This is a genomic window from Ruegeria sp. CDSC081 (assembly GCF_059610485.1).
Map to the genome: position 1 here is coordinate 115,344 of NZ_JBXWNS010000003.1, position 55,644 is coordinate 170,987.

At 55.0% G+C, this 55,644-nt stretch carries 57 protein-coding genes and 3 pseudogenes; 31 read left to right on the plus strand and 29 right to left on the minus strand.

The genetic code is table 11. From position 1 onward, the window contains the following. Positions 1 to 174: 174 nt before the first annotated feature. The 4 genes from AC2FH9_RS06130 to AC2FH9_RS06145 form a co-directional block, all read right to left on the minus strand. Positions 175 to 1,056: a carbohydrate ABC transporter permease gene (locus tag AC2FH9_RS06130; RefSeq protein WP_496749891.1), complete on the minus strand. Its 882-nt coding sequence runs from the start codon at positions 1,054 to 1,056 to the stop codon at positions 175 to 177. A 1-nt stretch (position 1,057) separates the two neighbouring features. After that, complete coding sequence (locus AC2FH9_RS06135; RefSeq protein ID WP_281972840.1) at positions 1,058 to 2,086, minus strand: carbohydrate ABC transporter permease; 1,029 nt, start codon at positions 2,084 to 2,086, stop codon at positions 1,058 to 1,060. Between the two features lie 65 nt (positions 2,087 to 2,151). Next, positions 2,152 to 3,378, minus strand: a complete 1,227-nt coding sequence (locus AC2FH9_RS06140; protein WP_271949112.1) for an ABC transporter substrate-binding protein — start codon at positions 3,376 to 3,378, stop codon at positions 2,152 to 2,154. A gap of 83 nt (positions 3,379 to 3,461) precedes the next feature. Further along, positions 3,462 to 4,511 (minus strand): ABC transporter ATP-binding protein, encoded by a 1,050-nt coding sequence (locus AC2FH9_RS06145; protein ID WP_496691509.1) that lies wholly within the window; start codon positions 4,509 to 4,511, stop codon positions 3,462 to 3,464. 158 nt (positions 4,512 to 4,669) lie between these two features. Here AC2FH9_RS06145 and AC2FH9_RS06150 point away from each other — a divergent pair, with 158 nt between their 5' ends. After that, the gene (locus AC2FH9_RS06150) at positions 4,670 to 5,671 is read left to right on the plus strand and encodes an ester cyclase (RefSeq protein ID WP_496871076.1); all 1,002 of its coding nucleotides are present in this window, start codon (positions 4,670 to 4,672) and stop codon (positions 5,669 to 5,671) included. A 199-nt stretch (positions 5,672 to 5,870) separates the two neighbouring features. Here AC2FH9_RS06150 and AC2FH9_RS06155 read toward each other — a convergent pair whose 3' ends face one another. The 4 genes and pseudogenes from AC2FH9_RS06155 to AC2FH9_RS06170 all read right to left on the minus strand — a co-directional run. Next, positions 5,871 to 6,605 (minus strand): DUF3726 domain-containing protein, encoded by a 735-nt coding sequence (locus AC2FH9_RS06155; protein ID WP_496871077.1) that lies wholly within the window; start codon positions 6,603 to 6,605, stop codon positions 5,871 to 5,873. Continuing rightward, positions 6,602 to 8,302 (minus strand): hypothetical protein, encoded by a 1,701-nt coding sequence (locus AC2FH9_RS06160; RefSeq protein WP_496871078.1) that lies wholly within the window; start codon positions 8,300 to 8,302, stop codon positions 6,602 to 6,604. The genes AC2FH9_RS06155 and AC2FH9_RS06160 overlap by 4 nt, the downstream gene beginning before the upstream one ends. Positions 8,303 to 8,397: 95 nt before the next feature. Beyond that, positions 8,398 to 9,348, minus strand: coding sequence for a LysR family transcriptional regulator (locus AC2FH9_RS06165; protein ID WP_496871079.1), 951 nt, complete (start codon positions 9,346 to 9,348; stop codon positions 8,398 to 8,400). Positions 9,349 to 9,655: 307 nt separating this feature from the next. Beyond that, positions 9,656 to 9,859 (minus strand): annotated as a pseudogene (locus tag AC2FH9_RS06170) (IS6 family transposase); the annotation flags it as partial. Positions 9,860 to 10,128: 269 nt separating this feature from the next. On the opposite strand from AC2FH9_RS06170, the gene AC2FH9_RS06175 reads away from it, so the two are divergent. Both AC2FH9_RS06175 and AC2FH9_RS06180 read left to right on the plus strand, forming a co-directional pair. Further along, on the plus strand, positions 10,129 to 10,707 hold the full coding sequence (locus AC2FH9_RS06175) for a helix-turn-helix domain-containing protein (RefSeq protein ID WP_496691506.1): 579 nt from the start codon (positions 10,129 to 10,131) through the stop codon (positions 10,705 to 10,707). A gap of 141 nt (positions 10,708 to 10,848) precedes the next feature. Continuing rightward, positions 10,849 to 11,739, plus strand: coding sequence for a LysR substrate-binding domain-containing protein (locus AC2FH9_RS06180; protein ID WP_496691505.1), 891 nt, complete (start codon positions 10,849 to 10,851; stop codon positions 11,737 to 11,739). Here AC2FH9_RS06180 and AC2FH9_RS06185 read toward each other — a convergent pair. From AC2FH9_RS06185 to AC2FH9_RS06195, 3 genes are read right to left on the minus strand one after another with little or no spacing between them, the layout of a single operon-like run. Further along, positions 11,726 to 12,298: a thiamine pyrophosphate-dependent enzyme gene (locus AC2FH9_RS06185; protein WP_496749896.1), complete on the minus strand. Its 573-nt coding sequence runs from the start codon at positions 12,296 to 12,298 to the stop codon at positions 11,726 to 11,728. The two genes, AC2FH9_RS06180 and AC2FH9_RS06185, sit on opposite strands and share 14 nt — an antisense overlap. After that, positions 12,295 to 12,843 carry a decarboxylase gene (locus tag AC2FH9_RS06190; protein WP_496749897.1) on the minus strand — a complete coding sequence of 183 codons (549 nt, stop codon included), beginning with the start codon at positions 12,841 to 12,843 and terminating at the stop codon, positions 12,295 to 12,297. Before AC2FH9_RS06190 ends, AC2FH9_RS06185 begins: the two co-directional genes overlap by 4 nt. Beyond that, positions 12,843 to 13,937, minus strand: a complete 1,095-nt coding sequence (locus tag AC2FH9_RS06195; protein WP_496871080.1) for a pyridoxal phosphate-dependent aminotransferase — start codon at positions 13,935 to 13,937, stop codon at positions 12,843 to 12,845. Before AC2FH9_RS06195 ends, AC2FH9_RS06190 begins: the two co-directional genes overlap by 1 nt. 131 nt (positions 13,938 to 14,068) lie before the next feature. Here AC2FH9_RS06195 and AC2FH9_RS06200 point away from each other — a divergent pair, with 131 nt between their 5' ends. The 7 genes from AC2FH9_RS06200 to AC2FH9_RS06230 are packed head-to-tail and all read left to right on the plus strand — an operon-like array spanning position 14,069 to position 21,694. Beyond that, on the plus strand, positions 14,069 to 15,091 hold the full coding sequence (locus tag AC2FH9_RS06200; protein WP_496871081.1) for a succinylglutamate desuccinylase/aspartoacylase family protein: 1,023 nt from the start codon (positions 14,069 to 14,071) through the stop codon (positions 15,089 to 15,091). Next, positions 15,092 to 16,552: an aldehyde dehydrogenase gene (locus AC2FH9_RS06205; protein ID WP_496871082.1), complete on the plus strand. Its 1,461-nt coding sequence runs from the start codon at positions 15,092 to 15,094 to the stop codon at positions 16,550 to 16,552. Between the two features lie 31 nt (positions 16,553 to 16,583). Then, complete coding sequence (locus AC2FH9_RS06210; RefSeq protein ID WP_496871083.1) at positions 16,584 to 17,954, plus strand: Rieske 2Fe-2S domain-containing protein; 1,371 nt, start codon at positions 16,584 to 16,586, stop codon at positions 17,952 to 17,954. Further along, the gene (locus AC2FH9_RS06215) at positions 17,951 to 18,583 is read left to right on the plus strand and encodes a hypothetical protein (protein WP_496871084.1); all 633 of its coding nucleotides are present in this window, start codon (positions 17,951 to 17,953) and stop codon (positions 18,581 to 18,583) included. The genes AC2FH9_RS06210 and AC2FH9_RS06215 overlap by 4 nt, the downstream gene beginning before the upstream one ends. Further along, the gene (locus AC2FH9_RS06220; RefSeq protein ID WP_496871085.1) at positions 18,583 to 19,209 is read left to right on the plus strand and encodes a hypothetical protein; all 627 of its coding nucleotides are present in this window, start codon (positions 18,583 to 18,585) and stop codon (positions 19,207 to 19,209) included. Before AC2FH9_RS06215 ends, AC2FH9_RS06220 begins: the two co-directional genes overlap by 1 nt. Next, the gene (locus AC2FH9_RS06225; RefSeq protein ID WP_496871086.1) at positions 19,209 to 20,399 is read left to right on the plus strand and encodes a YlbE family protein; all 1,191 of its coding nucleotides are present in this window, start codon (positions 19,209 to 19,211) and stop codon (positions 20,397 to 20,399) included. Before AC2FH9_RS06220 ends, AC2FH9_RS06225 begins: the two co-directional genes overlap by 1 nt. Beyond that, positions 20,396 to 21,694, plus strand: coding sequence for an amidase (locus AC2FH9_RS06230; protein ID WP_496871087.1), 1,299 nt, complete (start codon positions 20,396 to 20,398; stop codon positions 21,692 to 21,694). The genes AC2FH9_RS06225 and AC2FH9_RS06230 overlap by 4 nt, the downstream gene beginning before the upstream one ends. A gap of 22 nt (positions 21,695 to 21,716) precedes the next feature. Here the strand turns inward: AC2FH9_RS06230 and AC2FH9_RS06235 are convergent, their stop codons facing one another. The 6 genes from AC2FH9_RS06235 to AC2FH9_RS06260 form a co-directional block, all read right to left on the minus strand. Then, positions 21,717 to 22,649, minus strand: a complete 933-nt coding sequence (locus AC2FH9_RS06235) for an AEC family transporter (RefSeq protein ID WP_496691494.1) — start codon at positions 22,647 to 22,649, stop codon at positions 21,717 to 21,719. 92 nt (positions 22,650 to 22,741) lie between these two features. Further along, positions 22,742 to 23,152, minus strand: coding sequence for a RidA family protein (locus tag AC2FH9_RS06240; protein ID WP_496691493.1), 411 nt, complete (start codon positions 23,150 to 23,152; stop codon positions 22,742 to 22,744). A gap of 13 nt (positions 23,153 to 23,165) precedes the next feature. After that, positions 23,166 to 23,663, minus strand: a complete 498-nt coding sequence (locus AC2FH9_RS06245; RefSeq protein ID WP_496871088.1) for a sarcosine oxidase subunit gamma — start codon at positions 23,661 to 23,663, stop codon at positions 23,166 to 23,168. Between the two features lies 1 nt (position 23,664). Continuing rightward, the gene (locus AC2FH9_RS06250) at positions 23,665 to 26,535 is read right to left on the minus strand and encodes a 2Fe-2S iron-sulfur cluster-binding protein (RefSeq protein WP_496871089.1); all 2,871 of its coding nucleotides are present in this window, start codon (positions 26,533 to 26,535) and stop codon (positions 23,665 to 23,667) included. Continuing rightward, complete coding sequence (locus tag AC2FH9_RS06255; protein WP_496691490.1) at positions 26,522 to 26,779, minus strand: sarcosine oxidase subunit delta; 258 nt, start codon at positions 26,777 to 26,779, stop codon at positions 26,522 to 26,524. The genes AC2FH9_RS06250 and AC2FH9_RS06255 overlap by 14 nt, the downstream gene beginning before the upstream one ends. A gap of 13 nt (positions 26,780 to 26,792) precedes the next feature. After that, positions 26,793 to 28,043 (minus strand): FAD-dependent oxidoreductase, encoded by a 1,251-nt coding sequence (locus AC2FH9_RS06260; protein ID WP_496871090.1) that lies wholly within the window; start codon positions 28,041 to 28,043, stop codon positions 26,793 to 26,795. Positions 28,044 to 28,400: 357 nt separating this feature from the next. Here AC2FH9_RS06260 and AC2FH9_RS06265 point away from each other — a divergent pair, with 357 nt between their 5' ends. After that, positions 28,401 to 29,189, plus strand: coding sequence for a phytanoyl-CoA dioxygenase family protein (locus AC2FH9_RS06265; RefSeq protein ID WP_496871091.1), 789 nt, complete (start codon positions 28,401 to 28,403; stop codon positions 29,187 to 29,189). A gap of 43 nt (positions 29,190 to 29,232) precedes the next feature. Here the strand turns inward: AC2FH9_RS06265 and AC2FH9_RS06270 are convergent, their stop codons facing one another. Next, positions 29,233 to 30,282, minus strand: coding sequence for an aromatic ring-hydroxylating dioxygenase subunit alpha (locus AC2FH9_RS06270; RefSeq protein WP_496871092.1), 1,050 nt, complete (start codon positions 30,280 to 30,282; stop codon positions 29,233 to 29,235). A gap of 96 nt (positions 30,283 to 30,378) precedes the next feature. Next, on the minus strand, positions 30,379 to 31,308 hold the full coding sequence (locus AC2FH9_RS06275) for a LysR substrate-binding domain-containing protein (protein ID WP_496871093.1): 930 nt from the start codon (positions 31,306 to 31,308) through the stop codon (positions 30,379 to 30,381). A 94-nt stretch (positions 31,309 to 31,402) separates the two neighbouring features. Between AC2FH9_RS06275 and AC2FH9_RS06280 the strand changes: the two genes are divergently transcribed. From AC2FH9_RS06280 to AC2FH9_RS06290, 3 genes are all read left to right on the plus strand, one after another. After that, entirely contained in the window at positions 31,403 to 32,488 is a 1,086-nt protein-coding gene (locus tag AC2FH9_RS06280) for a hypothetical protein (RefSeq protein WP_496871094.1), read from the plus strand. 156 nt (positions 32,489 to 32,644) lie between these two features. After that, positions 32,645 to 33,601, plus strand: a complete 957-nt coding sequence (locus AC2FH9_RS06285) for a fatty acid desaturase family protein (RefSeq protein ID WP_496871095.1) — start codon at positions 32,645 to 32,647, stop codon at positions 33,599 to 33,601. Between the two features lie 3 nt (positions 33,602 to 33,604). Then, the gene (locus tag AC2FH9_RS06290; protein ID WP_496691483.1) at positions 33,605 to 33,922 is read left to right on the plus strand and encodes a non-heme iron oxygenase ferredoxin subunit; all 318 of its coding nucleotides are present in this window, start codon (positions 33,605 to 33,607) and stop codon (positions 33,920 to 33,922) included. A gap of 30 nt (positions 33,923 to 33,952) precedes the next feature. Here the strand turns inward: AC2FH9_RS06290 and AC2FH9_RS06295 are convergent, their stop codons facing one another. From AC2FH9_RS06295 to AC2FH9_RS06315, 5 genes are read right to left on the minus strand one after another with little or no spacing between them, the layout of a single operon-like run. Continuing rightward, a complete protein-coding gene (locus AC2FH9_RS06295; RefSeq protein ID WP_496871096.1) occupies positions 33,953 to 34,561 on the minus strand; it encodes a glutathione S-transferase family protein in 609 nt (202 codons plus the stop codon). A 14-nt stretch (positions 34,562 to 34,575) separates the two neighbouring features. Then, the gene (locus tag AC2FH9_RS06300; protein WP_496871097.1) at positions 34,576 to 35,457 is read right to left on the minus strand and encodes an amino acid ABC transporter permease; all 882 of its coding nucleotides are present in this window, start codon (positions 35,455 to 35,457) and stop codon (positions 34,576 to 34,578) included. A 55-nt stretch (positions 35,458 to 35,512) separates the two neighbouring features. Further along, the gene (locus AC2FH9_RS06305; protein WP_496691480.1) at positions 35,513 to 36,346 is read right to left on the minus strand and encodes a transporter substrate-binding domain-containing protein; all 834 of its coding nucleotides are present in this window, start codon (positions 36,344 to 36,346) and stop codon (positions 35,513 to 35,515) included. Between the two features lie 36 nt (positions 36,347 to 36,382). After that, entirely contained in the window at positions 36,383 to 37,225 is an 843-nt protein-coding gene (locus AC2FH9_RS06310) for an amino acid ABC transporter permease (protein ID WP_496871098.1), read from the minus strand. A gap of 1 nt (position 37,226) precedes the next feature. Beyond that, entirely contained in the window at positions 37,227 to 37,955 is a 729-nt protein-coding gene (locus AC2FH9_RS06315; protein WP_496749913.1) for an amino acid ABC transporter ATP-binding protein, read from the minus strand. 334 nt (positions 37,956 to 38,289) lie between these two features. Between AC2FH9_RS06315 and AC2FH9_RS06320 the strand changes: the two genes are divergently transcribed. From AC2FH9_RS06320 to AC2FH9_RS06330, 3 genes are read left to right on the plus strand one after another with little or no spacing between them, the layout of a single operon-like run. Then, a complete protein-coding gene (locus tag AC2FH9_RS06320; protein ID WP_496749914.1) occupies positions 38,290 to 38,868 on the plus strand; it encodes a carboxymuconolactone decarboxylase family protein in 579 nt (192 codons plus the stop codon). Positions 38,869 to 38,879: 11 nt separating this feature from the next. Beyond that, entirely contained in the window at positions 38,880 to 39,467 is a 588-nt protein-coding gene (locus AC2FH9_RS06325; RefSeq protein ID WP_496691476.1) for a helix-turn-helix domain-containing protein, read from the plus strand. A 12-nt stretch (positions 39,468 to 39,479) separates the two neighbouring features. Then, positions 39,480 to 40,856 carry an MATE family efflux transporter gene (locus AC2FH9_RS06330; protein WP_496749915.1) on the plus strand — a complete coding sequence of 459 codons (1,377 nt, stop codon included), beginning with the start codon at positions 39,480 to 39,482 and terminating at the stop codon, positions 40,854 to 40,856. A gap of 264 nt (positions 40,857 to 41,120) precedes the next feature. On the opposite strand, the pseudogene AC2FH9_RS06335 reads toward AC2FH9_RS06330, so the two are convergent. From AC2FH9_RS06335 to AC2FH9_RS06350, 4 genes and pseudogenes are all read right to left on the minus strand, one after another. Then, positions 41,121 to 41,293, minus strand: a pseudogene (locus AC2FH9_RS06335) (IS6 family transposase); the annotation flags it as partial. A gap of 438 nt (positions 41,294 to 41,731) precedes the next feature. Continuing rightward, positions 41,732 to 42,355, minus strand: coding sequence for an SAM-dependent methyltransferase (locus AC2FH9_RS06340; protein WP_496749916.1), 624 nt, complete (start codon positions 42,353 to 42,355; stop codon positions 41,732 to 41,734). A gap of 5 nt (positions 42,356 to 42,360) precedes the next feature. Continuing rightward, positions 42,361 to 42,585 (minus strand): hypothetical protein, encoded by a 225-nt coding sequence (locus AC2FH9_RS06345; RefSeq protein WP_496871099.1) that lies wholly within the window; start codon positions 42,583 to 42,585, stop codon positions 42,361 to 42,363. A gap of 1 nt (position 42,586) precedes the next feature. After that, entirely contained in the window at positions 42,587 to 43,039 is a 453-nt protein-coding gene (locus AC2FH9_RS06350) for a MarR family winged helix-turn-helix transcriptional regulator (RefSeq protein WP_496871100.1), read from the minus strand. Between the two features lie 83 nt (positions 43,040 to 43,122). Here AC2FH9_RS06350 and AC2FH9_RS06355 point away from each other — a divergent pair, with 83 nt between their 5' ends. From AC2FH9_RS06355 to AC2FH9_RS06365, 3 genes are all read left to right on the plus strand, one after another. Next, positions 43,123 to 43,833 carry a hypothetical protein gene (locus AC2FH9_RS06355; RefSeq protein WP_496871101.1) on the plus strand — a complete coding sequence of 237 codons (711 nt, stop codon included), beginning with the start codon at positions 43,123 to 43,125 and terminating at the stop codon, positions 43,831 to 43,833. Beyond that, positions 43,820 to 44,452 (plus strand): DUF2306 domain-containing protein, encoded by a 633-nt coding sequence (locus tag AC2FH9_RS06360; RefSeq protein WP_496698206.1) that lies wholly within the window; start codon positions 43,820 to 43,822, stop codon positions 44,450 to 44,452. Before AC2FH9_RS06355 ends, AC2FH9_RS06360 begins: the two co-directional genes overlap by 14 nt. A gap of 486 nt (positions 44,453 to 44,938) precedes the next feature. Next, a complete protein-coding gene (locus AC2FH9_RS06365; protein ID WP_496749920.1) occupies positions 44,939 to 45,646 on the plus strand; it encodes a hypothetical protein in 708 nt (235 codons plus the stop codon). Positions 45,647 to 45,996: 350 nt separating this feature from the next. Here the strand turns inward: AC2FH9_RS06365 and AC2FH9_RS06370 are convergent. Then, positions 45,997 to 46,257, minus strand: a pseudogene (locus AC2FH9_RS06370) (IS110 family transposase); the annotation flags it as partial. A gap of 22 nt (positions 46,258 to 46,279) precedes the next feature. On the opposite strand from AC2FH9_RS06370, the gene AC2FH9_RS06375 reads away from it, so the two are divergent. The 11 genes from AC2FH9_RS06375 (at position 46,280) to AC2FH9_RS06425 (ending at position 55,508) form a co-directional block, all read left to right on the plus strand. Further along, complete coding sequence (locus tag AC2FH9_RS06375) at positions 46,280 to 46,480, plus strand: transposase (RefSeq protein ID WP_496749921.1); 201 nt, start codon at positions 46,280 to 46,282, stop codon at positions 46,478 to 46,480. A gap of 183 nt (positions 46,481 to 46,663) precedes the next feature. After that, positions 46,664 to 47,179 carry a ferredoxin-type protein NapF gene (gene napF, locus AC2FH9_RS06380; protein WP_496871102.1) on the plus strand — a complete coding sequence of 172 codons (516 nt, stop codon included), beginning with the start codon at positions 46,664 to 46,666 and terminating at the stop codon, positions 47,177 to 47,179. Continuing rightward, positions 47,176 to 47,469, plus strand: a complete 294-nt coding sequence (locus AC2FH9_RS06385; RefSeq protein WP_496694682.1) for a chaperone NapD — start codon at positions 47,176 to 47,178, stop codon at positions 47,467 to 47,469. The genes napF and AC2FH9_RS06385 overlap by 4 nt, the downstream gene beginning before the upstream one ends. Then, positions 47,466 to 49,958, plus strand: coding sequence for a nitrate reductase catalytic subunit NapA (napA, locus tag AC2FH9_RS06390; RefSeq protein ID WP_496871103.1), 2,493 nt, complete (start codon positions 47,466 to 47,468; stop codon positions 49,956 to 49,958). Before AC2FH9_RS06385 ends, napA begins: the two co-directional genes overlap by 4 nt. A 27-nt stretch (positions 49,959 to 49,985) precedes the next feature. Further along, positions 49,986 to 50,804 carry a ferredoxin-type protein NapG gene (napG, locus tag AC2FH9_RS06395; protein ID WP_496871104.1) on the plus strand — a complete coding sequence of 273 codons (819 nt, stop codon included), beginning with the start codon at positions 49,986 to 49,988 and terminating at the stop codon, positions 50,802 to 50,804. Then, entirely contained in the window at positions 50,801 to 51,718 is a 918-nt protein-coding gene (gene napH / locus AC2FH9_RS06400; protein ID WP_496871105.1) for a quinol dehydrogenase ferredoxin subunit NapH, read from the plus strand. Before napG ends, napH begins: the two co-directional genes overlap by 4 nt. A gap of 12 nt (positions 51,719 to 51,730) precedes the next feature. Then, on the plus strand, positions 51,731 to 52,168 hold the full coding sequence (locus AC2FH9_RS06405) for a nitrate reductase cytochrome c-type subunit (protein ID WP_200818550.1): 438 nt from the start codon (positions 51,731 to 51,733) through the stop codon (positions 52,166 to 52,168). A gap of 29 nt (positions 52,169 to 52,197) precedes the next feature. Next, positions 52,198 to 52,899, plus strand: coding sequence for a NapC/NirT family cytochrome c (locus AC2FH9_RS06410; RefSeq protein ID WP_496871106.1), 702 nt, complete (start codon positions 52,198 to 52,200; stop codon positions 52,897 to 52,899). A 13-nt stretch (positions 52,900 to 52,912) separates the two neighbouring features. Then, entirely contained in the window at positions 52,913 to 53,170 is a 258-nt protein-coding gene (locus AC2FH9_RS06415; protein WP_496871107.1) for a hypothetical protein, read from the plus strand. A 1,109-nt stretch (positions 53,171 to 54,279) separates the two neighbouring features. After that, entirely contained in the window at positions 54,280 to 54,984 is a 705-nt protein-coding gene (locus AC2FH9_RS06420) for an ArsR/SmtB family transcription factor (protein ID WP_496698541.1), read from the plus strand. Between the two features lie 80 nt (positions 54,985 to 55,064). Further along, positions 55,065 to 55,508 carry a YqfO family protein gene (locus AC2FH9_RS06425; protein ID WP_496749929.1) on the plus strand — a complete coding sequence of 148 codons (444 nt, stop codon included), beginning with the start codon at positions 55,065 to 55,067 and terminating at the stop codon, positions 55,506 to 55,508. Positions 55,509 to 55,644: the final 136 nt, after the last annotated feature.

Genomic DNA, 55,644 nt, shown 5'->3' on the forward strand with positions numbered 1-55,644 from the left:
TCTGTCTCAATGGGGTCTGTTCGGGGCGTGTTCGGAGAAGCGCCCCGCAAGGTCCCGCGCGCATCAAAGCAAATGGAATTCGTCCCGGCCGCCGGGTCCTGCGCGCAGCCACATTCAGTCTGGCTGTATGCGCATGGGCAGATACGGACTGAGGATGAGTGCGTCCCATCAGAGTTAGCCTTTCACAGCCCCGGCCGTCAGACCGCCCACAATCTGTCGCTGGAAGAACATGACCAGAATGAACAGTGGAACTGTGGCTGAAACCACAGCCGCAACCGCGAACATCACGTTACCTTCGGTCTGCGTTGTACCAAGAAACGCGGCAATGGCAGGCACCATCGTGCGGTTGCTTTCGGACAGCAGCATCGCCCCGACGGCAAAATCGTTATAGGCCAGAAGGAACGAGAACAGCCCGGTGGTGATCACCCCTGGCCACATCACCGGAATGATCACGCGACGAAATGCCTGGAACTGGTTGCATCCGTCGACCTTGGCACTTTCATCCAGCTCGCTTGGGATATTCTTAAAGAAAGAATGCAGCATCCACAGAGTGAACGGCTGGTTGATCGCCACAAGCACGATGATCGTGGTTGGAAGGATCCCCCAGATGTTCCATTCGAAGAAAGGCAGCAAATATCCCGAGACCAACGTAATCGGTGGCATAGCCCGGAAGATAAGTGCCGTAATCAATAGCCAGAACGTATAGTTGTAGGTCGACCGAGACAGGGCATAGCCCCCCAGCGTTCCGATTGTGAGCGAGATGGTGACAACAAAGAAACAGATGATCCCCGTGTTGAGAACATTCCGCCAAAATTCTTCCTGTATCCAGGCACCCTCGTACCCTGTGGTTGTGAAGGGCGAGCCATAGACGGCTTCGGTCCGTGCTCCGGTGATGGCATTGGTCCAGTCGGCGATCGAAAAGAAATCCAACTCTACTTTGAACGAACCCCAGACCGTCCAGAGGAACGGGAAAGCGGCCAGAACGAACCATAGGATCACAAATAAGGACGAGGCGATCCGGAGACTTCTAGGCATTCTTTGTGCGCGGCTGGCCATATTATCTTGCTCCTTTGAAGTCGCGCCAGGTGCGGACAAGCACGGGTGACAGCAGAATGGCGACTCCGATTATCGTGATCACAGAGGTCGCGGCCGCGGAAGAAAGCTGCCGGGTTTCACCGCCTAAGTCGTTGAAGATGAATGTACTAAGGGATTGTGCGTGCGCACCTGCGCTGAACCCGATTATCGGTTCAAACACCTTGAAGTTGTCCATCAACTGAATCAACGCAACAAATGTGACCAGTGGCATGAGATGAGGAACGACCACGAACTTAACCTGTTGCCAGCGGGTTGCCCCGTCTATCTGGGCGGCCTCGATTTGATCCTGGGGCAATGTTTGCAGCCCCGCATAGAACACGACAAATGCAAATGGAGCGGCGTGCCAAACTCCATAAACCATCAGCGCCACCCACATCAGCCCGGTTGAGGCCTTCAGGCTAAAATCCGGATCCCCGGCCAGATATACTAGGGCGTTGCCGATGACCCCGCGGCTGTCAATCATCCAGAACAGGATAAGCGAGCCAATCAACGGAGTGACGATCATCGGCAGAAGCGAAAAGAAGATCAGCAGCCCTTTGAGATTTCGGTGCAGGGAGTTGATTGCCAGCGCGATCACCAGCCCCAAAATGATTGTGAGCGGCGTCACAACAAACGTGAATGTCAGCGTAAAAGCCATTGCCCTGTAAAAGGGCAAATTACCGATCTTTGAGAAGAAACCGCCCCAGGTTTCATTCACAGCCCAGATCTGGCCAATTTCCTGGATCGCCAGGTGGCCACGGTCCAGGTAAATGTCCAATCCGACAAATCGGCCCAGTGGTTTCTCGGCGCGAAGGGCGGCTGTTGCCTCTTGATCAATCGTGGTCTCTGTCGTGCAGCCAATCAGGGGGGTGCAGCTTTCGACCTCTAACAAAACGGCCGGATGAGGCGCGAAAATGGATTGGGTCACCACCGAAACTATCGGCATCGCGATGAACAGCAGCATCGCAAGCCCGGTGGGCAGGAAGAACCACAGGAAGGTCTTATGGCGCATGTCGCAATCCCCACGTGAATTGGTTTGTGCGGGCGGCCCTTACAGACGCCCGCACGAGTCAGGCCCTACTGGAGGAAACCTTGTTCGATGGCAGCCGCGCGATATGCGGCTTCGACATCGGCCAGCGCCTGCTCAGCGCTTTCCTTGCCTTGCATGAAGTCTGAAAGTTCATTGCCTAGCGCGCTGTGCATCAGGCCCATGTAAGGCAACATCGGATAAGGCGGTGTGCCCATTTTGGCCGCCTCAAACACGCCTTCGGCGTCCGCACCAGGCTCGTAGCCTTCGATCAACCATACCGCCAGCGGCGTGGTTTCATCGTTCAGCATGTCGGGACGGATACCGTGTTTCATCGCGATGAACGTAGCCTCGGCTTCTTCATCCGAGATGTTCTTGCCGACGGTCCAGCCGTCCCACCACAGGGTCGATGCCGGCGTCGAGCCGCCGCCGACTGTCAGTGGTGCGCCGATCGCATGACCGTCGATCACTTCCTGAAGCACGCCTTCGGTCGTGGTTTGCTGCGATGCGCGTGAACCCCACATGTTCATGATTGCAACGTTTCCAGCGCGGTATTCGGCATTAGTGGCATTGGAATCGTGGGTCAGGAAGTCGGGGTTCATGTATTCCGACAAAGCCTTCATCATGTTCAGCGCATTGACACCAGCCTCAGAATTCACGTTGGGCTCGGCTGTTCCGGCTTTGAAGTGGCTGCCGCCATAGCCAAGAAAAATGTTGTTGAATTCCTGTGCCAGATTCCAACCCGACGCATAGGCGCCGCCAACCGGGTTTTGCATGATGCCCTGCTCGCGAATGGCTTTGGCAGCTTCGAGCAATTCTTCATAGGTTGTCGGCACTTCGACACCGGCCTGTTCCAACACGTCCTTGCGATACATCAGGTGCTGAGCATTCGCCATGAACGCCACGGCCATAATGTCATCACCAATCTTGATCAACTGACCTGGCTGCAGGTCCTGACCATGCTGTTCCACCAGATCGTTGAGCGGCCGAATAACATCTTCGTTCATCAACGCCACGATCGAGCTGTTGGCGATGATGGCACTGGTGTATTCAGACGGGTTTCCGGACAGACCAGCCACGTTGATGGTCTGGTGCTCGGAGGTCAGGTTTGAATCGACCGATGCGCCTGTGCATTCTTTCGCGCCGGTTGCGACGGCCTGAATGGCCGCAAATTCGTTACCAACGATATTCACGCGCCCGCTAATTTCACAGGCATAACCTGCGCTGGCGGCAAAGGCGGCCAAGGACCCAGCCAATGCTATTTTCTTCAGAAACATTTGTATTCCTCCCTAGGTAGATGGGTGCATCTTCGAAGTCTGCACCTGCATTAAACCCGGCAATGCGGGTTTGGATTTTCTGTTCAGCGCTCCAAACGCGTTCCGGTTTGCGCATCAAACAAGTGGCAGTGATCGGTGTGGATATGGATTGAAACCTGATCATCGATTTCAGCGCGATAGGTTTTGTCGGCTTTGACCGAAACCAGCGCGCCACCGATCCGAACCGAGACCATCGTGCTGTCGCCCAAAAGCTCCTGCGTGTAGATGGGCCCGTTAATCTCGCCGCCGCTTTCCACGACATTGGCGTCCTCGGCACGAAAGCCCAGCGTAATCGGGCCGTCCGACGCATTCAGCCCATGCACCTCAGTGTTCTGAGCCCTAAACACCCCATTCTGAACCTGACCATCGATAAGGTTCATTGCAGGGTTGCCAATAAAGCTGGCCACAAAAGTGTTTGCGGGTGCATCGTAAATATCGGTCGGAGAGCCAACCTGCTGCACGATACCCTGCTTCATGATCACCACACGATCGGCAAGGGTCATCGCTTCGATCTGGTCATGAGTCACGTAGATTGTGGTCACGGCAAGCTCGTGGCTGAGGTTCTTGATCTGCGCGCGCGTCGAAACACGCAGCTTGGCGTCAAGGTTTGACAGCGGTTCGTCCATCAGAAAGACATTTGGCTCGCGAACAATGGCGCGGGCCAAAGCGACACGCTGGCGCTGGCCGCCCGACAGCTCTGCCGGTTTGCGATGCAGAAAGTCATCCAGTTCGACCATGGCAGAAGCGCGGCGCACTTTTTCGTCATGCGTGGAAGGGTCGATGCCGCGCACCTTCAGCGGGAACCGGATATTCTCATAAACATTCATGTTCGGATAGAGCGCGTAGGACTGAAACACCATGGCGACATCGCGGTCCTTGGGCTCCATGTCATTGACACGCTCGCCATCTATCAGAATGTCGCCCTCGCTGGCGTCCTCCAAACCCGCAATCATGCGCATGGTCGTCGTCTTGCCACAGCCTGATGGCCCAAGAAGAACCAGAAACTCTTTATCGGCAATAGTCAGGTCGAAGTTATCCACCCCCACAAACGATCCCCAACGTTTCCCAACACTGCGAAGTTGAATTTCGGCCATTCTATCCTCCCATGTGCACTTGTCGTGCATACGTTTGCAAGAGCATAGACATCTGATGGAACATCAGGCAAGCTTTTTTTGCATGCGTTTGCAAATCTGCGCTTCACTATACCTAAAACCTGTGCTCAATCACTGGTAAAGCACTGAAAGAAAAGAATATGCCTTACGAAGCCGAGAAAAATATTGTTCTGGATCTTTATGAAGCTCTGAGCCGAGCTGAAGAATCAGCGGTCCCTGACGTGATCTCGAAATATTGCGCCGATGACTATCTGTGGCGCGGATTCCATCCCTTTGACGAACTACATGGCCCCAGTGACGTAGGTGCCCAGTTCTGGCTTCCGCTGAAACAAAGCCTGACCCGAATGCAGCGCCGCATGGACATATTCATGGCCGGAGAAAACGAGATGGACGGTTTCACCTCGATCTGGGTTGTATCAATGGGCCATCTCATGGGGCTGTTCGACAAAGAATGGCTAGGTATCTCGCCAAACGGCAAAATGACATTTCTGCGCTATTGCGAATTCAACAAGGTCGAAAACGGGAAAATCACTGAAACGGCAATGTATTTCGACATACCTCATTTCATGATGCAGGCCGGATTGCAGCCGTTCCCGCCTCAGACAGCCGCGCAGCTCGTGCAGCCGGGGCCCATGACCCATGACGGCCTGATGGTCGGTCCGCAACCTGCGGCGGAAGGAGAGCGGACCCTGGCGGCCATCAACTCTATGATCTCCGATCTGGGCCAATGGAACAGCGGCCTCAGCCTTGAGGACGAGCTACGGCGCACATGGTCCGAAGACATGATCTGGTGGGGGCCATCCGGGATCGGGGCGACCTACACGATCGAACGCTACGCCCAACAGCATGCAGGCCCTTTCCGTGCTGGTTTCACTGACCGGTCGAAAACCAAACACATATGCCGCCTGGCAGAGGGTCATTATGGCGGTTTTTTTGGCTGGCCGAACTTCACAGCCCGTCCAACTGGCGGGTTCATGGGAATGCCTGCGACTGACAAAGCCGGTGAATTTCGGGTAATAGATATCTATCGGCGAGACGAGGATAAGCTGGCCGAGAACTGGATATTCATCGACCTTTTACATTTCTGGAAACAGCAGGGCGTGGACATCCTTGCCAGAATGTCCGAGCTACCGCGAACATAACCGGCAGGATTGACTCACATCAGACCTTGGCTCTGTGCACTACCCCTGGCTCGTGGCGCGTAGGGTCAAAAGGTTCTTTGGCGACCCAGCGCCGATTCACCTGGAATACATGCTGAACGAGTTCCGGTCCGACGCCGCCCCAATCGGGGCGGCATTTCTTGTTTGCAAACGGAGCAAGCGCTGGCTCATATCCCAAGCCTCACATGGGCCCCGCGCCTGAGCGGGATTGCGTATCCGAGCGAACGAGAATGGGCCAAGCGGCGGCGTTCAGGGCGTCCCATTGGTCGGGGTCAACCTCAATCCCCTGTTCCAAAGCTTGGTTATAGTTGGCTGCTAGCTGCGCCGCCGAAATCTCAAACCGCTGAAGTTCGGGTTGCTCCACCTGACGTGTCACCGCGTCCGCCAGCAATGCAGGCTGATTTGTGCAGATGATAGTGACGGTCGAGATTTCTTTGCTTTCATCTGCATTATCCAAACGCCAGTAATGCGGGAAAGTCGCGCCGCTTTCAAAGCTCGCTCCGTGTGATCCAACCTGATCTTTCCAATAGGCTGAGATATACACGCCCAACTGCGCGACCATCGACAGGCTTCGCAGGATTAGGCCAGGATAGCGGCAGTTGGCCAGCTCGATGATCGCAAAGCCCGACTTGTTGGCCTTGGAGTGCATCAGATAGGCCGCCAATGAGCCGTGCTCGCAGACATCCGCGCCACCTGCATCAAGAACGGCGATGTCGTCATTTTCGAACACCAACCGCGGAGTCGCTCCACCCTTGGGGGCCAGTGGTGGTAGGGTGATACGGTCGAACCCGCTCAGACCCGCCATTTGCAACCAAGTGACCAATTGGGCAGCGTCCTCATAGTCACCGATCTCGTGCCCGGCTCCTTCGTAGGCGCGGGACAGCGCGGTGATCATTTCGTTACGGGATACTTTCATGCCTGTGCCTCCTCAATCTGCGGTTTCAGTGGCAGGAACCAGCTTTCATAGGTCTGGCCGATGTCATCAATCAGCGGTGCCCCCTGATACATTGTGTTACGTACCCATAGCTTCGAACGAGGGTCGAACTTGCTGACGCCAAAGAAGGCAAGCTTGCAGCGCAACAGATCCATGGGGCGCACGTTCCGGTCCGCAAGGTTGGCTCGGATCTCGGCGTATTTGTGCCTGCTCATGGTTTGGATGCGGCGCACGATGCTTTTCAGAGCTGGGCGGCGCAACAGGAAATGAATGACGTCACTGCCTGGATGCTCTTCAAGGTCTTCCAACAACACGTCATAGCAGGCGCGAACACGGCGACCGATGGGCAACGGCATTTGTTTCTCAATCCCCGGATCAGCACCGGCAAATCCCAGCCGGGGCTCCAATTTTTCTTCCGAGCGATACCAGAACGCATCCGATTTTTCCGGGTCTGAGAAGTCAATTGCCAACGCCCAGTCATAGCGATCCTCGATCAGTGTGCGCAGCTGATCGGTGGCCATGTCGGGGTCAATCACCGGATTGGGGAGGACCGTGAAACTATCTTCCAGATCGTTCACCAGTTCGGGATGAATCTCCAGGCATAAAGCGTGGATAAGTTCCTGAGTCTCCAGACTCCAGACGTCGCGGGCATGATCCGACAGTACTGACCAAGTTTCCAACGCATCACCCTGCGCCGATAGCCAGACGCGCACTTCGGCAAGTTCCGCTATCAGAACCCGGTTGCGTTCGAGCTGTTCTTCGTCCGCCGTGCGACTTTCGGTGAAATGTTGCTCGGCCCGGTCGATCAGGTCATGGAACAGCTGGATGCGCCAGTCGGTCGGGGTGGCTTTGTGCAAGACCTGCGCCAGTGCTGTTTCACGCGTCTCGATCCACTGGCTCAGCAACTCCCCATGGTTCACCAGATAAGGCGCCATTCCCAGGCCGGTCGAGTTTCCGATGCCAAAGAAGCGCTTGAGCCGATCGTCCAGTGCCACGGCGGTTTCGGGCGCGCGAGACTTCGCGATGTGATCCACCTGATCCAGGCTGAACTGACGCAGCATGTAGCAAATGAACATCTCGGGCGCGAAGGGGCGGTTGAAGTCGGCAAACTTAACCCGCACCTTGTTCCAGTCCGCCATGCCCAGCTTGCCGCTGCCATAAACGGCAGTAGTGCGGTACAGGTATCCCACATCAGCGATCCGCTCAGCGTCGGGCTGGCGCCCGGCGGTGAGCTCCTTCAGCACATGGGTGAACAGGCGCGAACTGCGGTTGGCCCGCGACAGACTGAAAACACGCGCATCCACCCTGCCCGCTTCCTGCCGAGGCACGTTGCCGCGCATGTCTTCCAGCCAGATGTCGTCTACCTCGCCCTCGCAAAGCGCCATGGTCAGATCCCAGCTGGTGGCGATCACGCGGTCGTTGCGATCTTCGTCTGACAAGAAATTTGAAAACAGCACAAAGCTGAATACATCATTCGGTGTTTCGATCCGGTAGATCGCAGTCCCATAGCCGTCGTTGTCGAGATCGAAGCGTTGGCGGTTGATGGACCATTCCTCTTTCATGATCCGGCGCACCAGTGTGCGCATGAAGCTGAGTGTCGACGAATGCAGCGACCCCAACCGCGCGAGATCCATGACCTCGGCTTCGGGGCGCATTCTGTCGGAAATTGCAGCAAGCATTTGACTCTCCTAAGACTGATTTGCGTTGGAGGAATGCTTCGTCGGAATGGGCCGTAGAGTAAAATTTGAATATTTTGCGCACTTATTTGCAGAATTTATAATTTATCAGCATTTGCCTGAACCGTATTGTTCGGGAACATGGCAGACATCTTGTGCGAACGGAGCTGCAAAAATTTTAGAAACTCATTTGCGGCGGTCGGCAGTGGCCGTTTGCCCGAGGTAATAAGGCACAGATCGCGATTCAGATCGGGTTCGGAAAGGCTGCGGTAAACCAGCGACGGGTTTAGATAATCCGGCGAGGCCAGTGCTGGCAACGCCGACACTGCCATCCCTTGTTCGACAATTCCGACCAGAGCGGCAATGGTCAGTACCGTAAAGCCCGGATCGGATACGGAAACGGGCAGCCCCCGCACGCCATCGGTAAGGCGGCTGATCCCGGTATCGGCGGCCATGCCGACAAAAGACTGATCTTCAAGACAGGCCCATGCCAACCTGTCCTTGCGCCGCGCCAGCGGATGATCCGCGCGGCAGATCAAACCCACGCGATCCCGGAGGAAGGGAGCATAGGTCAAAGCCGGATTGTCGGACCACTTGTTTGCGATCCCGAAATCGGCCGCACCGTTCAGAATCTGGGTTTCAACCCCGCGCCCGTTATCGTCCTGAATTTGCAGCGAGACATCCGGTTTAACAGTCGCATAATCACGGACGGCCCGCGGCAGTACCCGAATTGCGACGGAAGGCAGTGCTGCGATACGCACCAGGTTGCGCTGTTTCCTGGCACTGCTCCGTGCCGAAAGGATCGCCGCGTCAAGGCCGCTCAGGATGGCTTCAGCCTTGTGCAGAAACTCTTTTCCCTGAGGTGTCAGAGAAACGGAGCGAGTGGTACGTTGCAGCAGAGCCGCTTCTACGTTTTCCTCGAATTGCTGGATGCTGAGGGTCAGGGCAGGTTGGGAAATGGCGAGTTCGTCCGCCGCCTTGCTGAACGACCCGCATTTCGCTACCTGAACGAAAGCACGAAGCTGCTTAAGCGTTACATTTCTGGACACCGACCTGGACATAGACGGAGTCTACACCAGCCTCGCAGCGAGTGCCTGCGAATTCGCTCCTCGGCGTGGCTTTCTGCAAAACATCAGACACATGACGGGTTGAGGCACTGATGCTATTACAGCTTGAAAGGCAAGCGCCAGATGCCAAAACCGGTGTGATGGGCGGTGCTGCCTGACTAATTTGAAATAGCCTCAGTTGGAGGGTTTTGTTGCAAAGTTTTGAGCACGAAGAGCTGTTTCAATGATCGGATTGGAGCTAGACGGTCAGCTCAGCGAATTGTTTGAATGAACAGAGTCCGAGCCTGCATGGTCCTTTGCGTCTGTGCACTGGATCAGCAATAGCGCCGCAATATCGTGTGACCCACTGGTTCAGCGTGGTGTGGTCAACTGAGACCCCGCGCTCTGCCATGATTTCTTCATGATCACGATATGAGACTCCGTAGCGGACGTAGAAGAACGCTGAGAACAGGAATACATCCTTCGGATATTGTGCGCCTTTAAAGGAAATCATGAACCGGCTTTCGACTTGATATGACCAGCAGTCATTCACGCGCTAATTGCGAATGCGTCGATGGTCAAAAGATTGCAACATTTTCCGATCAACAACCTGACCAAGCCCCAAATACAATGACCAGTCGGCTGAACAATCTGCTGGTATCGGGAATCCAAAAAGTGTTCTGAATACTCGAGCCTTGACGCATTTTCGAATTAGGGCACTGATGTTGACATCCCGGATGCGCTGTATCCATATCCTGAATTCCATGATCGGCAGCAAAAATAGTGGAAAAGAAAAACTGCACTGAAAGTGAAATAGGTCAGACACTGCAACGGTTACGCCAAGAGCGTGAACTTAAGTTGGGTGACCTGGCTACTCGGGCACAGGTGTCCACTGCGATGATCAGTCGTATAGAGAATGGTAATGTCTCACCTTCGCTTGCGATGCTGCAATCACTGGCGGATGCCCTTGATGTGCCATTGGTGGCATTGTTTGCACGCTCAGACGCGGCAGCAGATGTGCATCACGCGCGTGCCGGGGATGGTCTCCAGGCGCGGCGTATCACTCAGGGGCACACGCATAACTACCTTCTGTTGGGTAAGCACAGCGCACCCCAAGGGACGTTCCAGTCGGCGCGGATCAGTATTTCAAAAGAACAATCAGACAATTTGCCCGGCTATCAGCATGAAGGCTATGTCTTCATATACATAATCGAGGGCCAGGCAATCTATCGTTGCGGCAGCGAAGATTTTGATATGTCAGCGGGAGATACGTTGAGTTTTGATGCCAAGCTTCCGCATGGTTTCCGTAAAATCCACTCGCAAAAGATCGAATTCATAGCCGTCTCTACTCGTCAGCAATAGTAGGGCATTCCAGATACACAACCCAATTTGGCGCCAACTAAGTAATATCGCATGCTGGTCAGATTTTTGAATTTCGAATAACCATATCTTATGGGTCGAATCTGACACCCTAAATGACAAGGCAAAAACCACTGAGGCCAAATGAACATCACATTCCGACAAGTTGACGCGTTTCGAACGGTGGTCTCGACCGGGACTGTGACCGAGGCCGCAGCGATGTTGGGTATTTCTCAACCTGCAGTCAGCCGGCTGATCTCTGATTTCGAAGAAGAAGTTGGGTTTCCACTTTTTCAGCGTGTCGGCCGTGTGCTGATACCCACAGACGAGGCCAGATTACTGGTTGAAGAAGTGCGCCAAGCCGTTAGCGGTATGGAACATATTAAGGATTCTGCCACAGCTATTGGGAAGTTTGGCCACGCGCGCCTCAATCTTGTGATTACGCCGGGCGTTTCTTCGCAACTCGCGCCGGACCTGATAGGGAAATTTGCTGCCACTTGCCCACATGCGATGGCCCGAATGGAAATTGCCCCCAGCGATGATGCAGTCGAATGGATGGTGTCCCAGAATTATGACTTTGGCATCACGACAACCCAACCGGCAAATCCGTCATTTGAAAGCCTTGTGATCAAAGACAGTGATGTGTGCTGCGTGGTTTCGGTGGATCACGCATTGGCCGACAATGCTCTTGCCCAGGCGAGGGATCTGGCAGATGAAAGTTTTATTTCCTATATGCCGTCCTCTCGCTTTCGCTATGAAATCGACCAGTTTTTCGAAGCAAAAGGGATTGCACGGCGCATGCAGTATGAGACGCGCACAACCGACTCTATCTGCAGGCTGGTTTCACGTGGTTTGGGAGTTTCTGTCGTCGGCGCCAGTCTGGACTACCTCAAGACCATTCCAGGTTGCGTGGCTATACCTTTTGCCGCGCCGTTGAACTTCCGGGCTGTTCTATTTTGGTCAAAGAACAAGACCCTGTCTGCCGTTGGAAAGTCTTTTCTGAACATCGTCCAATCAGATCTCAACGCCGATTGAGAGCCGCCCGAAAAGTGGATCGCGCCTGCGCGCTGTGGATATAGGCATAGTCGCGGGGATAGGACGCGCCTGCCTTTACCTCCATCGAAATGAACTGCGGGCCCGACAAAGATAAAACCTGTGGTGCCGCTTCGGAAAACCGGTCGATATCCGTGAAACGTTGCACACCCGCGTACCCTGCAGCCCAGGCCATAGCAGCGAAATCAACCATGTCCGCCCCAGGCAGAGGATGCGCTCCGTTCACTTCGTACACCCTGTTGAAAGATAGAAAGTGATACAGGTTTCTTGCCCCGGCACTGGCAATTGTGACCAATGTCCCGAGGTTCATCAACAGACTGCCATCACCATCCAGAACAATCACGCGCCGATCTGGATTGGCCAACGCCAGCCCCAATCCGTGAGATGAGGCCTGCCCCATCGCCCCGACTGCGACATAGTTCAGTTCACGTGGGTTCAGCGCCAGCCAGTCGAAACAGCTTTGATAGACTGCGACCACAATATCGTCGTCGCGAACATGAGGGATCAGCGCCTCGAGCGCCGCATCTCGGTGCATTGTCATGGTGTCTCCGGGGGGCGCCCTATCAGGAAAATATGGGGTTTTGACGATGTATAGGCGGCCTCAACGGCCTGGCAGATATGTGCCTCATCTCCGGGTTCTTCGATCAGCGAATGCGACAGTGCCATTGCATCCAGCACCGGACGGACGATCCTGACCCCGTAAGAGGCCGAGTAATCTGGGTGTATATGCGGCTCTTTTCCTTGCAGACCCACCATCATCACGACCGGTAATTCGTAATCCACCCCGATAGCCCGGATTGCATTGAGAGAATCCATCAATCCTGTTTGCTGCATCATCAAAAGCGCACGGGTTCCGTTATATGACATAGCCCCACAGATACTGACACCTTCATCTTCCTTGCAGATGCGGGTCAGACGAAATTCCGGATCCCGAGAAATTGGCCATAGCAACCCATCACTGGTAACAATATCAGGCAGGGCCACGATTTCACGCACCTGCGCCGCCTTAATTTGTGCCAGAATTGCTGCACCAGAAGGATGCGCCACCTTTGGCACATCCGCCGCCACCCTAGACGAAGCGACCATCACGCGCCTCCGCCCAGAAATCTTGCAATACCGTCCCGCGCAATCCTCAGATCGCGCATATGTCCGACAGTTATGCGCAAATAGTCCCCGTATGCGGACGAGGCGAACCGCCGCACCGCGACACCTTCCTGCAAAAGCGCGCTTGTTGCCGCTTCTGCGGATTTTTGCATATCGGGAAAATGAACCAGAACAAAATTTGCCTGACTGGGTATTACGCCCAACCCAAGTGCCTGCAGCTCGGCGCTGATCCAGTCCCGGCCCCTACGGTTCGCATCGTGGATATAGCGTGTGTGCGCCCCATCTTCCAATGCCGCAATCGCAGCTGCAGCAGAGGACGACGCCACTGGAAAAGTCAAACCGACCCGACGAACAGCATCGATGATGTCATCGGGCCCGTACATCCAACCCACGCGCGCGCCGGCCAATCCGTAAATCTTGGAGAACGTCCTGCAGATGACGACATTTTCCGCCTGTTCGACCAAAATATGGGCGGGTTCATAATCCGGCGCGTCGACGTATTCTTCATAAGCTGCATCGATGATCAACAAGACGTTGTCCGGCAGTGCAGCATGCAGGCGGCGAACTTCAGTTCCGCTCAGGTAAGTACCTGCCGGGTTTTCGGGGTTAGCCAGATAAACCACCCGCGTCCGATCAGTCAACGCATTGATCATACGGTCAGCGGATGGTTTGAAATGATCATCTGCAACCGAAACAACCTCGGCATCGTTGGCATAGGCGTAGTTCGGGACCTTCAGATAGCCGTTTGCACTGCGGATCAATTCGGTACCGGGTCCAAGATATGCCCGCGCCAGCCGCGCCAGCAAGTCGTCGGACCCCTGCCCTGTTGTGATGCGCGCCGCATCCAGTCCGAAATGGCTCGCGATTGCCGGGGCAAGAATGTGATCCGGATTTTCCAGATAACGTTCAATCGAGCTGGCGGCAGCCCGTGCCGCGTCTCGGGCAATCGGACTTGGACCAAACGCACTTTCATTTGAATTGAGCAGGACTGCGGAGGGCGGCGCGATATTGGCCGCCTCGCTCACCATATGGGGTTTGATCCTGTCAATTCCCGCTTTCGCGAGGGCAACGGTCATTCATGTCCTCCTGCACCAATAGGCGGGGTGGGTTGTGATTTTCCTTCATATCACATAACTGGTAATTTTTAGCAATTCACTTTCTTAAATGTTATGATATTGATGTGCAGAATACCACCCTAAGGACTCACATGACTGATCCCCACGCGACCTCTAACAGCAGGCTTCATCTCACAACGGATCTGGACTTACCGGGACGGAATACCGGTGATCTGATGTTGAAATGGTCCGACAATGCTGTGCCCCTTGGGTATTACCCCGTTCCGGTCATCAGCATCCGCGGACAGCCGGGGCCTGTCGTGTTGATGCTTGGGGGAACTCATGGAGATGAATTCGAAGGTCCGGCAGCTATCCTTCGGCTTGCAGCGCAACTTGATCCGTTAAAGTTGACCGGACAGGTCATCCTGATCCCAGCTCTGAACGCGCCGGCGGTTCACGCCTCTTCGCGTGTTTCGCCGCTAGATGGTCAAAACCTGAACCGCGCATTCCCCGGAAATGCAGACGGCGGCCCAACCGCCATGCTTGCCCATTTTATTGAAACTGAAATGATCCCGCGGGCAGATGCCGTGATTGATCTGCATTCGGGTGGCAAGGCATCAGTGTTCGAACCCTGCGCGTTGGCTGCACGCACAGAGGATGCGCAGCTCACTGCAGCCAATATGGAATTGGCTCGGGCCTTTGGGTTGCCGTTGATCTGGGTACTCGGTGCGAACAACGACAACCGATCTGTTAACTCCGCCGCGGCTCGGGCCAAGATCCCTATGATCGCGGCGGAACTGAGCGGTGGTGGCGGTGTCGACCCTGATGTGACCGATCTTGCTGAGGCTGGCCTGATGCGTTGCCTGCGTCATCTGGATGTTCTACCCAGCAGATCCTCGGAATCTGTCCCGACACATTGCGTAGAAATCGCGGACCCAACGCACAGTCTCTACGCCCCTGCCGATGGCCTGTTTGATCGACGCTGCTCCGCCGGACAATATGTCGAGGCCGGAGCATCTGCTGGCACGCTCTTTTTTCCAGCCGAACCGGATCGCACACCGTTGGATCTGAGGTTTCCAGCTTCGGGTCTTGTTCTTGCCCATGGCAATCGCGGTGTGGTGCGCCGGGGCGATTTGCTGACCTTGGTGGCGCAACCTCTGCCCGCGGGGCCATAGATGCGGACCTATACGCCATTCATCAACGGGTCATTTCTACCCTGGGCCGCTGAAACACTTCCGAGTGTTAACCCGGCCACCGGCACTGAATGGAGCAAGATCGCACGATGTGGCGCTGAAACAGCCGATCAAGCCATACGAAATGCCGACCGCGCCTTTCGGGAAGGCCCATGGGCCAACACCAGCCCAAATGACAGGGCCCATGTTCTGGATCAGCTTGCCGATACTTTGGAGACCCGCTGGCAGGAACTGGTCGAGCCCGAGATCCGCGACAATGGCAAGCGGATCTCCGAAGTACGGGGGCAATTTGCCGGATTGCATAGCTGGTTTCGGCATTTCGCAGCACAAGCTCGCAAAATGCAGCCCGAACAACAGGCAAATACAGTCCTCGGTGTGAGCAGCGTAGGCCACTACATCCCCTATGGCGTGGTTGTGGCAATAACACCTTGGAATTCTCCTTTGATGATCCTTGCGTGGAAGCTGGCTCCGGCACTGGCGGCGGGCAACACGGTTGTTGTCAAACCATCGGAAATGGCGTCAGCCTCAACGCTGGAATTTGCCCGGCTTGTACATGAGGCTGGGTTACCGCCTGGCGTCCTTAATGTAGTGACTGGGCTCGGCTATGAGGTTGGCGAGTCGCTCGTTCGCCATCCATTGACCCGCAAGGTGACCTTTACCGGGTCAGATCTCGGAGGATGTAAAGTCGCCGAAGCAGCGGCGGCGGGTGTGGTCCCGACAGTGCTGGAGTTAGGAGGAAAATCACCGCAGGTTGTGTTTGCAGACTGTGATCTGGACAACACCGTCAACGGCATTCTCTCTGGTATTTTTCTGTCTAATGGACAGACCTGTGTCGCCGGGTCACGTCTAATCGTCGAAGCCAGCACGAAAGAAAACTTGTTGGCAAAACTGCTGTCACGGGCGCGCGACTTACGTCTTGGTGATCCGATGGAGCTTGAGACTCAGATTGCTCCGCTGGCCAATGAACCGCACCTGCGCAAAGTGACCGAAATGATTGCACGGGCAAAGGCGGACGGGGCTGTTTGCCTGCTGGACGGGCTTGAAGCTGCCGCTGGGCGAGACGGATTTTTTGTTGGCCCAACCATTTTCGACAATGTGACGCCCGACATGCAGCTCTGGCGCGAAGAGGTGTTCGGGCCGGTGCTGGCGGTTACCTCATTTGATACAGAAGCCGAGGCCATCGCGCTGTCCAACGATAGCGACTATGGGTTGGCCGCCGGTGTCTGGACCACGGATCCCGCCAAAGGCGAGCGAGTGGCCGAGGCTATCGTAGCAGGCACCGTTTACATCAATCACTATCGCAGCGTCGATCCCGCCAGCCCTATTGGCGGGGTCAAGCAGTCCGGATATGGGCGAGAACTTGGCCCGGACGCGATCAAGGATTTCTGTCAGATCAAATCCGTCTGGACCGGCGCAGCGCCGGTCCCGGATCCGTTTCCCTGATCTGTCAGCACCAATACGTACGGAGGACGCCATGAATGACCATTTCGACGCCCCCAAAGGCGATTTTAGAGGCCATGACAAGCAGTCAGTTTGGGCTCAGAAACCTGACCCGGAACTGACTGAGGTTGGCCCTGGCACCCCATGCGGGGAATATCTGCGCCGGTTCTGGATGCCGGTGGCAATGACAGATCAGGTTGGTGATCTGCCCTATCGTTTACGCATTCTGGGCGAAGACCTTGTACTGTTTCGCGAGAAGAAAGAAGGCAAGCTGGGGCTGACTCACTTGCATTGCTGCCACCGCAACATGAGCCTTGAGTTCGGGATCGTGGAGGAAGGCGGCATTCGCTGCTCTTATCACGGTTGGAAATACGGGCTGGACGGCACCATTCTGGAGACCCCCTGCGAACCGCCCGCATCACAGGTCAAGAAAAAGGCCTGTTTGGGGGCGTATCCTGTGATCGAATACAAAGGGCTCGCCTTTGCCTATATGGGTCCTCCCGAAGCCCAACCTCCTTTCCCTGTAATGGACACTTTCGATGATGAGGGTGACGAGCTGGTGCCCTACCTGATCAAATCCCCTTGCAACTGGCTTCAGGTCATGGAGAACGCCTGGGATCCGTTTCATGTGGTCTATCTTCATACGCTGGCCGTGCGCAGCCAATTCATCGACGCCTTCGCCGAAATGCCGATGATTGAGTTTCATGCCAGTGCCACTGGTGATTTTTACACCAATGTGCGGCGTGTAGATGACATCGTCTGGATCCGTATCCATGATCATATGCTGCCGTCATTTACCCAGAACGGTGGACATTTCCCGGTGCCAAACGGGCCGCGTTATTTTGGGCGCTGCGGGTTGTCGCGCTGGATCACACCCATTGACGACACAAACACCATGGTCATTGCCTGGCGTCATTTCCGCAACGCCGATGCCAACGATGACCCGAAGGGCCTGACTGACAAAAGCAAAGTGGGCTTTGGCAAGACCGACTTCTATGGGCAGGATCCCGATCGCCCATATGAAATGCGGCAACGTGACCCTGGCGACTATGATGCCTGGGTCAGTCAGGGGCCCAAAAATATCCATGCGCGCGAAAATCTCAGCTTTTCCGACCGGGGGGTGGCCAAGGCACGCCGGCTGCTGCGAAATGCCATCCGCGCGCTGCAAAACGGAGAACGTCCGGCACAACCGTCTGACAATTTCTCCGGACAGATCATCCCAACCTACGCCGGTGATACGATGCTGAGAATTCCCATGCAGGAGGGGCGCGACGATGGTGCAGTTCTCAAGGAGATCTCGCATCAGGTGGCCGAGATTTACATGTCCGGCGATCACTTGCAGGGCGATGATCGCAAAGTCTTCATCATAGAGGCACTAAAAACATACGAGGCAAGTTGGTCATGACCACGCGTATCCCTCACAACCCTGGCCGGGTTGACTGGACAGGTGAAAACCCGGGCATCTACCTCAAGCAGAACGCTGATCAGGAACAGTATGATACTCTGGCACTGTTTTTCCGCGTTGTGCTCTCGCCTTATGGTCGCGGTCACGCGGCAGTCATCTTAGGTGCACCGGATCGGGCGCAAGGTTGGCCACATGTTCCAAATCTGATCATGACCGACAACCAGCGTTTGATGCGTTGGATCGTGGATGGCTGGGTGACCAAAATGCCGACCTTCGTCGGCAAAGCGGGTCTAGAGGCGATGACCTGGCTCGACTGCGACAGTGTCGAAAAGCGTCCTGGCAATTTGAAGGCACGTTACTCAGAAACATTACGTGGATCAGGCGTCACGGTCGAAATGATCTGGCACGACATGGGTGCACCTTTGCCGGTCGAAGTGACCAAGGAAAACTCGGCCACCAAAGAGCATGAAATGTATTCGGTGTTTCTGGAAGCAAAATCCGCACAGGTCGTGATCAACGGTACGCCCCTACCTGGCGTCGTTGCCGATCGGCAGTTCTTTGGCCGAACCATGAGCACGGCTTTTCTAGCCTTTTCGGAAACCTGGGTAACGCCACAGGAGGATCTGTGATGCCATTGAACGAGCCGGTCACACCGGGCACCGTAGATTGGACAGGTGAAAACCCGGGCATTCTGCTAAAAGACGACAATGGCGATTTCACAGCGATGGCTTTGTTCTTTCGCGTTGCCTGGTCGCCTGTCGGACAGGGTCAGGTATTGCTGCTTTATGGGACACCTGATCAGGTTGAAGGACCGCCAGAGGCTCCAAATGTGATCCTCAGCGACAATCCAGATCTAACCACATTCCTGAAAAAGAACTTCATCAGCAAACTGGCTGCATTTGCCGATGCACCAGCATTTGCCACCATGCCTGAAATCGGTGCACAAGTTGTGCGAACCTCCGGCGATCCGATGAGCCACCGTTATACCGAGACAATAGTAGGTGAGAGCCTGACCGTCGAACTCGTCTGGGAGGGGCTCCAACCGCCACGAGCGCTGGAACTGTCGCCGCATGAGGTTGCCTCGGGCGAACATAACATGTTTTCGCTACTCGTGCCGGCGCATTCGGCACAGATCATTGTCAATGGCAAATGGCTGCCAGGTAAGCTGGGAACAAGGGTACAGGCCGGCTACGAAACGACCACCGCGTTCCTATATTTCTCGGAGACATGGATCATCCCGCCGGAGGATCCTTGATGCTGCATCCTGCGGATCAACTCGCATTTGACAGGGCAATGGTAACACAGCCGGTCTGGAACCGGTTCAACACGGCCGCCGACGCGTTGGGGCTTGCGGAAAACACACTGCTTCATGCAGGGCCCGCCTTTGCCGATCCCAATCTAATCACGGCCCCGATCCTTAATTCAGCTTGCGTCGCAGCAGTCTGGCAGGGGCTTGCTCGGGATTTCGACCAAGCCGAGGCGATGATCCTAAATGGTGAAATCGAGTTGAAACCCGCGCAGGATCACGATCTTGTCACTCCTCTGGCCGCTGTTGTCTCGGCAGACATGCCGCTACACACAATTTATGATGCCTGGCGCGGGCAGCAACGTGTGTTCACACCGATCAATGCGGGCAGCCGCCCAGCGATGCGGCTGGGTCAACGATCCAAGGCAGTGTTGGAGCACATCCGCTGGCTCAACACCCGATTTGTGGATGTGTTGGACAATGGGCTCGCCGAAGGTATCGCACTTGTGCCGCTGGCCGTGACTGGCCTGGTAGGGGGGGACGACTGCCATGGACGAACACCCGTTGCAACAGACGCGCTTGTCGCCGAACTGAAAGATCGTACCATTGGCGGGATCAAGGACGAAGAAGCACTGGCCTTCATGGCCAGCTCGCCGTCGCTGTTCCTCAATCTTTGGATGGCAGCCACAAAATGCATGATGAAGTTGGCCGAAGGTGTCGAAGGTTCAAGTTTTGTCACTGCTGCCGGTGGCAACGGGCGCGAGGTTGGCATCCAGATTTCGGGCTTGCCCGGCCAATGGTTTACAATTCAAGCCGATCCACCAAAAGGGAAATTCGAAGTCGATGTGCCCCAGGACAGGGCATTAGGAGCAATCGGTGACAGCGCCGTAATTGAGGCTTTCGGACTCGGCGCCATGGCCATCGAATTGAGCCCAGATCAGAAAAAGGGTCTGAGTGCCTTTCTCCCCGACAACGCTCAAGCGCGCAGTTCCGGCCTATCCGTAGGGACACATCCTTATTTTCGAACACTAGATATTCGACTAGGCAGCACGGCACGAGGCGCGGTGGCCGAAGGGTCGGGGCCGGTAATTGGTCTGGGTATCCTCGACAAGCTTGGCGAAGCTGGCCGGCTGGGAGGGGGTATTTATGACATGCCAGTCACCCCCTTCGCTGTGGCCATGGAAATGTTGGAGAAATGACGGAGTTAAACAGGTTCAGCGCGCATGAATTGGCCCGGTTGATCCGCGAGGGTGCAGTCAAACCGTCTCAGGTGATGGCGGCACATCTGGACCGAATTTCACAACGGGAACCTGCGATCGGGGCGTTTCAGTACCTCGATGCGGATCACGCCATGGAGCTTGCTCACGCTGCCGATACACTTCCAATCGGTGGGCCGCTCCATGGCGTACCTTTTGTTATCAAAGACATTATCGACACAGAAGCCTTGCCAACAGGTTGGGGCAGCGATCTTTATTCCGATCGACAACCAGACAAAAACGCGACATGCGTCCAGACTTTTCTGAACGCAGGGGCGATCCCAATTGGCAAGACGGTCACAACCGAGTTTGCCTATTTTCGACCGGGCAATACTGCAAATCCCGCAAGTCCTGGACATACCCCCGGCGGCTCTTCTTCCGGGTCTGCCGCTGCGGTCGCCGACTTCATGGCACCGCTCGCATTTGGCTCGCAGACAGCTGCCTCTTTGATCCGGCCGGCCGCTTATTGCGGTATCTGCGGCCTCAAACCGACCACCGGTAACTATGATCTGAGCGGGGTTATGGGCTTGTCAGGCAGCCTTGACACGCTGGGAGTTCTGGCAAGAGATCCGCGTGATCTGGCGTTGGCAGATGCCGTTTTGCGTGGAGCAAAACTGACACCGCCACCTGAATACGACGTTGCGTTGCCCCGGGTCAGCCTGATGCGTGGTCCCCATTGGGCCGACGGATCGATAGAGATGCGCGACACCTGCATCCGTGCGCTGGCAGCCATTGCTGCGACCGGTGCGGAAACGGGTGAAATCACGCACCCGCCGATATTTTCCCGGCTTACACAGGCGCAAATAACCGTCATGGGGTACGAGGCAGCCCGCATTCGCAAAACAGAGTACCAAATTGGCGTCCCCGGTATCAGCCAGCAATTCCACGATTTGATAGCCGATGGGCTGCTGGTTACAGAAGACGAATATCTTACTGCGGTTGAGACCCGTAACCGTGCATCAACCATGCTGGATCAAATGTTCCGCGACGTGGATGCGTTGTTGGTTCCCTCAGCTCCTGGTCCGGCACCGGCAGGGCTTGGCGCGACAGGTGACCCGGTGTTCTCGCGGATGTGGACTCTGCTTCAGGTGCCCTCAATCGCCCTGCCCTTTGGTGCGGATCACTCTGGGCTACCGCTTGGTATACAACTGATCGGCCCGTACGGAGCAGATAAGCGATTGCTGGACATCGCCCAATGGGTGCACGGGATTCTGCAGGTATCCTGCCGAGCAGCATAAATCCCGCTCTCCGGATGCTGTATCAACCGACCAGCGGCAGCAGTATTGCCAAAGACAGAGGGATGCTCACTGCGGCGATCAGGGTTTGCAATGTGACAATCGCTGCCATCAAAGGGGCATCGCCACCCAGTTGCTTTGACAGCGTGTACGAGGATGCACCAGTTGGAACCACAGAATAAACGACAGCAATTTGCAGCACATCCCGGGGCAATCCAACCGCCAACCCGACCACCAGTACCGCTATGGGGAAGACCACCATCTTGCCTAAGAACGCAAGGATAAGCGGTAGCACACTGGCGGCCATAGCGCGCACTCTCAAATTTGCGCCTACGGCCAACAGGGTAATCGGTAAAGCCCCGGCCCCTAAAACGTCTGCTACATCATGTAAAACCGGGATCCGGTCACCGATCAGCTGGTTGGCGCCGAACGCAAGCAATATCGAAATAACATAAGGATTGCGGGCAAGCTCGCGCAGGATTGCAACAGGCAAACTGGTGGCATTGTCGCGTTGCAGTGCACCGACCAGCATGACCACCATTACGATATTGGTGGTCGGCACCAGTATCGCAGTCGCAAGAATAGCGATATCTAATCCTGTGGGACCAAAAAGATTTGCCGCCAGCGCCAGCCCGATGAATGAGTTATGCCGAGCGCTTCCCTGTAGTATCGATGTACCTTGCGGCGCCGCGAACCCAAAAAGGCGCGCACTTATGAAGGCAAAGATCAGCGCCGCAACAAACCCGCCCAGAATGGTAACCGAGTAAAGGCCAAGCGCGGATTTATCGAGTGGCGACAGCGAGATTTTGGTAAACAGCAGACAAGGCATCAGTACCCAATAGACAAGCTTGTCGTTCAGGTTCCAGAAATCGGTGCTGGGGATGCCGCCCTTTCGAAGAGCCAAGCCCAAAGCGATGATCAGAAAGATCGGCAGGATGGAAGTCAGTGTCGTCAGCATGGCGATCCGTGGGCAAAAATGAACACACCCAACCCGACACTTTCAAAGAGTGAAGATCAATGTCATTCGACGCCGAAATTGTACCTCGGTCATCAGGATGCTTCGGACTCGTCGTCTATGACGCCCATTGCATCGATTTCGACCAATAACGATGGATCAGCCAATCCCTGCACGACAACACCGGTCGAACAGTGGTGCACGCCGTCAAACCAGCGATTGATCACCTCGTAAACGGCGGGGCGATAGGAGATGTCGGTGACATAGACGGTAAGTTTGCAGACATCCGCCAAACTGCCCCCGGCTTCTTCCATCCAGCGCTGGATGTTGCGGCAGGCCTGATCTGCCTGTACGCCCGGATCGCCTTCACCAATCAATGTTCCGTCCAGCAGAGTACCAACCTGTCCCTGCATGAACACAAAATCACCTCGGGCCCGGATCGCTTTGGAATAGGTCGCCTGCGCGTGATAGCGGGTCTGATACTTGTGGATATGTGTGCGGGTCATGGCATCCCTTTCTTCAGGTGACGGCGCGAGCCAGATAGTCCTCTACCATGTCACTAAAGCTCTGTTCGACAGCGAATTCGAAACCATCCTGGCATCGCATCACCAATGCCTTGAGGCCAAACAGTTCAGTATAGGTGACAGCGTCTTTGCCGAATGCAGTGTCATGCAGATCCAACGGGCAGGCAATGGACATCACTTCGCCCGCCTGCGGACCCACTACTTTGAAAAAGGCCAGAGTATCCGAAATCTGCACAATACTGATATTGGCGGGACAATCGGTAGGCTTGAGCTGTGCTCTCAACGTTTGTTCCAAATCCAGCGAAGCACGGGCGATCCAGTGGTCTCGCCCGATGTGATACAGCTCAATCGCATCTTTCTCTGTTCGTCTATTAGGCTTATCGGACAAACGGGGCAAAGCGTCCCCCACCCAGTTTTCAATCGCTGCCAATGCCCCTTTGAGATCGAACAGTGCGTTCAGACTCTGGTGTGTGATCTGTACGTCATAGCTCATCTCAGGACCTCAGTAATTTGCCGTCGGGGTCGTGGAACACCGGCTTGGTAATGGTGACCGGGATCACCCCATCTTTCAGGCGCACATGGGCGGATTCCCCATGCCGCGCGTGCCCGTTTTCCAGCAACGCCAAACCGACCCAACGGTCGTTCACCACACTCCAGACACAGGCGGTGACGAGCCCCTCGGTGGCTTCTTTTCGGCCTCCGGGGGTGAGCGGTGCACCTTCGGGCACTTGTCGATTGGGGTCTTCAGGAAGAATGCCAACCAGTTCTCGCCGGGTGCCGCCACCTTCACGACGCAGTACAATCGAACGCTTACCCAAATAGTCAGGCTTCTTCTTCGACATGACCCATCCCATACCCAGATCGTAGGCATCTACAGTGCCGTCCACCTCATGCCCCAGTGACAGAAAGCCCTTTTCGACCCGCAGAACGTGGCTGGATTCCGAACCCACTGGCAGAATGCCAAAGGGCGCGCCCGCCTCGATCACTTTGTTCCACAGTGCAGCCATGTGGCGCGGCGCGACGTTGACCTCAAATGACAACTCGCCAGTGAAACTGACACGCACGACGCGGGCCGGGATCCCAGCCACGGTGCCGTCGCGGAAAGACATGAAAGGAAAGGCCTCAGACGACAGGTCAATATCTGTTCCCAACGCCTGCATGACATGGCGTGCATGGGGCCCGCATATGGTGGCGTTGTTCCATTGGCTGGTCACAGTAGTGATCATGACCTGCCAGTCGGGAAACTCAGTCTGAAGAAGCTTTTCCATGTGCTGGTTGACCGCGTCTGCATGACCCGTCGACGTTGAGACCATCCAACGGTGTTCGTCCAGTCGAAAGACCACCCCGTCGTCCAGGATCAGCCCGTCATCAGACAGCATGAGACCATAACGCCCATCACCGGGTTTCAGGCTGGACATGACATTTGAGTAAAGAAAATCGAGAAAGTGCGGGACATCACTCCCTTTCAGCTCGAATGTGCCGAGGGGGGAGCCGTCATAGACGCCTACACCGTCGCGCACCGCACGACATTCGCGGTTCACAGCCTCCTGCAACCCTTCTCCAAGTTTGGGGAAGTATCCAGGACGCTGCCAACGGGCGCCAGCTTCGTACATCACCGCACCATTGTCCTTGTTCCACTGCGTGACCGGCGTGTGGCGGTAGGGGAACAGCACTGTCTCCTCGCGCAAGCCTCCGATCGCGCCAAAAGAAACTGGTGTATAGGGAGAGCGAAAGGTTGTCGTTCCGACATCCTGCAAGGGCACACCCTTTTGCATCGCAACAGTACCGATAATGTTGATATTACCGATTTTTCCCTGGTCGATGCCCATGCCGCCGGTGGTATATCGCTTGACGTGCTCGACATTGTCATAGCCTTCACGCAGGGCCAAGTGTACATCGCTAACCGCCACATCGTTCTGCAGATCCAGAAATGCCTTTCCACGTTGCCCCGCGACGTCTACGCGCCATAGCGGCTCGATGGCATAGGGGAGGTCCGAACCTCCTTCGATAATCCCGTCAAGCGTCAACTCTCCTGCGGCAGCTCCGACAGCGCGGCAAGCTTGGGCGGCCTGATCGGGTACGAAAGCGGACAACTCCTCATCAAACCGCAGAGTACTTCTGGATTGAGACCACAGATGCACGGTTGGGTTCCAACCGCCGGAATGGCCCAGCAGGTCACAATCGATCCAGGTCTCCGCCCCACTACTGACGGATACTGCACGTACCGCGCGCACTCGCTTGTGACCTCGCACACCTGCGGCGACGGTGCCTGTATGAACGGTGACGCAATGTGCCATATCCAGTGCGGCTTGCGGCACTGTATCGCGACTGTCTAGGATTGCGACGACCAACACACCTGCTGCCATTAGGTCAGCTGCAACTGCGTAAACGCTGTTGTTGTTGGTAGAAAGAACAACTCGCTGTCCCGGAGTGACACCCCAACGATTGACATAAGCCTGTACTGACGAAGCGAGCATGACGCCCGGCCGATCATTGTCTGCAAAAACCATGGCGCGTTCGGTGGACCCGGTGGCGACAACCACCTCGTCTGCACGCACCCGCCAGCTCCGCTCCAAAATATTGCCTTCTAAGGGTTCCCGTTCATTCACAATCAAAAGATTATGTTCGCGATAGGCCCAGACCGTTGCATTTTGCAGATGGATAACGTTGCCCATCCCACGCAATTCTTCAACAGCTTCAGCCACCCAGTCCAATGCGGATCGCCCGTTGATTTTTAGATCCCGGTTTAACAGGCTGCCGCCCGCCTCTGTTCCCTCATCAGCAATGAACACACGTTTGCCAGCCCTGCCCGCCTCCAGCGCGGTCTGCAATCCGGCAGGTCCCGCACCAGCGATCAACACATCGGCATGGGCATGACGCGCTTCGAAGTGGCCCGAAGTAGGAGGTTGCGAGGGTGCTGCCGCTAGCCCCGCGGCTTTGCGGATAGATGGTTCGAACAGATGCCAGTTGGGCCACTTGAATGTCTTGTAGTAGAAGCCCGCTGGAATGAAACGTCCTAACAGCTGATTAACGCCACCAAGATCAAACTCGGGCGAAGGCCAGCAGTTGACTGAGCGGGCGCTCAGCCCATCGCGCAGCGGCACAGTTGTTGCCGGACGGTTACCCGATGAATCTTCACCGTCCAGCTCGACTAAAGTCGCCGGTTCCTCAGGTCCATGACCAACGATGCCGCGCGGGCGATGATATTTGAAACTGCGGGCTGTGATACGGACCCCATTGGCCAGCAAGGCAGAGGCCAGAGAATCTCCTTTGTAGCCTTCATAGGTTTTTCCGTTAAACCGGAACGTCATTGGGCAGGTGCGATCAATACGCCCGCCCGAGGCACGACGATTACTCTGAGCCATCGGGTGCCTCCACAATGTCATGGGTTCGGGTATCGCGCCAGATTGTCAGCCATTCACCGCAACCTCGCCCGTGCCACCATTTTTCCTGCACCGGTCCTAACGGGTTCGGTGCTACAGTCAGGTACTCAACCCATTCCGCGTCGCTCACGGCATTTGGATCAGGCCGATCGGCACCGACAGGGCCGCCAAAGATAAATTCACTTTCGTTACGCTTGCCGCAGAATGGGCAGGGGATAAGCAACATGGTCCTGTCCTCTCTATCGGGCGGTTGTGGTGCCGGCTTCCATCACAAAATCCAGATGACGGAATCGGTCGAGGGTAAATGAAGACATCAGCGGATGAGGCTGACCCATAGCAACCAGATGGGCCAGGGTCAGACCGCCTGCCGGGATCGCCTTGTAACCACCCCACCAACCCGCCGTGATGAATAGCCCCGGCACTTCGGTCTGATCCATGATGGGCGAGGCGTCATGCGCGATATCCAGATGCCCGCCCCATTGTCGCATCAGCTTGAGCTTTTTGAATGACGGGAACAACGACAACATCGTCGTCACAGTATCTTCGAACACGTTTTGCTTGATGTCCCGGCGAAAGCTCTGGCCCATGTCAGGCGCGCCGCCAATTACCATTTCACCCTTGTCAGATTGACTGAAATAGAACCCGCTGTCGGGGCAATTCACGATCACATCGACCAACGGCTGGACTGGCTCGGAAACAAAAGCTGTCAGGTTCATAGTTCGCAGCGGCAGCTTCAGCCCGGCGGTTTCCGTCAACGTTGTGGTATGTCCAGACACCGCTACGACAACTTTCTTGGCTCGAATGGTTCCGCGATTGGTTTCGACACCGTCGATCGCGCCGTCTGCACCTCGGATCAGCGATTGCACTGCGGTCTGCTGGTGGATCTCGACCCCCATCGCGTCCGCCGCGCGGGCATATCCCCAGGCCACTGCATCATGCCGGTTCACACCCGCATCGGTATGTACCATGCCGCAAATGATTGGCAGCCGAGCATCAGGTCCTCCGCCAGTCAGCGCGGGAATGCGACGGCGTAATTCGTCTGTATTGATCTGCTCGTAAGTTGAGCCGTATATGTCCATGACCAATTGCCGTCGCCGAAGCTCTCGCAGCTTGGGCCAAGTCTGTACGACATCTACCATGGTGCGCTTTGAGTGCATCATATTGAAGTTCAGCTCGTGTGTAAGCCCTTCGTACATTGCGACTGATTTGACATAGAACGGGATCGACTCGTCCCGCATGTAGTTTGAACGGATTGTCACCGTATTGCGCGCGATGTTACCGCCGCCCAGCCAGCCTCGCTCCAGCACGGCGACGTCGGTAATGCCAAATTCCTTGGCTAGATAATAGGCAGTGGCCAGACCGTGACCCCCTGCCCCAATCACGACAACTTCATACTGGTCTTTCAGGGGTGGGCTTCGCCAGGCCAAGGGCCAGTTGCGATGGCCAGAGAGCGCGTTTCGAGCGAGTGAGAACACAGAATATTTTTGCATGTTGGTAATTCTATTTACTAAGAAGCAATGTTCGTCAATAAAAATATTTACCTAAATGCAATCCCCGTTTTGGCGCGCCGCAGCATTTGAACGGGTCATCGCGCGCATCGCGTACATGACTTGTTGCTGTATTTGCTGGTTCGGTCAGGTTATTTCGGGTAGGGTGCGTCATGCATGTTCGCATCAAACAGTTTCACCGAAACCTAGCCGGAAAATGGTCAACCCGGTCGAAGTGGCCCTGTTTCATCATAAACTGTCGCAGCTCTCCAACATCCTGACTCCATGAGAACTTAGGCGCATAGCGCCTGTTTTTTTTACCGCCCTCAATCTCGGGTGGAATTTATGGATGGAAAAGCAATGACAAAATCAACTGAAATTATGACGGTTCAGGATACCTATGCACGCGACGGTGTCGTGCTGCTAAGGGATATCCTATCTGACGAATGGCTGACCAAACTGCGGCACGCTGTAGATACCGAAATCAAAAAGGGCGACCGCTATTTCGCCTACAAGAACATGCGTGAAACGCCGGGTGTGTTTCAGGACTATTGCCTGAAGTCGGATATCGGCCAGCGCGTGTCTCAGGTAGCTGGCAGCCCATGGACATCGCTGATCTATGACCAATTATTCGTGAAGGAGCCGGGAACGCAGACTCAAACCGGATGGCATACAGATCAGCCATATTGGCCGGTCTCCGGCCCGATCATGACAATGTGGATCGCGCTTGACCCGGTCGACCCGGACAATGGAGCGCTGGAATTTGTACGTGGTTCACATGCGTGGGGGGCCAAGTACCGTCCGTTCAAAACCGATCAACTCGGTGGTTTTCTACACTATCTGGAACAGGACAATCCCGACTATATCGATATGCCAGACTTTGAGGCAAACCGCGACGACTACGACATCTTCCATTTTGAGAATATGCAGCCCGGTGATGCATTGGCCTTTGACGGGATGACCGTGCATTCTGCTATGGGTAACAGAACCACCACCCGTCGCAGGCGAGGGTATGCAATCCGTTTTGCCGTTGACGGAGCAACTTATGAGCCACGTGATTCCGTCACCGAATGGCTGCATGATGACAGTCTTAAACCGGGCGCGCCGTTTGCCGGTGGACGGTTCCCCGTCATCTACGAAACTGCGTAAATCTGCGGCAGAGGGCCGGATTTCCCAGCCCTCTGCCAAGATCTCAGGCCTTCCGCGCGACGGCCTCCTGTGACGTATTCTCGGCCTCGATAGCACGGTCAAGAACGCGTCGGAATTGTTTGGCGCCCGCATCGAGGCCCAAATCAATATTCGACGTGGTGGCGTTCTTCATACCTTTGTGGACTGCCTCCAGCACATCCTTATCCTCAAGAAATGCCATACGCGCACCGTCATTCATGTAGGTTGACACTTCGGCATCGTCGGCAAGGGAATTACGATGCTGGAACCAGAAATACCTCGTCCGATCCTCATCAATCGGGGTCATGAAATTATATGAGATATTGATGAAGGTATCAGCAACCGGACTCTTGTCATACCCACCGGTTCCAACCGGCGTGTAAATGGACTTGTTCAACCCGATGGCAGGCATGCACATCTCATAGTGTTGCAAGCGGTCGCATTCGCCCCCGAACGCCACAAGCTTGGAATAGTAAGGTGAAGGCGGTTTGTTCTCAATCCAGCGCGACACGATTACACCGCGATCTGTCTTTTCCACGTTCAATGGTTCTTCGTCCGTCCCTGCCCCCGCAAACGAACTCACGTGCACCCAAGCCACATGGCTGGGATCAAGCAGGTTGTCACAGACCCAAAGGTAGTGGCAATCGATATCCATCACGCCACCATCCGTCATCCCCCAGGTTGAGTTATCGAAATTCTCTACGGAGAAAATCTGGTCAGGATTTGCCAGTGCCGGATCCCCCATCCAGATCCAGAGCAATCGATAGCGGTCAACCACCGGATAAGATCTGACAACCGCACGGCGTGGCGTCATCCCACGCTGGGTGGGGCTGTCTATGCACTTGCCCGAGCAGTCGAAAGTCAAACCGTGATAGCCGCACTCGACTAGATCGCCTATCAGATTGCCCTTAGACAAAGGCAGCTTGCGATGTGGGCACGCATCCTCCAGGGCAACCGGCGCGCCATCCTGCTGGCGATAAAGCACGACGTTTTCGCCCAGAAAGGTCTCGGCCTTCAATTCGCGACCAATATCTTTGCTCCATGCGGCAACATACCAGCAGTTTTTCAGATACATGATCCCGCTCTCCGTTCAATATCTAGCTTGCGCCAATATGGGGTAATTTCCCCGCACTTCGCCATGCTGGATTGGTAATGGGAGATATAAGGCTTACTAATTTGACTCGTTTGCGAGCAGCGGGATGTCGGGTTGCGCTTTGGCTTCGGCATGAATCCAGTTCAGGAATTCGCTGACCTTTTGGCTATCCTTCGTCTCATGCCGCCGCACCAGCCAGTAGGACAAAGGCGATGGCGTCAAATGTGGGAACGGTCGCACCAATCGGCCATCACAGAGTGCGTCGATCACGAGCGGCTCACGACCGAGCGCTACGCCGAGCCCTTCGATTGCAGCTTGTACAACCATATTCGACTGCCCCAACCGACGTGTACGCAGCACTGTCGGCAAGTTAAGATCACATTGCCGGGCCCAGAATTCCCACGTCGGGTTAGCCGCACCATGACGTAGGTTTTCATCCACAAGCAGTGTGTGACGAGACAAATCTTTGATGCCATGAAGATCGGATAACAGAGCTGGAGCACAGACAGGAAAAAGCCGTTCTTCCATCAACAGATCGGCCTGCAACCCCGGGTACTCACCCAGCCCATACCGAATGCCGATATCCGCATCGGCACCAGAAAAGGGGTGCTGCCCGGTATCTGTAGCGATCGAAATCGACAGGTCGGGATGCGCCAAATCAAAGTGAATAAGCCGCGGAAACAACCAGTTAAACGCAAAGCCCGGCAGACATGAAATGACTATTGTTCGGTCGCTGCGAGTTTTATCCCGCAACTGAGCGCAGACGTCAGAAATACGCCCCAATCCATCGGATATAGCCAGAGCCAGCTGTTCGCCCTCGCGTGTGGGACGTGACTGACGCGCACCGCGCACCAGCAATTCTCTGCCAAGCCATTCCTCCAGCGACCTTACATGCTGGCTTACCGCACTTTGACTTACACCCAGCTCTTCGGCTGCTGGCGAAAAGCCGGAATGGCGGACGACCGCCTCAAGAGCGCGAAGCGCCGAGTATGGCAAATTCAGGATCATATTAGCTATCCTAATGTCAGGCATTACTTCTTTCAAATGGATTAGAGTCGATACAGGGCTCTAGATTTCTAAGATCAAATCTTTGGGGGTACTGATGTCCGACACAACGCCCGGGCGAGGAGCACTAAACCTTCTGGTGAACTGTGCCCATGCAACAGCGGGCGACCGGTTGCTGATCGCCTACGAGCCTCCGCAGTTCGGGTATTTCGACTCAAATTGTGTAGACATCGTCAGCCAGGCGGCACAGCAGCTAGGGCTAATTGTTGATGCGGTCGATGTAGGCTTCAACCCTGACAACCCCCATCTCTCGCCCGACCTTCTTGTCCGATTTCGGGCTGCAGACATCATCCTGTTCCTGGCGCGCCTGGGCGATCAGTTGCGGTTTTCGGACATGCCGCAGGGCAAAAGGATCATTGTCAGTTTTGCGGTGAACAAAGAACTGCTGGGCTCGGGGTTTTCGAACGGCCACCACGATGCGTTTCTGGAACTCAAGTCAGACGTCAATGCGGTGCTTGATGCGGCAGACGAAGTCCGGATTACCTGCCCGCTGGGTACTGATGTACGTGGACACCCGATTATGGATCTGAAGCCCACTGGGGATACCTCGATCCTGCGCTTTCCAATGTCCGTCTTTACACCGGTTCCAGCACATAGTTTTTCTGGCAGGGTGGCCGTCAGTTTTCTTACCGGGACCGGGTCGAGGTATTATGACAATTATACTGTCGAATTCGACGAACCGGTTTTTGCAATCATGGAAAATGGCCGGTTAACGCGGTTCGACGGCGACCCTGCTAATGTTGCAAGGGCTGAGGCCCACTATGACCGGATTGCCGGGCAGTTCGACATAGATCGTAAATTCGTACATTCATGGCATGCAGGGATTCACCCAGGCTGCGGATATCCCTGGGATATGCGAGAAAATTACGAAAGATGGGGCGGGTCTGCTTTTGGCAATCCGCGTATTCTGCATTTCCACACTTGTGGAGCTTATGCCCCCGGTGAAATCAGCTGGAACGTAATCGATCCGACCATTGTGATCGACGGCGTGACTTACTGGGACAATGGTGTTTTTCACGCTGAACGGCTGCCAGCTGGACCGTCAATTCTCGATCGCCATTCCTGCGCGGCGGCATTGTTTGCTGATCCTGATCCGAATATAGGATTGCGTGCGGTTGTCTGATCATTCCTAACTTGATCGAATCGCGCCCAGATAGGATGATCTATTGTTAATAGGACCCGATCAAGTTGGTCTTATGGTGCGGAGCACTCCCGTCTCCGGTGCCGGTATGTACGAGGAGGGCAAGTCCCCCCGCACCGGCAAAATTATGGAACCCACATGTCAAAAGCTATCGTTACGCCGCTGACTCAGGCCTTGGCCGAAGGAAAACTCACGCGCGAAGAACTCAAAGGATTCATGCAACGTTCAAACGGACCGGGATTGCGCCATCTGGCGCTTTGGGTCCTGTTGCTCGCGTTTACCACGACGCTGATAACACTTGCCTGGAACAGCTGGCTGATCTGGCTGGCAATGTTCCTGCAAGGCGTTGTCCTGGTGCATCATTTTTCGCTGCAGCACGAATGTGTGCATTACACAGTGTTTCGGACACGCTGGCTGAATGATTTGGTTGGTCAGATCTGTGGGCTGATCATCATTCTGCCGCACCGGTTTTTCCGGTACGAGCATTGCGACCATCATACCTATACCCAACTCACCGGCGAAGATCCTGAACTTATCCCTATGCCCAAGACGATTGGACAGTATCTTCTTTACCTTTCAGCCCTGCCCTATTGGCGCGGTAAGTTCACCGAAGTGTTCCGACATGCCCGCGGACGGCTGAACGAGACAGAGCTGCGCTTTATCCCCAAGGTCGAGCACAAAGCGGTTTTTCGGGACGCGCGCAGGATGCTTGCCATTTACACCGCCATTTTTCTAGCCATGGCTCTGACCGGCTGGTGGGGCCTGATCTGGTATTGGATCATTCCACTGTTTCTGGGGGAACCAGTTATGCGATTTGTGCGAATGACCGAACATGTGGGGCGACCAACGGTTGCCCAGATGTCGGAAAACACCCGCACCAATCTGGTATCAACACCGATGGCCTTTCTGTGCTGGAACATGAACTATCACGCGGAACATCATTACGTTGCATCGGTTCCATTCCATTCGCTGCCGCGTTTGCATGAAAAGCTGAAGGATCACATTTTTGTCGAAAGAGGCGGCTACTTGGCAGCGCATCGTGACATTCTGCGGCAAATTTTGCGGCGTGAACCCGAGCAATCGGCAGAGGTTTGAGCGATGGGAAATGAGAAACCATGGCGCGACCTGATCGATGTTGCGAAGCTGGAAAAGAACTGGGTCACGCGCGTTGAGATCGGACCACGGCTAATTGCCGTTTATGATACGCCAAGCGGTGTTTTTGCCTCGCTGGCGCTGTGTAACCATGGCGGCGCTGATTTATGTGACGGCTACTTCGATGGACACGTGATTGAATGTCCGTTGCATCAGGGCGCGTTCGATGTACGAGACGGCAAACCCGTGTCAGCACCCGCAACGCGAGCAATGCGCATTTTTGACACTCGGGTCGAAAATGGAATGGTTCAGGTCAGGCTATGAATGTGTCCACATACCTGTCAGCCATGTGCGTTAGGCAAGCGCCGGTATTCCGGGCATAGCCACATATCCGTGTAATGCTTCAACCCGTCGGATCCAATTTCGAACCGACGGGTACGGGGACAATGGAATGTTGCCCTGATAAGCTAACGCTGTGTACGGGTAACAGGCCAGATCCGCCAGGGTCAGCCTGCCACACGTCAGCCAAGGGCTGTCTGACAACTGCCGCTCCATGATCTCCAGCGACGCCTCGCCCAGTGATTGCGGTCCGATAAGATCAATATCCCGTTCAAATAAAACAATCGCTCTGGCTGTTGCCATGCCGTGAAATATCTCATTGACCGAGAATGAGAGCCACTGCTGAATCTCGCCGTGTTCTTCCGGTGTCCTGGGTCCCCAATTCTCAGCGTCGTATTTCTGTGCCAGGTACAACATGATTGCCGTACTGTCGCGCAGAACAAATCCGTCATCATCGATAACAGGAACCTTGTGCAGCGGGTTTATCCGCAGAAACTCTTCCTGTGTCTGGTCGCAGTTCAGCAGATCAATATCGATGAGCTGATATTCAAGCTTCAGCATCGACATCAACAATCGGACTTTGTGGCAGCTACCAGATAACTTGAAATCATAAAGATGTATCATTCGGGTCGTCCGACCTATCGTTTATCCGATCGTTTTTCGAGGCGGGAAAAGATACGGCTGAGGCCAAAACAGACGATAAAATAGAAAGCTGCTGTCGTGATCCAGGCCTCAAAGATCATACGTGAGGACGCAACAAGTTCGACGGTCTTGTATGTCAGTTCCTGTACTGAGATCAGTGACAAGATCGAGCTGTCCTTAATCAACGAAATAAATTGGTTTGCCAGCGGCGGGACCACTTTCTTCAACGCTTGAGGCAGGACTACATAGCGAAGTTCCTGTAGTTGACTCATCCCGATCGAACGCGCGGCTTCGCGCTGGCCTTTCGGAATTGACTGAATACCCGCCCGGATAATTTCCCCGACAAAGGCGCTTTCAAACAACGCCAGAACGATGACTCCGGAAACCATTGAAGGGAAACGCCGCATTTCACCAAAAAAGAAAGTCCAGACCTGGTTGTTCTCTTGCCGCGCGATCCCACGCGCCCAGCGTTCGAGATTCAGGGCGTCAATCAGTTGTTGGGACAGGAAAAAGAAGAAGATAAAGACGACAACAACCGGTGGCACGTTGCGCAAAAACTCGAGGTAGGTTCGGGCCAGCATCCGGATTGTCAAATTAGCTGAACACCGGGCAACGCCCAAAATAGTGCCCAACAGAAGGGCCAGAATGCCGGAATAGATACTGATGCGGACGGTGGCAGCTAGCCCCTGCAAAAGCAGGTTGGCAAAGTACTCTTCACGACTTGAATGCCAGCCGACTATATATCCAGGAATAAGCTCCCAGCGCCATTTGTAATTGAGCGTGCCTTCGATCGACAGCCAGATATACCCGAAAAAGGCAATCAAAATCGCCATGATCAGGTAGTCGGGCCATCTGAGCTTCTTGATGAAATTCTGCACCGGGCGCGCTCCGCGTCAATCTCGGGGGCGGTGCACCCGCCCCCGGTTAGTTTAGTTACTGCGCAACCTGATCAGCCCACTCTTCGGTGGCGAACCAATAGTTGTGACGCTCTTCCAGCCAACCGGACCGCCATTGCTGTGCAATCCAGTTGTTGAAAAAATTCATGGCATCCGGATCACCTTTGCGCACCCCAAAGGCCTCACCGCGCGGGTCATAGAGATTTTCGAACGGAACGGACAACGTTTCAGGATTGCGCCCCGCTTCGCGGTTTGGAGTCGGTTGCGCAGCCATTGATGCATGCGCGTTGCCGTTTAGAACTTCCTGGGTCGAAGCCCCGTCCTCATCGAACAAAAGCAAGGTCGCATCAGGGAAGTTCTGTGCGATCACCGCAGCCGGGGTCGCACCGCGGCGGGCGGCAAAAGTGATCTCTGGTTTATTGAAATCTTCCAGGGTCATGCCTTCGGTCATCGATTTGTTGGCCAGGATGGCCAGACCTGAATAGGCGTAAGGATCGGTAAAGTTGATGGTCAGGTTTCGCTGCGCGGTCATCGACATACCTGAGATAATCACGTCGAAATTGGACGACACCAACGCAGGGATGATGCCATCCCAGGCGGTTGGAACAAATTCGACCTCGACCCCCATGTCTTCGGCCAATTTGCGCCCGACATCCAGTTCGAAGCCGATCAGCTCACCATTATTGTCACGCATCGACCACGGCACGAACAGTGAAAGACCAATCCGGATCACCCCGTCCTGCTTGATGGTTTCAATCACACTTTCACTGGACAGTTCCTGGGTCGCGCTTTGTGCCCAGCTTGAGGTCGCCAGTCCAGTCGCCACGACCGCACCCAGGGCTACCCCGAGCATTCTGCGAGAAAGCTTCATATTGGTTCTCCTTGTTGTCCGACAATTTGTTCAGGTTTATTGGTCGACGGCATATTTCTTCTCCAGATAGCTCACGCCGATCGACAGGATCAGGGTCACCACCAGATAGACCAATGCGATGGTGAACCAGATTTCGAAACTCATGTAGGTGTCAGAAATGATGTTACGTCCGAAAGTGGTCAGTTCGGCCACCGCAATCACGCTGACAATTGCTGATGATTTGATCAGATGAACGACCTCCCCGGTCATCGGCGGGAGCATGAACCGCACCGATTGCGGCAGGATGATGTAACGATAGATCTGAAAGGGGCTCATCCCGATGGATTTGGCCGCTTCCCACTGACCCGTGGGGATGGCGTTGATCCCCGCCCGCAAAATCTCAGATATCAACGCAGAATGAAACACCGCCAGGGTCAAGATACTCGCGGTATAACGATTAAACCCGAAGATCGGACCCAGCACATAGTAAAAGAGATAAAGCAGAACCAAGAGCGGGATGTTCCGGATAAGCTCAAGATAGCCAATCGCAACCGCTGAACCCACGACCAGTCCGGACAGCCGCAATAGCGCCAACAACAACCCCAGAACGGTTGCCAGCAAAAAGGCCGTGACGGATAGTTGAATAGTGGCGACCAGACCAATAGGAATTTCGCCCCACTCGAACCCAACCTCGGTATTGCGGTAAAGGAACTGTGGTACGCGGTACCACTGCCAATTATACCCCATGCCCTGAGCACCAGCATAAGAGCCATAGGCAATCAAACCTACGATGATTGTATAGATAGCGATCGATACGGGTACTGAGCCAAAAAACCTCTTAATGACCGGCGGTTTCGGCAGCGCCTGACCTGTAGGTCCCGAAATGCCCAGATCGCTCATATCAGTGTTCCAGAATTTGGTTTAGAAACAAGCGACAGCGTTCGCTTGAGGGGTTGGTAAAGAACTGTTCCGGCGGCGAAACTTCGACAATTTGCCCCGCTTCCATAAAAACCATCGTATCAGCGACCTTACGGGCAAATCCCATCTCATGGGTGACGACGACCATGGTCATACCGGTCTCAGCAAGTTCAACCATCACATCCAGCACTTCGTTGATCATTTCGGGATCAAGGGCAGAGGTCGGCTCATCAAAAAGCATGATCCGGGTTTCCATGCACAGGGATCGGGCAATGGCCACCCGCTGTTGTTGTCCACCAGATAGTTGAGCCGGGTATTTATCTGCTTGTTCAGGAATGTGGACCCGGTCCAGATAATTGCGCGCAATCTCTTCGGCCTGAGATTTTGATACCTTGCGCACCTTCATCGGTCCGATCATCAGGTTTTCAAGAACCGTCAGATGCGGAAACAGATTGAACTGTTGGAAGACCATCCCAACTTCTTGCCGTAATTCGCGGATTTCCTTTATGCCTTCATATACTTCGATCCCATCGATCACGAGACGCCCGGAATTGTGCCACTCCAAACCATTGAAACAGCGGATCAACGTGGATTTCCCCGAACCGGACGGGCCGCAGATCACCACCTTTTCACCCTGATGAACACTCAGATCAATGTTCTTAAGCGCATGAAATGAGCCATAGAATTTATCCAGGTTGGTTACCTCAATCATGGGAGAAGGTTGGTTCATGACGGGCCTGTCGTTTCGGGAGACCACGCTTTCGGGTGTCCTCGTGAGTGGATGAAATCAGAGGTGAGAAAGCTACCGCCCCGAAAATCCGTCGGGAAATTCTGTTGCCGTGGCACGATCCGGGGATTGCCCAGATAGCAGCCGTTGGCTTGGCGATGCGATTGAGTGGAGCAATCGGGCAAGGCCATAGAATCCTCAATTCTGTTGCACGCTAATTAATATGGTTGCTTAATATGCAATATTCGTCAATAAAAAACTCAACGGGCAGGTTTTGGCTGCCTCAAAATTGAGCTGACGACCAAGGGAGGAAACATAAATGTCTGCCTGGATTCGGATGATTTCTGACGAAGAAGCCGACGATCAGCTAAAGGCCACATTGGATATGGCACGCACGCCGCACGGGACAGTGGATAATGTCATGCGCGTGCATTCCCTGCGGCCCAACACAATGAAAGGGCATGTTATTTTGTACCGGGCGTGCCTGCACGATCACGCAAACTCCATACCGATGTGGTTTCAGGAAGTCATCAGCTCTTACGTGTCGGCCCTGAACAACTGCCCCTACTCCTATGCCAACCACTGGGCAAACGCTCGGCACCTGATTGATGACAATGTGCGCGCCGATGAAATTGAAGCTGCGCTAAAGGCCCACCAACCGCAGGATGCTTTTGAAGGGGCACACCTTGCTGCATTGATCTATGCCGAGAAACTTACCCTAGCACCCGGAACGATGGTTGAGACGGATGCAACCACTCTGAAAGTTGCAGGTTGGGAGGACGGCGAGATCCTCGAAATCAACCAGATTGTGAGCTATTTCAACTATGCCAACCGTTTACTAAACGGTCTGGGCGTCACCACGGATGGGGACGTCGTGGGTTACTACGCCGACGAGTGACAGGATGTATCATGCAAGGTGACACTCCGGGAAGACAAATTGATCGCGCCATCGGCGCGTCGCTAAAAGAGCTGCGCCAAAGCCGGAAGCAATCAGCCCGCCGACTTGCCGAACAGTCTGGCATATCTGCGGCGATGGTAAGCCGCATAGAGAATGGATTGGTTTCGCCCTCGATCGACACATTGGCCGCATTGGCCGAGGCGCTTGAAGTTCCCATCGTCTCGTTGTTTCGCGAAGCACGAACGGATCACACCGACTATACCCTCGTCCGTCACGGTCAGGGATTGAAATCCACCCGGCTGGCGAGCGGTCATTCCCATGAGTATGTCAATCTCGCACTACATTCCCGGAAAGATCTGAGGTTTCAGGCACGCCGTGTAACTCTGCTGCGTGACGAGGGCCATCCACCAACCTACGTGGGTCACGGCGTTGTCTTTGTTCAGGCGATCGAGGGGCAGGCGGTTTATCGTTATGGTGAGGCCCGGTTCACTTTGTCGGCGGGGGACAGTATCAGCGTGGATGCCGAACTGAACCATGGATTTGAAGAAGTTTTAACACCCGAATTTGTCTTTTTGACTGTGCAGGCCGAGCGCCCGTAATGAACTGCTGACATGGCCATTCCAGCCGAACTTGATCTGACACGCGGACCGATCTCGGCGCATTTTCGAACATTGGCAATTCCTGCCGCAGTCGGAATGCTGTTCAACACCCTCTACAACGTCGTGGACATGTTCTTTGCAGGGCTTTTGTCCACCAGCGCACAGGCCGGGTTGGCACTGGGGTTTCAGGCGTTTTTTATTGCCATATCGGTCGGCGTTGGGCTTGGGGCCGCGATGAGCGCTCTTGTTGGAAACGCTCTGGGAGCCGGCGATCATCGCAAAGCCCGTCGGCTGGCCGCGCAAGGAATGAGCTATGGACTCATAGCGTCCGGCCTATTGGCATTGGCTGGGCACTGGTATGGTCCAGCTCTGATCCGGCTGGTGTCTGAGCCGGGCGCATATCGTGATGCGGGGCTGCGTTACTTCTATTGGTTGCTCTTGGCTCTGCCTGGGTTCTTGCTGGCGTTTGGGTGCAACGGTATCCTACAGGCGCACGGCGATGCGGTTTCGATGCAGCGCGCACTCGTGGTCGCATTTTTTGTCAATATCGGTCTAAACCCGCTGTTGATCTATGGCATTCCAGGTCTGGTTCCCGGCATAGGCTTCGATGGTTTGGCTGTCTCGACCGTCATCAGTCAGACCGGCGTCATGGTCTTCATGGTCCGGCAAGTACTCGGACGGCGAAGGATGAGGCGCATACGATTCAGAAACTTTGCCCCACGTTTGGAAAAGTTTGCCGAAATATCTGTCCAGGTTCTACCAACAGCCACATCCTTCATGGTGATGTTGCTGTCAGGTTTTGTCATGCAGTTCGCCCTGAAAATCTTTGGGGAACACGCAATCGCGGGCCATGGAGTGGCAATTCGACTTGAACAGATTCTACTTTTGCCGGTGCTGGGTGTAACCGGGGCGCTGCTACCAATTGCGTCCCAAAATTTTGGAGCCCATGAATACGCCAGAGTAAGGGAAGCAATGTTTTATTGCTGGAAAGTTGGCTTCATCATGACAGCTATCGCAGCGCCAACACTATGGATATTTGGAAGACCCTTGCTGCGGCAGTTTACTGATGACCCTGAAGTCATCCGCGTTGGAGTGAGTTACTTGCGCGTCGATAGCCTGATACTGCCTTTCTATATGATGCTTTTTTCGATCAACTCTCTTTTGCAAGCTTTGAAAAGACCGATCTGGACGGTGTGGATCAGCCTGTATCGGCAAGGGTTTGGGGTAGCCTTTTTTGTCTGGGTTTTTGTTTGGCTGCTGGGCTTTAACGAAACCGGTGTTTGGTTTGGCACCGCGGCTGCCGTTGTGACAGGATGGGCGATCGCTCTCATCGTGACCACACATGTAGCACAGCGCGAGATAGGGGGGTTTTGGGTGTTGTCACGTTAACATCCAGCCCACAAAGAAGTGCCCATGCTCAGATTTCAAGCTGCTTGGGAGGCGACATTCCAGGCATCAAATGGATAGTGCCAACTTGTTTGCGCGTTCTGAACTGGTTACCGCTCACGCATGAAGATACCGTTCAAAATACCGCGCCTGAAGGGCTATCGTTTTTCCACGAGAGCTCATCGCCTAAGCCGCCTGGATTTACCATCGTTTTGCGCTCAGTACTGCTCAGGTTAAAATTCTGCGCGCTGCGCGCAGTGTTACGGTCAGCGGTCCGAACTTGATGACCCAGCGGCGGGGGGTCGCGAAAGAAATATCGACCCCGCGCTGCAGAAGCCTCGCGTCAACTTCACGCAAGCTCGAACATAAAGCCACACAGCCTGGGTAATGATCCGAGAAGGAAATCGGTGACGCTTGCAGGTGATGGGCGATGGATTTATCGATGCCACCTACGACCAATTCCAAGCATGAGTAACCGAACAACGGTTAATGTGACAACACCTCTGAATGGGTTTCCACAGATCGATTGGATTTAATTCCGGATCGTGAATGCGAGCAAACCTTCCAATCCCCTATCGCGACTTCGGCGCCGCTTTCGATTCCGGCAACATTCAGCTCTTTGAACGTCGCATCAAAGTCCGCGACGTGGAATGTTCAGCATGAAGCCCCGGTCTCCGGGATAGTAGTCGCTGTCTTTCGGGAACGTCGAAAAGATTGTCATGCCGCGCTCGCTGATCCAGGATTGCATGGTGGGCGAAGCCGGAGTTGACGGGATTGATAGATGGGTCCCATACCATTCTGCTAGTCTAGCCGGATCATCAGATCTGAAGAAAGATCCTCCAATTCCATAAATTTGTGCAGTGTTAGATCTCCTTTGGTTAGTTTCGGTTAGGATCGTTCTTCTGGCCGATGACACAAATCGCCGGAGTGGCCCCGCCAAAGATCTCGATTTCGGTCACGTTCTCGAAACCAACAGCGTGGAGCGCTTCCTCGATGCTGGCGATCATGCGTCGCGCAGCACCCGGGCCATCCGCGTCCAGCCGTGGCTGATAGGTGGTCAGGCAATGCCCGCCAGTAGCCAATGCTTCATATACTGCACCAAAAAACCCGTGTTTGTCGCTTTGAAACTGTATGACGTTCAGCGAGAAGATGCGGTCAAATGCGCCCGGCCAGTTAGCAAGGCGGGCGATCCCGCCCTCGATCAACGTGACTCTGTCTGCGGCACACTGTTCTCTTAGCCGATTGCGAGCCTGCCGGATCATCACCTCGGAATGGTCAAGACCTACCACCCGCCCTGACGTTACAACAGAGGCACATTTTGCGAGGGCCAGACCGGGGCCGCAGCCGATCTCAAGCACGCGGCTATCGGGCGACAGAGCCATCAAATCGACTGTTCTGTCATTTCGGAAACGGTTCGATTGCCGCGCTGCCATGATCCGTCCCGCCAACGCACCCAACAGGCCTGATGGATGCCGAAACTGTGCGACGATCTTCGGTTTCATCGACACTACGCGTTACCCGCGCGAGACATCCACAGGGGCATCGCCAGCAACCCGCCAATCGAAAGAACGAGAACGCCGAGGGCAAGCGCATGGCGATACGCCATCTCGGGAAACCCCAGAAGGTCCACCGCAAAAGCATTCCACGACCACAGGGTGGCGACACCCCATATAAATAGTGCGACAATGACGATGCCGAAGGTCTTGCTGTGGCGTTTCGAGTGCTGAATCACGTTAGCTCCCCTTCTCCATCATGATTTCAAGCGCGTCGTTGAGACTGGCCAACAGCTGCGCCGAAGCAGCGACATCATGCGCTGCCATGGCCTCGGCCAACGCGGCCATCGGTGCGTCTTCCCGGTCCTGCATCTCGGCAAAAAGATCAATGCCGGTTGGGGTGGGCAAATAGAGTACTGATCTCTTGTGATCGGGATTGTCCTGCGCGTGGGCAAGACCTTTCTCCAACAGGGTATTCATGTTTTTCTGCACATGCTGACGCGAGACACCTTTGGCTTTGGCGATATCGGGCACCGTTTGCGGCGCCTTGAAGATCAATGCCTGAAGGACCGCCCGCATCGACGGATTGATGTCCAGATCGGCGTGCAGAGCTTCGGCAACGGATTTGAGCCGGTTGAACGCTACCCTTATTTCTCTGATCAGCGCGGTGAGTTCTTTGTTTTGCGGCGTCACGCGGGGGCTCCGGGATTCTATTTGACAACTTAGGTGTCATTATGAATTATGACAACTTAATTGTCAATATGGTGATGCTGCTCATGTTCACGCAAACCCATCTACTGATCGGAGCCGCAATCTTCGCGAGGCCGGGACGCACTACGGTTGCTCTGGCTGGTCTGATGGGCGCGTTAGTGCCTGATACCGATGTCTGGACGATGTTCATGGTCGAGCGGCAGCAAGGGGCCAGCGGGTGCGAAGTGTTTCATTATCGGTACTGGGAGCAGCCGTGGACAACGCTTCAGATGCTGCTGAACTCGATCCCCTTGTATCTCGCCCTTATCGCCCTGGGCCTCACCGGTCTGATCCTGCCTGCCGTTTGGCCACGTAGGATCGCGCTGATCGTGATCGTGTTCGCCAGCTCCGCACTGCTGCATGTGGGGATTGATTTTCTGCTGCACCATGACGATGCGCGCGCGCAATGGATGCCTTTCACGAACTGGATCTTCCGCTCACCAGTTTCCTATTGGGAACCTCGATACTACGGTCGGGTTTTCATGGTACTCGAGATCGGCTTGGGGCTCACTCTCGCCGTATTGATCGGCCTGCAGTTTCAGTCAAGGTGCGTGTGGGCGGCGGTTGCAATTGTGTCGCTTGGTTACGCAGGGTCGATTGCCGCTGCTCTGGTGTCTGGTGACGACCACGTGCGGGGGCCAGGGTCCTGCGAAATCCTCGAACTGGATGCTGGGTCGATGCTCACGGCCGGTGCGGGCAAGTCGATGATAGGCGCGCGCGGAGATGGCCATTATTAAAGATCATTTCATGCGATGGCGTTGGAAAATGTGGGGCGCATGGTGCATCCTTGCAGCTACCGGCGTGGCGTATGGGGTTTTCGCTATCGCAGCAAGTATTGGCCTTGCTGAAACTGACAAGATGCGCGCGCTGCCGTTGCCATTTCAAATCCATGCTCTGGCTGGCGGAATCGCATTGATCGCCGGGATAATGCAGTTCAACCCTGCGATACGAACCCGTTTCATTCGCGCGCATCGCTGGGGTGGCCGCATCTATGTCTACAGCGCATGTCTGGCGAGCATCGCGGCGGTACTCAATGCTGCATTCTTCGATGTGAGCTGGGCCGCGAGATTGTCGTTTTTCCTGCTGGGATTCTTTTGGCTCCTGTCCACGCTTTTCGCATACAAGATGATCCGGAAACGCAATGTTTCTCTGCACCGTGAATGGATGTTGCGAAGTTATTTCCTGGCGTTTTTCTTCGTGACATTCAGCTTCTGGGTGCCGGTCCTGGCAGGCGACAATCTGGGAACAGGCACGGCATATTTCATCGCTGTAGCGATGAGTTGGGTCCCCAACCTCCTACTTGCAGAAGTATGGATTCGAAGAACGCGCGACAGAGGCAGCGCGTCAACAAGTTGACCGAACGCGAGATTTGGTATTTTGCCAAGGAGCCGATATGCGTCGGGCGCGCAACGTTTGTCAGAATGGGCTCTTTGCGATCATGCGGCAGTGCAGATCACCGCTTCGGTGGAAGACGCCCGTGCCGACGTTGACGGCCCAGAGCCGACATCCCTAAGCCAACTTACATGCTGCGGTCGCAGCCCGCATTGCTGCCCTTCGCCGCGAGTGCGAAGCCTGAAGGCCATTATGCTCACTGTTTGCGGGACCTTGCTGCCTTTCGTGGAAAGCGCATCAAGGACCGGTTTGGCGAACCGTTCAACAACCGGTCGTTTTTGGGAAGTGATTACCAAGAAACCATGGGCGGCTCAAAACCTTCCTTCTCTTGCCATTGGCGGGTGATAGCAGCTACATAATCGCTTCATAAGAAGCCGCCGCAGAGAAAGATTCTCTTAATATATTGAATTTATTACATTTTACATGCCTCAAACACATTCAGGAACGTAAATGCTGCGAAAGTTACTAGGATCATCTCTGTTCAAGACCGCATCTATAGAGATGGCAATCGAAAGCCTCGCAAAAGATGACGTTAGGGTTGGAACAGCATTCCGTGAAATCTCCCACGCTGATGTTATTAACTACATTGAGAAGAGAAAATGCCATGTGCGGAAAGTTGTGCCTCGACAGCAAGGCGACTGGGTCGAGTTCTACGCCCTGATCGAGAACAAAATTCACGTCGTCAGACTTGATGTTGCCAAGGACGGAATAGGGTCAATTCTGACTTCTCACTACTTGGACCTACCAAATGAGTTAAAGGAGTTATTCAGAGACGAGTTCTCTCAGATTATGTTCGGGTTGAACCTACCCTACACAGACGAAAGCTACGAGAAATGGCGGGATTTGGACATAGAGGAACGGCTGGAAGAGGACATGCTTCTTGCAGGTCGTCTTGTGTGCAGATTCTTCGAAAAGAACCCTTTGGCACTCTACCCGCTTCTTGCGGCTTGTGAGGATTTTCACGGCGGATCTGGGTACCTCGGCTTATATGACCTTTTTTGTCACGAGGGTGCAGAGGAAGAGAAAAAAGCCCGCCTGCAATGCTATCTCACCGTCGAAGCACTCATGACAAACAATAACCTGCCTTGCTTTCGCACAGTTAACCTTCAACGAGTTTCTGAAATGGTTGAGGAAATGATCGCAGATCAAAAAAGATGATACATCACCGAAGCTTCAGCCAACCAACCTCGCCCAAAGACCTTTCCGGGTAAAACTGCATCACGCTCATGGTCAAAACCCTCGCTTTTGGAACATGAGCGAACCACATCTTCCGATAACGCCACAAACCCCGTTCAAAACTCAATCAGTTGTTGAAGGTTACTACAACCACCGCGATAGCAGCCGTTTGTGCATCTCGCAGTATCTGTCGCTCTGGGCTCAAACTGGACGTCGGATGCGATGCAGCATCCAGTGATATGCTGCACCGGTCAACGTCGGGTTGTCGAAGTGGGATGGAATGGCGGTTCGGAGGATCAGTCATGGAAACACCAAACTTACCCGCCATTCGCGCGCTTCGCCCAGCCTGAAACAAGGGCCAGATGGATCAGCCTGACTTCGTGACCCAAACAGCCGATCTCGCGCCCCCAATAATGCGCACTGGCGCAGGCCCCCATTGCAACCACGCAACACGGCAATTTGGCAAAGTACTCGAGGACCCGGCCCCTGCGCAGTTTCTTCTGAAGAACCGGGTGACCTGTTCTAGCCGCTCCGTGCACCTGGAACACATTCTTCGCCAAATTCAGGCCAATCTCTTCCAGTGACGCCTCCATTCAGGATGTTTGCAAACCCACAATGGCACACCGAGGCCTTGGGGGCGACTACACCTTCAGAACCGTTCAAGGGTCGTGTTGTGGCCAAGTCGTTGGTCCTGAGTGTGAGGTCAATGAAGTTGCGCGACGACATGATCTACGGCCCAATCACCTGTCGACGTGGCAACGGTTGGCAATGGACGGCTATACGTCATCAGATGTTTTGAGACAGATGGCGGTTTGACTTTGTTGTGTCATCGCTCATCTGGTTTCAAGCAGTACGGATGGTGGCATTCCAGACGTCAAATAGCTCAAATCGTTTAAGAACGATGCGCTCAAATAATGATCTGGATCAAAATGTACCAGCCTCAGAACGATTATGCAGTAAACTCAGAAAAGGAATCAGAGATAGCCAGGTCAAAGCGATATGAGTCAACTGACCAGCCGACGCGCGTTTTTGGGCGTCACCGCATTCCGGGAGGACAGTAATCTTGTTCGACCTCCGGGTTCGGTTGTGCCTGGTTTTGCAGATCAATGCAGTAAATGTGGCGACTGTGTCGAGGCTTGCCCCGAAAGTGTGATTGCCATTGGTCAGCATGGGTATCCGGTGTTTCAACCCACCGAGGGTCCCTGTACTTTTTGTGGGAGTTGCGCTCAATCCTGTCCCACGGATGCCCTGGACATAGAACGCCTGCAAGATTGGCCGTGGCGCGCGTCGGTCGAAGCTGCGTCCTGCCTGTCCAGCAATGGTGTCAGCTGCCGAGTGTGTCAGGATAATTGCGAACAGAACGCCATCAGCTTCAGGCTGCAACTGGGTGGCCGCGCGGATCCATCAATAGACCTCGACGCCTGCACTGGCTGTGGGTCGTGTATGGCGTCTTGCCCGGTCGATGCCGTCACATTGAAACGCAAAACCATATCTCAAACGGAAGTCAGCCAATGAATATCTGCGGATGCCTTTTACATATCGCACCAGCGCAGGCACTGGCGGCGTCCGAGGCAATGAAAGGCACGGTCGGTGTCGAAATTCACGCCGAGGCCGAAGACGGCCGTTTCGTAATTGTTGTAGAAGACACGCCGACACGCCTTGCGTCCGAGATCATCATGGACCTGCACCAGATCCCCGGGGTGATTTCTCTGACGCTGACGTACCACCATTTCGAGGACATTGCGGACGGCCATCCGCATCCCGATGCCCCAAGCCAAACCACCAGCCGGAGGCCCACGCTATGACCATATCAGAAACTCGTCGGACATTCCTCAAGGCCTCAGCGGCCGCAGCTACGGCCTCTGCCGCAGGTATTCCTCTAGCCACTGGTCAGGCTGCCGCGCAGGTGGGCACCCCTGACATTCGCTGGGACAAGGCCGCCTGCCGGTTCTGTGGCACCGGCTGTTCTGTGCTGGTCGGCACTAAGGACGGGCGTGTTGTCGCCACTCAGGGAGACCCTGACGCGCCGGTCAATCGCGGGCTGAACTGCATCAAGGGCTATTTCCTGTCAAAGATTATGTATGGCAAGGATCGCCTGACCACCCCATTGCTGCGCAAGACCAACGGCGAATATGACAAGAACGGTGAGTTTGAGCCGGTCAGTTGGGACGAAGCCTTTGACGTCATGGCCACCAAGTGGAAAGAGGCGCTCGCCAAAAAGGGCCCAACCAGTGTCGGAATGTTCGGGTCAGGCCAATGGACGGTTTGGGAAGGCTATGCTGCATCGAAATTGATGAAAGCCGGGTTCCGGTCCAACAATATCGACCCCAACGCGCGGCACTGTATGGCTTCCGCGGTCGTGGGCTTTATGCGTACCTTCGGAATTGACGAGCCGATGGGTTGCTATGACGATCTGGAACACGCGGATACTTTCGTGCTGTGGGGATCGAACATGGCCGAAATGCACCCGATCCTGTGGTCGCGCCTGACCGACACGCGCCTGACCAAGCCGGGATGCGAAGTGCATGTTCTATCGACATTCGAACATCGCTCGTTCGAGCTTGCCGATAATGGCCTAGTGTTTAACCCGCAGACCGATCTGGCGATCCTGAATTACATCGCCAATTACATCATTCAGAACGGCGCGGTGAACGAAGAGTTTGTCAACAAGCACGTCAACATCACCAAAACCGCCACCGATATCGGTTATGGTCTGCGCGATACAAACGCGCTGCAGCAAGAGGCAGAGAACCCAAACTCGGGCAAGCTCGAGACGATCAGCTTTGAAGAATACGCCGAGGCGGTCGCACCTTATACGCTGGAATACACAGCCGAACTGTCTGGCGTGCCCGCCGATAAACTTGAGAAGCTGGCGCAACAATATGCAGACCCGAACCGCAAAGTGATGAGCTTGTGGACCATGGGTTTCAACCAGCACACCCGCGGATCGTGGGTGAATTCGCTGATGTATAATGTGCACCTTCTGGTTGGTAAGATCTCTGAACCCGGCAACTCGCCTTTCTCGCTGACCGGTCAGCCCTCGGCCTGTGGAACCGCGCGTGAGGTGGGCACGTTCGCCCACCGCCTGCCTGCAGACATGGTGGTGGCAAATGACGAACACCGTCAGATTTGCGAAACCGCCTGGAATATCCCGGCAGGTACTATTCCACCTAAGCCCGGGTTCCATGCGGTCTTGCAGCACCGGAAGCTGAAGGATGGTGAACTGAATGCCTATTGGGTGCAGTGCAACAACAACATGCAGGCGGCACCCAATATCAACGAGGAAGGTTACCCGGGTTATCGCAACCCGGAAAACTTCATCGCAGTCTCTGACCCTTATCCAACTGTCACAGCTGTCTCTGCAGATTTGATCCTGCCCACCGCCATGTGGGTCGAAAAAGAAGGCGCCTATGGCAACGCGGAACGCCGTACTCAGTTCTGGCGCCAGCAGGTGAAAGCGCCAGGAGAAGCAAAATCTGACCTGTGGCAGTTGATAGAGTTTTCGAAGCGCTTCACCGTTGAAGAGGTCTGGGATGAAGAACTGCTGGCTAAGATGCCCGAACACCGCGGCAAGACCATGTATGATGTGCTTTACGCCAACGGATCGGTGGACAAGTACCCCCTAGCCGAAACTGCGGAAGGCTTTGACAACGACGAATCCGAGCATTTTGGGTTCTACGTTCAGAAAGGCCTGTTTGAGGAATATGCCGAATTTGGCCGTGGTCACGCACATGACCTTGCACCGTTCGAAACCTATCACCAGGCGCGTGGGTTGCGCTGGCCGGTCGTGGACGGGCAAGAAACCCTTTACCGCTTCCGCGAAGGGTACGATCCGTATGTGCCCGAAGGCGCGGATGTTAAATTCTACGGTCACAAGGACGGCAAGGCAAAAATCATCTTTGCCCCCTACGAACCCGCCGCAGAAGAGCCGGACGAAGAATATGATCTGTGGCTGTCGACCGGTCGCGTGCTGGAACATTGGCATTCAGGCTCGATGACACGCAGGGTGCCGGAACTGCACCGGGCCTTCCCATCGGCAGTTGTCTATATGCATCCACAAGACGCCAAGGATCGCGGCCTGCGCCGCGGGCAGGAAATCGTGTTGTCGACCCGCCGTGGCGAGGTCACCAGTCGGGTTGAGACACGCGGGCGCAACAAGGTGCCGCGCGGCTTGGTCTTTATGCCGTGGTTTGATGAACACCAGTTGACCAACAAGCTGACGTTGGATGCAACCTGTCCGCTGTCGAAGGAAACCGACTACAAGAAATGCGCCTGTAAGGTCGAGCGCGCGTAATCGGCACGGATCGCAAAGGTAATCCCCATGCCCCTCGCCGAAACACCCCTTTCGCCGAAACGTCGCCGCTTCCTTCAGGATACGGCGCGGGCGGCAGGCGGCTGTGTGGTCGGCGGGTCACTGCTGGCCTGGCTGACCCGCGACGCCCGTGCATTGTCGGCCGAAGCTTTGCGGCCCCCCGGCGCGCTGCCAGAACGGGAGTTCTTGTCGGCCTGCATTCGCTGCGGGCTGTGTGTGCGAGACTGCCCCTATGATACCTTGAAACTGGCCGAGCTTGGGTCGGATGCCGGGGCGACGGGCACGCCATATTTTACCGCTCGCGATGTGCCTTGTGAAATGTGCGACGATATCCCTTGTGTTGCCGCCTGCCCGACCGGTGCGCTAGATCCCAAGTTGGATAACATTGACGATGCCAAAATGGGCGTCGCGGTTTTGGTCGATCAGGAAAACTGCCTGAACTTCCTGGGATTGCGGTGTGACGTTTGTTACCGTGTCTGCCCCGTGATAGACGAAGCGATCACGCTGGAAACAGCGCATAACGCCCGCTCGGGCCACCATGCGATGTTTATCCCAACCGTACATGCCGACCGCTGCACCGGCTGTGGCATGTGCGAAAAAAGCTGTGTTCTGCCAGAAGCCGCAATCAAGGTATTGCCGGCACGTCTAGCGCGGGGCAGCAGCGCGGATCATTACCGCAAAGGTTGGGAAGAAAAAGATGCCAAGGGCGCGCCGGTTGTTGAAGGCATAATCGACCTGCCCGACCGCCTGCCCGGCCCGGGGGTCGACAACCTGATCGCACCGGGTGGTTTTGAGCCCGGCTATGATCTTCCAGGGGTGGGACAATGACCACCCGCACACATATGCCCATAGGCCAAGAAGCCGTGGCGGTCAAAGGCTGGGTCGGTGCGCATAAATACCTGATACTGCGCCGTATCAGTCAGCTGTTCTTTCTGGTCCTGTTCCTGTCGGGACCCTGGTTCGGCATCTGGGTCGTTACAGGTACCTTGGCAGGATCGCAGACCCTGGGTGTACTGCCGTTGACGGACCCATTCATCCTGTTGCAAAGCATCATCGCCGGGCATTGGCCGGCGATGACCGCTTTTATTGGCGGCTTGATCGTCGTGGTGGCCTATGCGCTGGTCGGGGGCCGCGTCTATTGTTCGTGGGTCTGTCCGATCAACCCGGTGACCGACGCCGCCAACTGGTTGCACAGGCGTTTGGATTTGCCGAAAGGTTGGCAACCTAAACGGCGCACGCGGTTGTGGATATTGGCCACCGCGCTGATCGTCTCGGGCCTCACCGGCGTGATCGCATGGGAGATTATCAACCCAATCACCATGCTGCATCGCGGACTGATCTTTGGGGCCGGTTTTGTCTGGGCCATGGTCGTTGCGATCTTTGTCTTTGATGTGCTTGTCGCCCGTCACGGCTGGTGCGGCCACATATGCCCGGTCGGTGCGTTTTATGGCCTGATCGGCACCAAAAGCCTGTTACGGGTCAGCGCGGTTAACCGCTCGGCCTGTGACGATTGCATGGATTGCTATGCCGTCTGCCCCGAAAACCACATCATTTCGCCCGCGCTGAAGGGCAAGCCGGGTGCCACGCCGCTGATCCTATCAACCGACTGCTCAAACTGCGGTCGCTGTATCGATGTCTGTGCAGTTGATGTCTTCAAATTTACTCACCGGTTCGACGACCAAGTCGCCGCACCTTCCGACCCAGTTCCCGCGCCTGAACCGCGCGTAGCCAGACCTATTTAAGGGAGTGCCGAGATGAACAAGCCAATCCTGACAGGTGTCGTCGCCCTGATCCCCGTTATATTCCTGAGTGGGTTCGTCCTTGCGCAATCTGCGCCGGTACAAACCCTGCGTGGCGCCGAGGTGGATGAACCCATTCCGTTGGACCAGATTCACAAGAACGTGGAAGGACGGATGCAGCGCAACTATCGCCAGCAACCACCGCTTGTCCCCCACTCGATCGAGCAATACCAGATCGACGTGCGCACCAATCAATGCCTGTCCTGCCATGACTGGACCAAAGCCGGGGAACGCAATGCGCCGACCCTGTCGATGACCCATTATCTGGATCGTGACGGCAATGAGTTGGATCACATCGCCGGGACCCGTTATTTCTGCAACCAGTGCCACGTGCCTCAGGCAGATGCGCCTGCGTTGGTCGACAACGTGTTTGAACCCTCGTCCGGCAATTAATCCAACGCATGTCTGAAAGGAGCACCAAGATGGCAGACTCCCCCGAAAACCGCGGTTGGATCCGCCGCCTCTGGAACGCGATCTGGACCCCGGCTGTTATGTTCAGCTCGGGCTTTCTGATCCTCGCCGGGTTTCTGGCCGGTATTCTGTTCTGGGGTGGGTTCCACTGGACATTGGAACTGACCAATACCGAGGAATTCTGTACCTCGTGCCACACGATGGAAACCAATCTGGGCGAATACCGCGAGACGATCCACTATAACAACCACTCCGGTGTACGCGCGATCTGTTCTGACTGCCACGTGCCACATGAATGGAACCACAAGATCAAGGCCAAGATCATGGCTGTCAAAGATGTCTATCACGAGCTTGCCGGAACCATCAGCACGCCTGAGAAATACGAAGTGCATCGGCTAAGTATGGCTTCGGCGGTCTGGAAAAAGATGAAGGCCTCTGACAGCCGCGAGTGCCGCAACTGCCATAACTTTGACTATATGGATTTCACCATTCAAGAAGCACGCGCTGCATCGGAACATCAGCGGGCAATTGACAACAACATGACCTGCATCGACTGCCACCAAGGCATCGCACACAGCCTGCCGCAGGGTTATCAGGAAGAATACCAGAAAATCACCGATGCGCTGGCTAATAAATCTGCAGGTAACTTGCAACAACAGCTTGCTGACGGCAGCACAGAAATCCGGTCATACCTGACCACACAGTCGGACTGAAAAGGGGTAAGTCATGCTGGAACTTCTGGGAACAATCGGAGGCAACATCATCGGCCTTCCAGGCATTCTGGGCATTGCGCTTGGCATGATGACGCGCCGCCTCTGGCTGGGGGCCATGATGGGCGGTTTGATCAGCATTGTTGGGACGCTGCTGTTTGCCCATTGGGACTTTGCCAATGTTGCAACGACCGAACTTCTGATCGCCATTGTTGTGGGTCTGTGTGCCGGAACACTGGGTTCTGCGATCCGTATCAAAGGGGCAACGGTCTAACAGAAAGACCGGAGCGTGCTGGGCAATGGCTGCGTAGTGATTGGTCCTTTACCCGATACTCTGGGGTAGATAGCGACTAGGTGCGGAAGGGCTCTGATGGAATGGACATCCCCTGATTTCTCATCTGATAGGTTTTCGAGATGGAAGCCGTCAGAACTGTCGAGCAATCCGTGCCGAGGGACCATTGCTCACGTTGGTGTAGATTGTCAGTTGCAGCCCACGCGCCACTGGAGTATTCGACCACGCCTTGCAATGGACCGGTATCCCGACATCTAGCTGCAATAAAATAGATTTCATATCAAACCCTTAAAGATAGTGTTTCGGCCAAATTGCTTCAGGCAAGTAGACCTCAATGAGTCCACCGCAGATTGATTCAATATCTTATTGCGCACAATGGCGCCCCTAAGCGCAAGATCCTAGGAGCCATGATTTGGCCTGGCAGGATCAGCGCTCTGCTTGTCCTACTCCCACCATTTTGTACTGCGCAAAAAACAACGCGAGCTCTTGCCTGTGGGATGCCGCAGCCGCACTCGAACGTCCAGCCTGAAGATCAAACGCAAGGTCGAGTTTACCGTCGACGCCTAGCATCAACGCTCACCCGGCACAGTGTATACTGTCTGGACGTCTAAGGTCCGAAAGATGGGAGCCCGGCAAAAGTTACCACAGGCATTGCCTATAGGTCTGCGCTGAAGCGCCTGTTTGCAGTCCGTATCCCCAATTATTTCACCACACGTTTTCCGGATTGGTAAAGTACAAGGCCCAGACATTGTTGTCGCTTTGGGCAATCAGTTTCCGAAACCTAGCCTTGAGGTAAGCGTTAAGAAGGTCAACGTTGTTCGCATTGCGGTTGTCGACGCCCCACGTCAGGAGCGGCAGATTTCGCAATCTTCGGCTGAATCGCTGCGCTGTAACAAACTGCGAACGTCCTGAACCGGTGTTATGTGAAGCGATCTCGGGTTGAGTAGTGGCGATTCAGTGGGACTAACGCCAGTGGCTTTCTAGCGGGACAAACACAGACACATGATCAGCGTCCGCTTTAAAGCTCATTTCGTTCGCCATCGAACGGTTATTACTGGCTGCATTCGCTTTCTGTCTTTAATCTGTCTTGCATGGCAATCGAACCGAGACTGGATATAATCGGGGCCGCGCTCGCCGATCCCAGCCGATCCCGCATCCTGTGCGAACTGATGGACGGGCGCGCATTCACCAACAAAGAGCTGGCTTGTGCGGCCAAGGTAAGCCCGCAGACCGCGAGTGCCCATTTGAAGCAACTCGAAGTTGCCGGTCTGACTGCTTCTTTGCGAAGCGGCCGGCATGTTTATCACTGGGTGGCAAGTGCTGACGTTGCCCGGGTGCTGGAAGGATTGGCTACCCTGTCACCGACCGACCACCTGTCTCGGCCCGGCCGGATCGCGACAGACACACAACGCGCACGCAGTTGCTACAATCATATTGCTGGTAAGCTCGGCGTCCTGATGACGAAGCGCCTTGTTGCCCTTAATGTGCTGAATCTCAGAGATGACGCTTTGACATCCGGACCTCGCTATCAGGACTTCCTCGATGATATCGGGATCGAGCCGCCACCTGTTTCATCGGGGAAACCTCCGGCAAAACTCTGCCTTGACTGGACAGAGCGTCGGCACCACATTTCCGGCCCGCTGGCCACAGCGATCATGCAGAAGTCACTGACAGCGAATTGGTTGGAGCGCAGGACCGGTAGTCGCGCTCTTACCATTTCCGACGACGGGTTCGATGCGCTCGAACGCTGGTTTGGCCTGAGCAGAAAGGCTCTGGACGGCTCGGACGACAATTGACAGTTCGGCCGATAACGAACCGTCCTTTTCCACAGCTTCGCCAATACGAGCTATTTCGGCAGAAGCTGCTGGAGATAAACATGACATTGCCCAAACTCGAAAATGACAGGTTCGTTCCTGAAAACGGTCTGCGGATCGTCGTCCAGGTGCCAGATACACATGCGCAAAAGATCATTGACGCGGTTCTGGTCGATGACGTTCTGAAATATGGCGACTACGATTGCGTCGCCTATCAGACCGCGCCGGGAATGCAACAATTCAGATCCCTGGGGAGTGGGCGCAACACGGCAACCTCAAAGGTTGTCGAGGTACCCTGTGTGGAACTGTCATTCTTTCTGGGCAGTAACGAAGCCAAAACCGTGCAGGTTCTAAGAAACATCTATTCATCACACCCCTACGAAGAGCCGGTGATCTTCGTAGAGCCGTGCATGCGGACGCTTCATATCCGGGGAATGGACGAGGACAATCCTAACAGGTTCTGGAACAACGAGACCGAAGATTGGGTGCCAAAAGAGCACTGGTAAGTGAAGTTGAACCCAGCAATCTCCGAACCCCAAGGAATAAGTAGCAAGGGCTCCTTTGGAACCTTCGCCGCACGCTGTACTAGGGTCCGGTTTTGGTTTTTTGGAAACAAAACAATAACGGAAAGCTCCTGCACAT

Bases quoted from the DNA above. Each gene is read 5' to 3' on its own strand.
- AC2FH9_RS06130 (WP_496749891.1), bottom strand. From the start codon at position 1,056: ATGGCCAGCCGCGCACAAAGAATGCCTAGAAGTCTCCGGATCGCCTCG.
- AC2FH9_RS06135 (WP_281972840.1), bottom strand. From the start codon at position 2,086: ATGCGCCATAAGACCTTCCTGTGGTTCTTCCTGCCCACCGGGCTTGCG.
- AC2FH9_RS06140 (WP_271949112.1), bottom strand. From the start codon at position 3,378: ATGTTTCTGAAGAAAATAGCATTGGCTGGGTCCTTGGCCGCCTTTGCC.
- AC2FH9_RS06145 (WP_496691509.1), bottom strand. From the start codon at position 4,511: ATGGCCGAAATTCAACTTCGCAGTGTTGGGAAACGTTGGGGATCGTTT.
- AC2FH9_RS06150 (WP_496871076.1), top strand. From the start codon at position 4,670: ATGCCTTACGAAGCCGAGAAAAATATTGTTCTGGATCTTTATGAAGCT.
- AC2FH9_RS06155 (WP_496871077.1), bottom strand. From the start codon at position 6,605: ATGAAAGTATCCCGTAACGAAATGATCACCGCGCTGTCCCGCGCCTAC.
- AC2FH9_RS06160 (WP_496871078.1), bottom strand. From the start codon at position 8,302: ATGCTTGCTGCAATTTCCGACAGAATGCGCCCCGAAGCCGAGGTCATG.
- AC2FH9_RS06180 (WP_496691505.1), top strand. From the start codon at position 10,849: ATGAACATCACATTCCGACAAGTTGACGCGTTTCGAACGGTGGTCTCG.
- AC2FH9_RS06185 (WP_496749896.1), bottom strand. From the start codon at position 12,298: ATGACAATGCACCGAGATGCGGCGCTCGAGGCGCTGATCCCTCATGTT.
- AC2FH9_RS06190 (WP_496749897.1), bottom strand. From the start codon at position 12,843: ATGGTCGCTTCGTCTAGGGTGGCGGCGGATGTGCCAAAGGTGGCGCAT.
- AC2FH9_RS06195 (WP_496871080.1), bottom strand. From the start codon at position 13,937: ATGACCGTTGCCCTCGCGAAAGCGGGAATTGACAGGATCAAACCCCAT.
- AC2FH9_RS06200 (WP_496871081.1), top strand. From the start codon at position 14,069: ATGACTGATCCCCACGCGACCTCTAACAGCAGGCTTCATCTCACAACG.
- AC2FH9_RS06205 (WP_496871082.1), top strand. From the start codon at position 15,092: ATGCGGACCTATACGCCATTCATCAACGGGTCATTTCTACCCTGGGCC.
- AC2FH9_RS06210 (WP_496871083.1), top strand. From the start codon at position 16,584: ATGAATGACCATTTCGACGCCCCCAAAGGCGATTTTAGAGGCCATGAC.
- AC2FH9_RS06215 (WP_496871084.1), top strand. From the start codon at position 17,951: ATGACCACGCGTATCCCTCACAACCCTGGCCGGGTTGACTGGACAGGT.
- AC2FH9_RS06220 (WP_496871085.1), top strand. From the start codon at position 18,583: ATGCCATTGAACGAGCCGGTCACACCGGGCACCGTAGATTGGACAGGT.
- AC2FH9_RS06225 (WP_496871086.1), top strand. From the start codon at position 19,209: ATGCTGCATCCTGCGGATCAACTCGCATTTGACAGGGCAATGGTAACA.
- AC2FH9_RS06230 (WP_496871087.1), top strand. From the start codon at position 20,396: ATGACGGAGTTAAACAGGTTCAGCGCGCATGAATTGGCCCGGTTGATC.
- AC2FH9_RS06235 (WP_496691494.1), bottom strand. From the start codon at position 22,649: ATGCTGACGACACTGACTTCCATCCTGCCGATCTTTCTGATCATCGCT.
- AC2FH9_RS06240 (WP_496691493.1), bottom strand. From the start codon at position 23,152: ATGACCCGCACACATATCCACAAGTATCAGACCCGCTATCACGCGCAG.
- AC2FH9_RS06245 (WP_496871088.1), bottom strand. From the start codon at position 23,663: ATGAGCTATGACGTACAGATCACACACCAGAGTCTGAACGCACTGTTC.
- AC2FH9_RS06250 (WP_496871089.1), bottom strand. From the start codon at position 26,535: ATGGCTCAGAGTAATCGTCGTGCCTCGGGCGGGCGTATTGATCGCACC.
- AC2FH9_RS06255 (WP_496691490.1), bottom strand. From the start codon at position 26,779: ATGTTGCTTATCCCCTGCCCATTCTGCGGCAAGCGTAACGAAAGTGAA.
- AC2FH9_RS06260 (WP_496871090.1), bottom strand. From the start codon at position 28,043: ATGCAAAAATATTCTGTGTTCTCACTCGCTCGAAACGCGCTCTCTGGC.
- AC2FH9_RS06265 (WP_496871091.1), top strand. From the start codon at position 28,401: ATGACAAAATCAACTGAAATTATGACGGTTCAGGATACCTATGCACGC.
- AC2FH9_RS06270 (WP_496871092.1), bottom strand. From the start codon at position 30,282: ATGTATCTGAAAAACTGCTGGTATGTTGCCGCATGGAGCAAAGATATT.
- AC2FH9_RS06275 (WP_496871093.1), bottom strand. From the start codon at position 31,308: ATGATCCTGAATTTGCCATACTCGGCGCTTCGCGCTCTTGAGGCGGTC.
- AC2FH9_RS06280 (WP_496871094.1), top strand. From the start codon at position 31,403: ATGTCCGACACAACGCCCGGGCGAGGAGCACTAAACCTTCTGGTGAAC.
- AC2FH9_RS06285 (WP_496871095.1), top strand. From the start codon at position 32,645: ATGTCAAAAGCTATCGTTACGCCGCTGACTCAGGCCTTGGCCGAAGGA.
- AC2FH9_RS06290 (WP_496691483.1), top strand. From the start codon at position 33,605: ATGGGAAATGAGAAACCATGGCGCGACCTGATCGATGTTGCGAAGCTG.
- AC2FH9_RS06295 (WP_496871096.1), bottom strand. From the start codon at position 34,561: ATGATACATCTTTATGATTTCAAGTTATCTGGTAGCTGCCACAAAGTC.
- AC2FH9_RS06305 (WP_496691480.1), bottom strand. From the start codon at position 36,346: ATGAAGCTTTCTCGCAGAATGCTCGGGGTAGCCCTGGGTGCGGTCGTG.
- AC2FH9_RS06310 (WP_496871098.1), bottom strand. From the start codon at position 37,225: ATGAGCGATCTGGGCATTTCGGGACCTACAGGTCAGGCGCTGCCGAAA.
- AC2FH9_RS06315 (WP_496749913.1), bottom strand. From the start codon at position 37,955: ATGATTGAGGTAACCAACCTGGATAAATTCTATGGCTCATTTCATGCG.
- AC2FH9_RS06320 (WP_496749914.1), top strand. From the start codon at position 38,290: ATGTCTGCCTGGATTCGGATGATTTCTGACGAAGAAGCCGACGATCAG.
- AC2FH9_RS06325 (WP_496691476.1), top strand. From the start codon at position 38,880: ATGCAAGGTGACACTCCGGGAAGACAAATTGATCGCGCCATCGGCGCG.
- AC2FH9_RS06330 (WP_496749915.1), top strand. From the start codon at position 39,480: ATGGCCATTCCAGCCGAACTTGATCTGACACGCGGACCGATCTCGGCG.
- AC2FH9_RS06340 (WP_496749916.1), bottom strand. From the start codon at position 42,355: ATGAAACCGAAGATCGTCGCACAGTTTCGGCATCCATCAGGCCTGTTG.
- AC2FH9_RS06355 (WP_496871101.1), top strand. From the start codon at position 43,123: ATGTTCACGCAAACCCATCTACTGATCGGAGCCGCAATCTTCGCGAGG.
- AC2FH9_RS06360 (WP_496698206.1), top strand. From the start codon at position 43,820: ATGGCCATTATTAAAGATCATTTCATGCGATGGCGTTGGAAAATGTGG.
- AC2FH9_RS06365 (WP_496749920.1), top strand. From the start codon at position 44,939: ATGCTGCGAAAGTTACTAGGATCATCTCTGTTCAAGACCGCATCTATA.
- AC2FH9_RS06375 (WP_496749921.1), top strand. From the start codon at position 46,280: ATGGCACACCGAGGCCTTGGGGGCGACTACACCTTCAGAACCGTTCAA.
- napF (WP_496871102.1), top strand. From the start codon at position 46,664: ATGAGTCAACTGACCAGCCGACGCGCGTTTTTGGGCGTCACCGCATTC.
- AC2FH9_RS06385 (WP_496694682.1), top strand. From the start codon at position 47,176: ATGAATATCTGCGGATGCCTTTTACATATCGCACCAGCGCAGGCACTG.
- napA (WP_496871103.1), top strand. From the start codon at position 47,466: ATGACCATATCAGAAACTCGTCGGACATTCCTCAAGGCCTCAGCGGCC.
- napG (WP_496871104.1), top strand. From the start codon at position 49,986: ATGCCCCTCGCCGAAACACCCCTTTCGCCGAAACGTCGCCGCTTCCTT.
- napH (WP_496871105.1), top strand. From the start codon at position 50,801: ATGACCACCCGCACACATATGCCCATAGGCCAAGAAGCCGTGGCGGTC.
- AC2FH9_RS06405 (WP_200818550.1), top strand. From the start codon at position 51,731: ATGAACAAGCCAATCCTGACAGGTGTCGTCGCCCTGATCCCCGTTATA.
- AC2FH9_RS06410 (WP_496871106.1), top strand. From the start codon at position 52,198: ATGGCAGACTCCCCCGAAAACCGCGGTTGGATCCGCCGCCTCTGGAAC.
- AC2FH9_RS06415 (WP_496871107.1), top strand. From the start codon at position 52,913: ATGCTGGAACTTCTGGGAACAATCGGAGGCAACATCATCGGCCTTCCA.
- AC2FH9_RS06420 (WP_496698541.1), top strand. From the start codon at position 54,280: ATGGCAATCGAACCGAGACTGGATATAATCGGGGCCGCGCTCGCCGAT.
- AC2FH9_RS06425 (WP_496749929.1), top strand. From the start codon at position 55,065: ATGACATTGCCCAAACTCGAAAATGACAGGTTCGTTCCTGAAAACGGT.